The sequence below is a fragment of the Tepidimonas ignava genome (assembly GCF_004342625.1).
In the GTDB taxonomy this organism is placed as follows: domain Bacteria; phylum Pseudomonadota; class Gammaproteobacteria; order Burkholderiales; family Burkholderiaceae_C; genus Tepidimonas; species Tepidimonas ignava.
This window is the reverse complement of sequence record NZ_SMAH01000016.1, coordinates 1-55,891: the sequence shown is the minus strand read 5'-3', so window position 1 is coordinate 55,891 and position 55,891 is coordinate 1. Positions and strand designations below refer to the sequence as shown.

53 protein-coding genes (1 of these 53 cut by a window edge) are annotated in these 55,891 nt (G+C 69.4%); 28 read left to right on the top strand and 25 right to left on the bottom strand.

The window, feature by feature from the left end; genetic code table 11:
• The 12 genes from EDC36_RS11550 to tolA form a co-directional block, all read left to right on the top strand.
• Nucleotides 1-272 carry the 3' end of a prepilin-type N-terminal cleavage/methylation domain-containing protein gene (locus tag EDC36_RS11550; protein ID WP_132963419.1) on the top strand. Its footprint begins 283 nt before the window's first position, so 272 of the gene's 555 nt are visible here — the last part of the coding sequence; the start codon falls outside the window, past its left edge; the stop codon is at nt 270-272.
• Nucleotides 266-982 (top strand): PilW family protein, encoded by a 717-nt coding sequence (locus EDC36_RS11545; protein ID WP_132963418.1) that lies wholly within the window; start codon nt 266-268, stop codon nt 980-982. The genes EDC36_RS11550 and EDC36_RS11545 overlap by 7 nt, the downstream gene beginning before the upstream one ends.
• 26 nt (nt 983-1,008) lie before the next feature.
• The gene (locus tag EDC36_RS11540; RefSeq protein WP_132963417.1) at nt 1,009-2,247 is read left to right on the top strand and encodes a hypothetical protein; all 1,239 of its coding nucleotides are present in this window, start codon (nt 1,009-1,011) and stop codon (nt 2,245-2,247) included.
• 4 nt (nt 2,248-2,251) lie between these two features.
• The gene (locus EDC36_RS11535; RefSeq protein ID WP_132963416.1) at nt 2,252-3,868 is read left to right on the top strand and encodes a type IV pilus modification PilV family protein; all 1,617 of its coding nucleotides are present in this window, start codon (nt 2,252-2,254) and stop codon (nt 3,866-3,868) included.
• Nucleotides 3,869-3,883: 15 nt separating this feature from the next.
• Nucleotides 3,884-4,519: a riboflavin synthase gene (locus EDC36_RS11530; protein ID WP_132963415.1), complete on the top strand. Its 636-nt coding sequence runs from the start codon at nt 3,884-3,886 to the stop codon at nt 4,517-4,519.
• A gap of 67 nt (nt 4,520-4,586) precedes the next feature.
• Nucleotides 4,587-5,741: a bifunctional 3,4-dihydroxy-2-butanone-4-phosphate synthase/GTP cyclohydrolase II gene (gene ribBA, locus EDC36_RS11525; RefSeq protein ID WP_132963414.1), complete on the top strand. Its 1,155-nt coding sequence runs from the start codon at nt 4,587-4,589 to the stop codon at nt 5,739-5,741.
• Nucleotides 5,738-6,208, top strand: a complete 471-nt coding sequence (gene ribH / locus EDC36_RS11520; RefSeq protein ID WP_132963413.1) for a 6,7-dimethyl-8-ribityllumazine synthase — start codon at nt 5,738-5,740, stop codon at nt 6,206-6,208. The genes ribBA and ribH overlap by 4 nt, the downstream gene beginning before the upstream one ends.
• Nucleotides 6,209-6,263: 55 nt before the next feature.
• Nucleotides 6,264-6,719 (top strand): transcription antitermination factor NusB, encoded by a 456-nt coding sequence (gene nusB / locus EDC36_RS11515; protein ID WP_132963412.1) that lies wholly within the window; start codon nt 6,264-6,266, stop codon nt 6,717-6,719.
• Nucleotides 6,697-7,164 carry a tol-pal system-associated acyl-CoA thioesterase gene (gene ybgC / locus EDC36_RS11510; protein WP_132963411.1) on the top strand — a complete coding sequence of 156 codons (468 nt, stop codon included), beginning with the start codon at nt 6,697-6,699 and terminating at the stop codon, nt 7,162-7,164. The genes nusB and ybgC overlap by 23 nt, the downstream gene beginning before the upstream one ends.
• Nucleotides 7,165-7,848: a protein TolQ gene (gene tolQ / locus EDC36_RS11505; protein WP_132963410.1), complete on the top strand. Its 684-nt coding sequence runs from the start codon at nt 7,165-7,167 to the stop codon at nt 7,846-7,848.
• Between the two features lie 51 nt (nt 7,849-7,899).
• A complete protein-coding gene (locus EDC36_RS11500) occupies nt 7,900-8,343 on the top strand; it encodes an ExbD/TolR family protein (protein ID WP_132963409.1) in 444 nt (147 codons plus the stop codon).
• A 40-nt stretch (nt 8,344-8,383) separates the two neighbouring features.
• A complete protein-coding gene (gene tolA / locus EDC36_RS11495; protein ID WP_132963408.1) occupies nt 8,384-9,250 on the top strand; it encodes a cell envelope integrity protein TolA in 867 nt (288 codons plus the stop codon).
• Nucleotides 9,251-9,321: 71 nt separating this feature from the next.
• Here tolA and dnaE read toward each other — a convergent pair whose 3' ends face one another.
• From dnaE to EDC36_RS11480, 3 genes are read right to left on the bottom strand one after another with little or no spacing between them, the layout of a single operon-like run.
• A complete protein-coding gene (dnaE, locus tag EDC36_RS11490) occupies nt 9,322-12,888 on the bottom strand; it encodes a DNA polymerase III subunit alpha (protein WP_132963407.1) in 3,567 nt (1,188 codons plus the stop codon).
• A 42-nt stretch (nt 12,889-12,930) separates the two neighbouring features.
• Nucleotides 12,931-13,485 (bottom strand): flavodoxin family protein, encoded by a 555-nt coding sequence (locus tag EDC36_RS11485; RefSeq protein WP_132963406.1) that lies wholly within the window; start codon nt 13,483-13,485, stop codon nt 12,931-12,933.
• 55 nt (nt 13,486-13,540) lie between these two features.
• On the bottom strand, nt 13,541-14,248 hold the full coding sequence (locus tag EDC36_RS11480; RefSeq protein ID WP_132963405.1) for a pirin family protein: 708 nt from the start codon (nt 14,246-14,248) through the stop codon (nt 13,541-13,543).
• A 110-nt stretch (nt 14,249-14,358) separates the two neighbouring features.
• Here EDC36_RS11480 and EDC36_RS11475 point away from each other — a divergent pair, with 110 nt between their 5' ends.
• The 6 genes from EDC36_RS11475 to EDC36_RS11450 are packed head-to-tail and all read left to right on the top strand — an operon-like array spanning nt 14,359 to nt 20,323.
• Nucleotides 14,359-15,333 (top strand): LysR family transcriptional regulator, encoded by a 975-nt coding sequence (locus EDC36_RS11475; RefSeq protein ID WP_132963404.1) that lies wholly within the window; start codon nt 14,359-14,361, stop codon nt 15,331-15,333.
• A 32-nt stretch (nt 15,334-15,365) separates the two neighbouring features.
• The gene (locus EDC36_RS11470; RefSeq protein WP_132963403.1) at nt 15,366-16,499 is read left to right on the top strand and encodes an NAD(P)/FAD-dependent oxidoreductase; all 1,134 of its coding nucleotides are present in this window, start codon (nt 15,366-15,368) and stop codon (nt 16,497-16,499) included.
• Nucleotides 16,499-17,431, top strand: a complete 933-nt coding sequence (gene gluQRS, locus EDC36_RS11465; RefSeq protein ID WP_132963402.1) for a tRNA glutamyl-Q(34) synthetase GluQRS — start codon at nt 16,499-16,501, stop codon at nt 17,429-17,431. The genes EDC36_RS11470 and gluQRS overlap by 1 nt, the downstream gene beginning before the upstream one ends.
• A gap of 39 nt (nt 17,432-17,470) precedes the next feature.
• Nucleotides 17,471-18,217, top strand: a complete 747-nt coding sequence (gene trmB, locus EDC36_RS11460; RefSeq protein WP_132963401.1) for a tRNA (guanosine(46)-N7)-methyltransferase TrmB — start codon at nt 17,471-17,473, stop codon at nt 18,215-18,217.
• Nucleotides 18,210-19,358 carry a bifunctional diaminohydroxyphosphoribosylaminopyrimidine deaminase/5-amino-6-(5-phosphoribosylamino)uracil reductase RibD gene (ribD, locus tag EDC36_RS11455; protein WP_132963400.1) on the top strand — a complete coding sequence of 383 codons (1,149 nt, stop codon included), beginning with the start codon at nt 18,210-18,212 and terminating at the stop codon, nt 19,356-19,358. The genes trmB and ribD overlap by 8 nt, the downstream gene beginning before the upstream one ends.
• Before the next feature lie 14 nt (nt 19,359-19,372).
• Nucleotides 19,373-20,323, top strand: coding sequence for a pseudouridine synthase (locus EDC36_RS11450; protein WP_132963399.1), 951 nt, complete (start codon nt 19,373-19,375; stop codon nt 20,321-20,323).
• Here EDC36_RS11450 and EDC36_RS11445 read toward each other — a convergent pair.
• Complete coding sequence (locus EDC36_RS11445; protein WP_132963398.1) at nt 20,311-21,783, bottom strand: NADP-dependent isocitrate dehydrogenase; 1,473 nt, start codon at nt 21,781-21,783, stop codon at nt 20,311-20,313. The genes EDC36_RS11450 and EDC36_RS11445 overlap by 13 nt on opposite strands.
• 97 nt (nt 21,784-21,880) lie before the next feature.
• On the opposite strand from EDC36_RS11445, the gene EDC36_RS11440 reads away from it, so the two are divergent.
• Complete coding sequence (locus EDC36_RS11440) at nt 21,881-22,819, top strand: LysR family transcriptional regulator (RefSeq protein WP_132963397.1); 939 nt, start codon at nt 21,881-21,883, stop codon at nt 22,817-22,819.
• A gap of 8 nt (nt 22,820-22,827) precedes the next feature.
• On the opposite strand, the gene alaS is transcribed toward EDC36_RS11440, so the two are convergent.
• On the bottom strand, nt 22,828-25,467 hold the full coding sequence (alaS, locus tag EDC36_RS11435) for an alanine--tRNA ligase (protein ID WP_132963396.1): 2,640 nt from the start codon (nt 25,465-25,467) through the stop codon (nt 22,828-22,830).
• Between the two features lie 80 nt (nt 25,468-25,547).
• On the opposite strand from alaS, the gene EDC36_RS11430 reads away from it, so the two are divergent.
• Nucleotides 25,548-26,084 (top strand): dihydrofolate reductase, encoded by a 537-nt coding sequence (locus EDC36_RS11430; protein ID WP_132963395.1) that lies wholly within the window; start codon nt 25,548-25,550, stop codon nt 26,082-26,084.
• Here the strand turns inward: EDC36_RS11430 and EDC36_RS11425 are convergent.
• The 4 genes from EDC36_RS11425 to ffh all read right to left on the bottom strand — a co-directional run bounded on the left by EDC36_RS11425 (nt 26,066) and on the right by ffh (nt 28,879).
• Nucleotides 26,066-26,425: a nucleotidyltransferase substrate binding protein gene (locus EDC36_RS11425; protein WP_207895077.1), complete on the bottom strand. Its 360-nt coding sequence runs from the start codon at nt 26,423-26,425 to the stop codon at nt 26,066-26,068. The two genes, EDC36_RS11430 and EDC36_RS11425, sit on opposite strands and share 19 nt — an antisense overlap.
• 14 nt (nt 26,426-26,439) lie before the next feature.
• A complete protein-coding gene (locus EDC36_RS11420) occupies nt 26,440-26,754 on the bottom strand; it encodes a nucleotidyltransferase family protein (protein WP_165902863.1) in 315 nt (104 codons plus the stop codon).
• Between the two features lie 48 nt (nt 26,755-26,802).
• A complete protein-coding gene (locus EDC36_RS11415; protein WP_132963392.1) occupies nt 26,803-27,426 on the bottom strand; it encodes a hypothetical protein in 624 nt (207 codons plus the stop codon).
• A gap of 79 nt (nt 27,427-27,505) precedes the next feature.
• Nucleotides 27,506-28,879, bottom strand: a complete 1,374-nt coding sequence (ffh, locus tag EDC36_RS11410) for a signal recognition particle protein (protein WP_132963391.1) — start codon at nt 28,877-28,879, stop codon at nt 27,506-27,508.
• Between the two features lie 58 nt (nt 28,880-28,937).
• Between ffh and EDC36_RS11405 the strand changes: the two genes are divergently transcribed.
• The 4 genes from EDC36_RS11405 to EDC36_RS11390 are packed head-to-tail and all read left to right on the top strand — an operon-like array spanning nt 28,938 to nt 32,972.
• Complete coding sequence (locus EDC36_RS11405) at nt 28,938-29,705, top strand: cytochrome C assembly family protein (protein WP_243646576.1); 768 nt, start codon at nt 28,938-28,940, stop codon at nt 29,703-29,705.
• 9 nt (nt 29,706-29,714) lie between these two features.
• Entirely contained in the window at nt 29,715-29,963 is a 249-nt protein-coding gene (locus EDC36_RS11400; protein ID WP_132963389.1) for a PP0621 family protein, read from the top strand.
• Nucleotides 29,935-31,626, top strand: a complete 1,692-nt coding sequence (locus EDC36_RS11395; protein ID WP_132963388.1) for an ATP-binding protein — start codon at nt 29,935-29,937, stop codon at nt 31,624-31,626. Before EDC36_RS11400 ends, EDC36_RS11395 begins: the two co-directional genes overlap by 29 nt.
• On the top strand, nt 31,623-32,972 hold the full coding sequence (locus EDC36_RS11390) for a sigma-54-dependent transcriptional regulator (RefSeq protein WP_132963387.1): 1,350 nt from the start codon (nt 31,623-31,625) through the stop codon (nt 32,970-32,972). Before EDC36_RS11395 ends, EDC36_RS11390 begins: the two co-directional genes overlap by 4 nt.
• A gap of 7 nt (nt 32,973-32,979) precedes the next feature.
• On the opposite strand, the gene ntrC is transcribed toward EDC36_RS11390, so the two are convergent.
• From ntrC to EDC36_RS11360, 6 genes are all read right to left on the bottom strand, one after another.
• Nucleotides 32,980-34,452, bottom strand: coding sequence for a nitrogen regulation protein NR(I) (ntrC, locus tag EDC36_RS11385; RefSeq protein ID WP_132963386.1), 1,473 nt, complete (start codon nt 34,450-34,452; stop codon nt 32,980-32,982).
• Between the two features lie 46 nt (nt 34,453-34,498).
• A complete protein-coding gene (gene glnL / locus EDC36_RS11380; RefSeq protein ID WP_132963385.1) occupies nt 34,499-35,575 on the bottom strand; it encodes a nitrogen regulation protein NR(II) in 1,077 nt (358 codons plus the stop codon).
• Nucleotides 35,576-35,581: 6 nt separating this feature from the next.
• The gene (locus EDC36_RS11375; RefSeq protein WP_132963384.1) at nt 35,582-36,130 is read right to left on the bottom strand and encodes an HlyD family secretion protein; all 549 of its coding nucleotides are present in this window, start codon (nt 36,128-36,130) and stop codon (nt 35,582-35,584) included.
• Nucleotides 36,131-36,232: 102 nt separating this feature from the next.
• Nucleotides 36,233-37,648 (bottom strand): type I glutamate--ammonia ligase, encoded by a 1,416-nt coding sequence (gene glnA, locus EDC36_RS11370; RefSeq protein WP_132963383.1) that lies wholly within the window; start codon nt 37,646-37,648, stop codon nt 36,233-36,235.
• 150 nt (nt 37,649-37,798) lie between these two features.
• Complete coding sequence (locus EDC36_RS11365) at nt 37,799-38,623, bottom strand: competence/damage-inducible protein A (RefSeq protein ID WP_132963382.1); 825 nt, start codon at nt 38,621-38,623, stop codon at nt 37,799-37,801.
• Nucleotides 38,624-38,630: 7 nt separating this feature from the next.
• Nucleotides 38,631-39,530, bottom strand: coding sequence for an EI24 domain-containing protein (locus tag EDC36_RS11360; protein ID WP_132963381.1), 900 nt, complete (start codon nt 39,528-39,530; stop codon nt 38,631-38,633).
• 62 nt (nt 39,531-39,592) lie between these two features.
• Between EDC36_RS11360 and EDC36_RS11355 the strand changes: the two genes are divergently transcribed.
• Complete coding sequence (locus EDC36_RS11355) at nt 39,593-40,429, top strand: alpha/beta fold hydrolase (RefSeq protein ID WP_132963380.1); 837 nt, start codon at nt 39,593-39,595, stop codon at nt 40,427-40,429.
• A gap of 73 nt (nt 40,430-40,502) precedes the next feature.
• On the opposite strand, the gene EDC36_RS11350 is transcribed toward EDC36_RS11355, so the two are convergent.
• From EDC36_RS11350 to EDC36_RS11330, 5 genes are read right to left on the bottom strand one after another with little or no spacing between them, the layout of a single operon-like run.
• On the bottom strand, nt 40,503-41,801 hold the full coding sequence (locus EDC36_RS11350) for a heme biosynthesis HemY N-terminal domain-containing protein (RefSeq protein ID WP_132963379.1): 1,299 nt from the start codon (nt 41,799-41,801) through the stop codon (nt 40,503-40,505).
• A gap of 30 nt (nt 41,802-41,831) precedes the next feature.
• Nucleotides 41,832-42,932: a uroporphyrinogen-III C-methyltransferase gene (locus EDC36_RS11345; RefSeq protein WP_132963378.1), complete on the bottom strand. Its 1,101-nt coding sequence runs from the start codon at nt 42,930-42,932 to the stop codon at nt 41,832-41,834.
• Nucleotides 42,929-43,693 (bottom strand): uroporphyrinogen-III synthase, encoded by a 765-nt coding sequence (locus tag EDC36_RS11340; protein ID WP_132963377.1) that lies wholly within the window; start codon nt 43,691-43,693, stop codon nt 42,929-42,931. The genes EDC36_RS11345 and EDC36_RS11340 overlap by 4 nt, the downstream gene beginning before the upstream one ends.
• A 19-nt stretch (nt 43,694-43,712) precedes the next feature.
• Nucleotides 43,713-44,705 (bottom strand): hydroxymethylbilane synthase, encoded by a 993-nt coding sequence (hemC, locus tag EDC36_RS11335; RefSeq protein WP_132963376.1) that lies wholly within the window; start codon nt 44,703-44,705, stop codon nt 43,713-43,715.
• Nucleotides 44,702-45,502 (bottom strand): LytR/AlgR family response regulator transcription factor, encoded by an 801-nt coding sequence (locus EDC36_RS11330; RefSeq protein WP_132963375.1) that lies wholly within the window; start codon nt 45,500-45,502, stop codon nt 44,702-44,704. The genes hemC and EDC36_RS11330 overlap by 4 nt, the downstream gene beginning before the upstream one ends.
• Before the next feature lie 112 nt (nt 45,503-45,614).
• Between EDC36_RS11330 and argH the strand changes: the two genes are divergently transcribed.
• On the top strand, nt 45,615-47,075 hold the full coding sequence (gene argH, locus EDC36_RS11325; RefSeq protein WP_132963374.1) for an argininosuccinate lyase: 1,461 nt from the start codon (nt 45,615-45,617) through the stop codon (nt 47,073-47,075).
• 14 nt (nt 47,076-47,089) lie between these two features.
• Here the strand turns inward: argH and EDC36_RS11320 are convergent, their stop codons facing one another.
• From EDC36_RS11320 to EDC36_RS11300, 5 genes are all read right to left on the bottom strand, one after another.
• The gene (locus EDC36_RS11320) at nt 47,090-48,430 is read right to left on the bottom strand and encodes a sensor domain-containing diguanylate cyclase (RefSeq protein ID WP_132963373.1); all 1,341 of its coding nucleotides are present in this window, start codon (nt 48,428-48,430) and stop codon (nt 47,090-47,092) included.
• A complete protein-coding gene (locus EDC36_RS11315; RefSeq protein WP_132963372.1) occupies nt 48,427-49,371 on the bottom strand; it encodes an ABC transporter substrate binding protein in 945 nt (314 codons plus the stop codon). The genes EDC36_RS11320 and EDC36_RS11315 overlap by 4 nt, the downstream gene beginning before the upstream one ends.
• Nucleotides 49,372-49,379: 8 nt before the next feature.
• The gene (locus EDC36_RS11310) at nt 49,380-51,341 is read right to left on the bottom strand and encodes a TonB-dependent receptor plug domain-containing protein (RefSeq protein WP_165902862.1); all 1,962 of its coding nucleotides are present in this window, start codon (nt 51,339-51,341) and stop codon (nt 49,380-49,382) included.
• A 69-nt stretch (nt 51,342-51,410) separates the two neighbouring features.
• Nucleotides 51,411-52,691: a polyamine aminopropyltransferase gene (speE, locus tag EDC36_RS11305; protein ID WP_132963370.1), complete on the bottom strand. Its 1,281-nt coding sequence runs from the start codon at nt 52,689-52,691 to the stop codon at nt 51,411-51,413.
• A gap of 193 nt (nt 52,692-52,884) precedes the next feature.
• Nucleotides 52,885-53,550, bottom strand: a complete 666-nt coding sequence (locus tag EDC36_RS11300) for a c-type cytochrome (RefSeq protein ID WP_132963369.1) — start codon at nt 53,548-53,550, stop codon at nt 52,885-52,887.
• 150 nt (nt 53,551-53,700) lie between these two features.
• On the opposite strand from EDC36_RS11300, the gene EDC36_RS11295 reads away from it, so the two are divergent.
• Nucleotides 53,701-54,543 carry an AAA family ATPase gene (locus EDC36_RS11295; RefSeq protein WP_132963368.1) on the top strand — a complete coding sequence of 281 codons (843 nt, stop codon included), beginning with the start codon at nt 53,701-53,703 and terminating at the stop codon, nt 54,541-54,543.
• A gap of 22 nt (nt 54,544-54,565) precedes the next feature.
• Nucleotides 54,566-55,753, top strand: coding sequence for a vWA domain-containing protein (locus EDC36_RS11290; RefSeq protein WP_132963367.1), 1,188 nt, complete (start codon nt 54,566-54,568; stop codon nt 55,751-55,753).
• The last annotated feature ends 138 nt before the right edge of the window (nt 55,754-55,891 follow it).

Below are 55,891 nucleotides of genomic sequence, written 5' to 3'. Positions count from 1 at the left end.
CCGACTGCGCCACAGGGTACTTGCGGATCGCACCATCCAAGTCTTGCAGCGCCTGTACGGTCACAGCCACCATTGATGGAACCAACGCGGCCAACGTGCGAATCACCATCGACCGACGCGGCTTGCTTAATTTTGGTGGCGGAAACGATGTCGCGCTAACTATTGCCAACAACAGCAATTACGCGATTACTATCACCCTCAATCGCCTCGGTGTCAGCCGCATGTGCACACCCACAGGGAAACAGCCGTTGGGCGAGGTGCCGGTATGTTAAGTCCTTACGCGACAGACGCACACCCCTCAGATCAGCGCGGGGTATCGCTGGTCGAGCTCATGGTGGGTATGACGGTAGCGCTGCTGGTCACGGTTATGATAGGCGGGAGCTTTCTGGCCGCAACGCGCACAGGGGGTACGATGTCAGCACAGCTCGACGTTCAGTACCAACTACGGCGCACAGCTGACATCATTGCCGCCGAGCTACGGCGCGCCGGGTACGACAGTCAGGCAACTTTCTCAACCAACCGGTTTACAAAACGAACAGCACCCGCAACCGATATTTTTTCACACAAGAGCGAAACCTGTGTGCTCTTTGCTTACGACAACACAATGACCACCACTGCAAACGATAATTTTTTCGGCTTTCGTCTAAACAACAACACAATTCAAATGCTACTCGAACAAACGAATCTGGATACCTCGAGCAGCAGCACATGTGACAGCCATCCCGCATGGATGCCGTTAACAGATCCACGCACGCTTCGCATTACAACATTTACCGTTACATTGGGCTATCAATGCGTGCCTTTAGGCCCCCAGAGCGCAACCCAAACCGCCCCCGAACAAACCACGCCGTGCACCGGCATCAGTCGCCGCGAAATACGAACTGCATACATCGTGTTGACCGGCCAATCCGTGCGGCAAAGCGACTTACCCAGTATGACCGTGCGAACATCGGTGCGTCTACCGAATGATCGCATTCTGTAAACCGGACAAATCCATCGACATCAACCATGCTACGCCCCCTCTACCAAACCCGTCAGCATGGCTTGGCCTCGCTGCTAATCACGGTCGTGCTGGTTTTAGCTGCGACACTGCTGGCGCTTACACTTAACCGCACGACGATTGCGGAATACGTCATGCTGCGCAACCAAAAGGCACAGCAGCAAGCCTTCATCAACGCCATGTCAGCCCTGGAGACGCTCAAGGCTAACTACGCAAATAACGCGGCAAATACGAGTCTTGATACCACAAACATGAAAGCCGCGGTCTGCTCAAGCGAAAGCGCGATAAATGCATGGCCATCGTCGCCTACAGCTTTATGCGGCAGCGGTGGTTCTATGCCAACGATCATCGTCGCCGTTGGGCGCAGCGATGATGCAACTGCCATTGAGCGTGTCACCGAACGCCTAATAGGCACCAACCCCACCCAGGGAGGGCGTCAGTTCCCAACCCCTTTACTCACAGGCGGGGCCGCCAATATCGGCGGAAGCGCAACCGTAATCAATTATTTCAATGACTTTACCATCTGGGCCGGCGGCAATTTGAGCGCACAAAACGCCACCATCAACACATTAATTCGGAATACCGCTACCGACCCCAATCCAACACCAGAAACACGCGACTACCGCGCGACCAATGCAGGCCCGAACTGCAACAACGTGCCTGCAGGATACACTTGCTCCACCAACATGGGCAACAATAACAGCATCGTAGGCCTGGACATCATCGACAACGATCCAACCTTATTGACACTCTCAGGACTTACTTCCGACGATTTTCTCCAGGCCAGCCTCGGTACCGGCATGAGTCGACAAGCTTTTGTTAACTATTATGCTGGTTGGACGGTCGACTTGCGGGGCAACTTTCAGACAACATATGGATATCCACCCTCAAGCAGCAGCTTTGATTCCGTCATGAACAACGGTACCCCACGTGCGCGCGTGGTTTATGTGCATGGCGACCTCGACATCAGTGGGAATACCACATACGGCTCCGCGTCCGCACCCATCCTGCTGGTCGTTGATGGTAACGTACAGATAAAAGGGACGTTTTATGGCAGCATTATTTCCATGGGAACCTTTTCCACCACTGGAAATACGACCATCTATGGCGCAGTGCTGTCCAAGAATGCGGGCGGCGGGTCTGGCAATACCACCATTGTTTATGATCCTTATCCCAATCTAAATTATCAACCCTTCGCCGGCGCAGGCAAACCCCAAGCCATTCCCGGTAGCTGGAAAGACTGGTGATATCATGAAACGGACATACCGCGTGATCGACCAGCGTAGGCGCAACCAACTGGTACACGGCTACGCGCTTGTTGAGGCATTGGTGTCACTTGCAATCGTGCTGGTCGGGGTTGGCGCATTTGGGCGCTTGCAGACTGTAACATCGCAAGCTACCCGCGAAGCGCGGGATCACACCGTCGAAATGCAAGCGGTACGCGGTGCCTATGAATACGCGCTGGCGGCCATCCGCGCCACGTACGCGGCGAACTGTGGCGTTGGCATTGATTCAAACACTCTTCGTTCCGCACTACAAAACGCTGCCAGCAGCGCGGTGACTACCTTCCATAACCGTGGCAGTTTGGCACTTAGCGCCAGCGTGTCATTTCCGCAAGCAGCGGTGATAAGCCTTACCGTCACGGCCACTGGTAGCCAGATGAACCCCAAGCCAAGTTATACCGGCACACTGTTGACGACAGACACTTGCGCATTGGCCGCCGCGACAGGGCCAACCAACAATGCAGGGGGCGGCACGAGCGGGCTCGCGTTCAATGCGCCGACCGGGCGTGCGCGGCCGGGTGATTTTCAGGTTGTAGCCGGTGCAAACGTTCGGGAAAACACCCTTGGGGGCTACAAAGTCGCGACCAAGGACAACCGCCTCATGTTACTCGACTCGAGCAACAAAAATACACTGGAGCTCGACTGTGGCGGTGACTGCACCACAACAAATTTCGTCACCATCGAAGGCAAAGTATTTGCCGACAATAATGCCATCACCCCCAAGATACGGATATCATCCTACGGTCAATGCGTAATAGATAACAGCCCCACCCAGATCGGCAGCAGTAAATTTTATTACTGGAATTACAAATGCTACACGGGACCAGAATGGTACGGAAATATCGGCATCGAACCCGTGTCGAGCTCGGGGAAAAAGTGGATAACCTGTTTGGGTGCCTCCAACTATAACAATGAAACAACGTTTGCGACCAGCCCCGCGACGTCCGAGACGCAGGGCAACAAAAATACTGTAAAGCTAATCAACAGCTCACGGCGTGCCTACCGCGGGTTTGTCACCACAGGCAACAATCAATTTAGCATCACCGGCACCATTGCCAACGTCACCTATCCCGCTGCAGGCACAATGAAACCATCAAATTACAGCCTGTCGGCCAACGCCGCCAGCTATTTCAATAATGCAGGCACCGCCGAAAAACATCATTTTTTGTTAACGCAGGACAATTCATGCCCCTCCACCGGCGACTTCGAATCTAAAGGCACATATAGCGCCCTTTCTAGTGAGTTTAACTACAACGTTGGGGACAAGTTCTGCCTCCAAAGCGCAGCCGGTGCAGAAAATCCAGCGTGCCCGTCGAGTTTTCTCGCTGGCACTCAATCCGGCATCACTGGCTGTTTAACCTATGTATACGTTGAAGGCATCACGGAGGGTTCGGTCACATTCCAGGCTGGCAGCGTGGCCGGATCATGCATCGCCACCGGGGTGACCGACGCGTATGTGTGCAACGTAGGCACAGGCACTGGCTCACCCATTGTAATCAAGCACATCGACAGTGATGGGACAACAATTCTCGCTTCGCAAACGGTCTACGCCACCTGCGGTAATATGTCCGTGACGTTCCCCTGACCCCGTACCCCACGCATGTTCACCGGCATCATCACCCACATCGGCCACATCACCCACGTCGCTCCGCTGGGCGACGGCCCACAGCACGGCGTGCGGCTCGCGGTGCAAGCCACGCCCGACTACCTGGCCGACGTGGGGTTGGGCGACAGCATCGCCATCCAGGGCGCGTGCATGACCGTCACCACGCTGGACGGTGGACAGGGCGTTTTCACAGTGGATGTGTCGGCCGAGTCGCTCGCGCGCACGGTCGGCTTGGACGCGCCCGGCGCGGTGAACCTGGAAAAGGCGCTGCGCGCCACCGACCGGTTGGGGGGCCACATCGTCAGCGGGCACGTGGACGGCGTGGGCACGGTGCTGGCGTTGACGCCGGTGGGCGAGTCGTGGCGCTTGGAGGTGTTGGCCCCGCGGCCGCTGGCGCGTTACCTGGCGTACAAGGGCTCGCTCACGGTCAATGGGGTGAGCCTGACCGTCAACCAGGTGCACGACCGCCCCGACGGTTGCGGGGTCAGCATCAACCTGATCCCGCACACGGTGCAGCACACCACGCTGGGGGCGCTGTCCGCCGGGCGGCGCGTGAACCTGGAGGTGGATATGATTGCGCGCTACGTCGAGCGCATGTTGGCGCTGGGCGTACAGGCCACCCCGGCCTGATTGCGCGGGTGGGTGCGTTGGCGCGCCGCCCGCGCGCCGGGGTGCACCCGACCCCAAACAGGCCCTTATGAACACCCCCACACACGACGCACCGCTGGCGCCGATCGCCAGTGTGGATGAAATCGTCGCCGAGCTGCGCGCCGGCCGTATGGTCATCCTGGTGGACGAGGAAGACCGCGAAAACGAGGGCGACCTGGTGCTGGCGGCCGACCATGTGACGCCCGAGGCGATCAACTTCATGGCCAAGTACGGCCGCGGGCTGATTTGCCTGACGTTGACGCGCCAGCGCTGTGAGCAGTTGCGCCTGCCGCCGATGGTGCCGCGCAACGGCACCAAGATGGGCACGGCGTTCACCGTGTCGATCGAAGCTGCCGAGGGCGTGACCACCGGGATTTCGGCCGCCGACCGCGCGCACACCATCCGCGTGGCGGTGGCGCCCAACGCCCGCCCGGAAGACCTGGTGCAGCCCGGGCACGTGTTCCCGCTGCAGGCGGTGGACGGCGGGGTGCTGATGCGCGCCGGGCACACCGAAGCCGGCTGCGACCTGGCGGCGATGGCCGGCTGCACCCCGGCGGCGGTGATCTGCGAGATCATGAACGACGACGGCACGATGGCGCGGCTGCCGGATTTGCAACGTTTTGCCGCGCAGCACGGACTCAAGATCGGCACCATCGCCGACCTGATCGAGCACCGCAGCCGCGCCGAGAGCCTGGTGCAGCGCGTGGCCAGCCGACCGCTGACCACGGCGTGGGGCACGTTCACGGCCCACGCCTACCGCGACCGCGTCAGCGGCGCCGTGCACCTGGCGCTGGTGGTGGGCGCGTGGGCGGCAGCGGACGCGATCCCCGTGCGGGTGCACGAGCCGCTGTCGGTGCTGGATGCGCTGGAGCTTGGGCGGCGCACCCACTCGTGGAGCCTGGAGGCCAGCCTGCGCCACCTGCAGCACGCCGGCCGCGGCGTGGCGGTGCTGCTCAACGCCGGCGAAAGCGGCGAGCAGTTGTTGCAGCAGTTTGGCGGCAGTGCCCCCACCACCGATGCGCCGCAGCGCGGCCGCATGGACCTGCGCACCTACGGCATTGGGGCGCAAATTTTGCGCGACTGCGGCGTGCACCGCATGGTGCTGCTGGGGCAGCCGCGGCGCATGCCCAGCATGACCGGCTATGGGCTGGAGGTGGTGGGCTTTGAACAACCCCCGATTTCGATGGAAGGACCCTCGACATGATGGGAGCGGACAAGGGCAGCACCGCGGCGCTGGACGGGCGCGGGCTGCGCATCGGCATCGTGCAGGCGCGCTTCAACCAGGGCATCACCGACGCGCTGGCCGCGGCGTGCCGCGCGGAGCTGGCGGCGCTGGGCGTGGCCGAGGGCGACATCGTGCTGGAGCAGGTGCCCGGTGCGTTGGAGGTGCCGCTGGCGCTGCAGGCGCTGGCGCAGACCGAGCGCTTCGACGCCCTGATCGCGCTGGGCTGCGTGATCCGGGGCGAGACCTACCACTTCGAGCTGGTGTGCAACGAGTCGGCCGCGGGCATCACGCGCGTGGCGCTGGAGCACCATATCCCGGTGGCCAACGCCATCCTGACCGTGGAAAACCTGGCGCAGGCGGTGGCGCGGCAAGACGACAAAGCGCGCGACGCGGCCCGCGTGGCGGTGGAGATGGCGCACCTGCTGCGCCGCCACCCGCCGGGCTGACGGAGGGACCGCGCGTGGCTGGCCCGGGGGCGCGTGGTCTGGGACAATACGGCCCATGACCAAAGCATCCGAAAAATCGGCCCGCACGCGCGCGCGCGAATTTGCGCTGCAGGGCTTGTACCAACACCTGGTGGGGCGCAACGACGCCACCGACATCGACCAGTTCACGCGCGACCTGTCGGGGTTTCACAAGGCCGACAGCGCGCACTACGATGCGCTGCTGCACGGCTGCATCCAACAGGCCGCCGAGCTGGACGAGCGACTGGCGCCGCTGTTGGACCGGCCGCTGGCCGAGTTGTCGCCGATCGAGCACGCGGTGCTGTGGATCGGGGCCTACGAGTTTTTGCATTGCCCTGACGTGCCCTGGCGCGTGGTGATCAACGAGTGCGTGGAGCTGGCCAAAGCCTTTGGCGGCACCGACGGGCACAAGTTTGTCAACGGCGTGCTCAACCGCCTGGCGCCGCTGGTGCGCGGCGAGGAGGTGCTGCGTGACCCGGCCCGCCGCCCCTGACGCCGGTGTGGCGCCGCACCGCTGGCCGGTGCGGGTGTACTGGGAGGATACCGATGCCGGCGGCATCGTGTACTACGCCAACTACCTCAAATTTTTTGAGCGCGCCCGCACCGAATGGCTGCGCACGCTGGGCCTGCAGCAGCACGCGCTGCGCGAGGCCACGGGCGGCATGTTCGTGGTCAGCGCCGCGCAGGTGCGCTACCAGCGCCCAGCGCGGCTGGACGATGCGCTGTGCATCGAGACGCGCGTGGCGGAGCTGGGACGGGCGTCGATCGTGCTGCAGCAGCGCGCGCTGCGCGACGACGGCGCCGCGCGCGCCACGGTGCTGTGCGAAGGCAGCGTGCGCATCGGCTGGGTGCAAGGGCCGGCGCTGCAGCCGGCGCGCATCCCGGCGGCCATCGTGCAGGCGCTGCAGCCCTACGTGGAACCTGTTGTGGAGTCGTGAATGCCCCAGGAGTTTTCGATCATTGAGCTGCTGCGCAACGCCTCGTGGGTGGTGCAGGCGGTGGTGCTGTTGCTGCTGGGCGTGTCGGTGACGAGCTGGGCGGCGATCTTGCGCAAGATTTTTGCCATCCGGCGCGTCAAGCGGTTGACCGACGCGTTCGAGCGCGAGTTTTGGTCCGGCGGCCACCTGCAGGAGCTGTACCAGGTGGCGCTGCAGCGCGCGCGCGACGGCAGCCCCATGGAGCGCATTTTTGCCAGCGGCATGCGCGAGTTCACCAAGCTGCGTGAGCGCCGGATTGCCCAGCCCGACGCGTTGCTGGACGGCGCGCGCCGTGCGATGCGCGCCGCCTACCAACGCGAGCTGGACGCGCTGGAGGTCAACCTGTCGTTTCTGGGCTCGGTGGGGTCGGTGTCGCCCTACGTGGGGTTGTTTGGCACCGTGTGGGGCATCATGCACGCCTTCACCGGGCTGGCCAGCATGACGCAGGTGACGCTGGCAACGGTGGCGCCGGCCATCGCCGAGGCGTTGGTCGCCACGGCCATCGGGCTGTTCGCGGCCATTCCGGCGGTGCTGGCGTACAACCGCTTTGCGCACGACATCGACCGGCTGGCCAACCGGCTGGAAACCTTCATCGAGGAGTTTTCCAACATCCTGCACCGCAACGCGGGAGCCGCGCCGCACTGACGCCCCCGGTTGCGCTGGACCGCCGCCCTACCCCACGGAGCCGACGACACCATGCCTGCCATCGTCCCCCGCGGCTCAACGCGCCGCGCCATCACCGAGATCAACATGGTGCCCTTCATCGACGTGATGCTGGTGCTGCTGATCATTTTCATGGTGACGGCGCCGCTGATCGTGCCGGGGCAGGTGGAGCTGCCCAGCGTGGGGCAAGCGGCACGCCAGCCGGAGCGCTTTGTGCACGTGACGGTGGCGCGCGACGGCGCGCTGCGGGTGCGCGACGGCACCCAAGGTGGCGAGGGCGAGCCGGTGGCGTTGCGCGAGCTGGCTGCGCGCGTGCGCGCGCTGCAGGGCGACGCGGCGGCCAGCACGCCAGTCATCATCAGCGCCGACAAGCGCACCACCTACGAGCAGGTGATGCAGGTGATGGACACGCTGCAGCGCGCCGGCGTGGCGCGCGTGGGGCTGGCGGTGCGGCACGATGGCGCGGGTGGGCGCTGAAACTTGGCGTGCGCCGCCGGATCACACCGATCGCCTGACGATGCAAGCCACCGCCGACGACCTGGACCTGACGCCGCCGCCGCCACGCGCCGACCTGCGCGCGTGGGCGCTGGCGCTGCTGGCGCACGCGGCGCTGGTGGCTGCGCTGGCCTGGGGCATTGGCTGGCAGCGCGACACCCCGGCGGTGGCCAGCGCCGAGCTGTGGGCCAGCGTGCCACGCATGGCCGCGCCGCGCGCGGTGGAACCCGAGCCGCCGGCGCCGCCGGTGCGCGCGCCCGACACGCCCCGCCCCGCCCCGGCGCAGGCCGAGCCTGTGGCGCCGCGCACCGCGGACATTGCGGTGCAGCGCCAGCGTGAGGAGCGCCGCCGCGAGGAACAGGCGCAGCGCGAACGCGAGCGGCGCGAGCGCGAAGCGCGCCAGCAGGCCGAGCGGGAACGCCGCGCGCGCGAAGAGGCGGCCCAGCGCAAGGCCGCGCAGGAACGTGCCGAGCGCGAAGCCCGCGCCAGGGCGGAGCGCGAGCGCGCCCTGGCCGCGCAGGCCGAGGCCGAGCGCCAGCGCAACCTGCAGCGCATGCTGGGCCAAGCCGGCGCCACGGGTGGCCCGCACGCGCGCGGCAGCGATGTGCAAGATGCGGCCCCATCGGCCAGCTACGCCGGCAAGCTGGTGGCGCACATTCGGCCCAACATCGTCTTTGCCGACACGGTGCCGGGCAACCCACGCGCCGAGGTGGAGGTGCGCACCCTGCCCGACGGCACGATCCTGAGCAGCCGGCTGCTCAAAAGCAGTGGCCACCGCGCCTGGGACGAGGCGGTGCTGCGCGCGATCGAGCGCACCGCGCGGCTGCCGCGCGACGAACACGGCCGCGTGCCGCCCACGCTGATCCTGGGCTTTCGGCCCAACGAGTGAGCGTTGCGCGGGACAGGTGTTCGGTCTGCGGCCGCCCGCTGCCGTGAACCGCCCGTGCTCCAGAAACGAGGTTATTCGTACACCACCTCGGCCTGGCCCTCGTGGGCCACGGCACGCCAGGCGGCCAACGCGTCGTCGCTGGGGTAGAAGTGCGCGCGCTCGTCCAGCACCAAGTCGGCGCTCGCGCGGGGCAGCAGGCGCCGCACGCGCACGCCCAGGGCACGGGTGAACTCGCCTTCGTCGGTGACGACGCGCTGCGGCGGGTGCGCGGCGACGATGGCGCCGATGTCGGGCACGTGCGCGCCACTGAGCGCCACGCGCAGGTGCTTGCCAAAGCGGCAGCGCGCTGCGGGCAAGTCCCACACCTGCTGCACACGCAGCCGCAGCCCGCCCGAAAAGCGGTCCGGCTGCGCGGTGACCTGCGCGACGATGAGCTCGTCGTCGCGCAGCAGCGTGCGCTGCGCCAGCCACAGCGACTCGTCGGCGCTGGCTTCGAGCACGGCGGTTTTGTCGTCCAGCGTGAAGATGGCCACCTTGCCGCGCTGGCCGTTGACGACGCGCAGCCCCCCCACGATGCCGGCGACGATGAAGGGCTCGCGGCTGTCTTGCACGTCGGCCAAGCGCACGCGCGCAAAGCGGCGCACCTCGGCTTCGGCGGCGTCGAACAGGTGGCCCGAAAGGTAGTAGCCGATGGCGGTTTTTTCGTGCGCCAGCCGCTCCTTGACGCTCCACGGCTCGGCGGCCACCAGCGGCGGCTCGGCGTCGGAGGCGTCGGGGTTGGCCCCGCCCAGCAGGTCGAACAGCCCGCCCTGCGCGGCGTTGGCCTCTTGCGTGGCGGCCCACTCGAAGGCCTGGTCCAGCGAGGCCAGCAACGCCGCGCGGTTGGGTTCGATGGTGTCGAACGCGCCGGCCTTGATCAGCGCTTCGACCGTGCGTTTGTTGACCTTGCCGCGGTCGACGCGGGCGCAAAAATCGTACAGGCTTTTGAACGGGCCGCGCTGGCTGGCACGCACGCCGGCGCCGCGGCCTTCGCGCGCGGCTACGATGGCCTCGATGGCCTGTTGGCCCGTGCCCTTGATGGCGCCCAGGCCGTAACGGATGCGCGCGTCGCCGACCGGCTCGAAGCGGTAGGTGCCGCGGTTGATGTCGGGCAGCTCGAACTCGATGTCAAAGGTGCGCGCGTCGTCGACGAGCACCTTGAGCTTATCGGTGTCGTCGATTTCGATGGTCATGTTGGCGCAGAAAAACGCCGCCGTGTGGTGCACCTTGAGCCACGCGGTGTGGTACGCCAGCAGCGAGTAGGCGGCGGCGTGCGACTTGTTGAAGCCGTAGCCGGCGAACTTCTCCATCAGGTCGAAGATTTCGTCGGCTTTGGCCTGGTCGATGCCGTTGTTGGCCGCACCTTCGCGGAAGATGGCGCGGTGCTTGGCCATTTCCTCGGGCTTTTTCTTGCCCATGGCGCGCCGCAGCAGGTCGGCGCCGCCCAGCGTGTAGCCGCCCAGCACCTGGGCCACCTGCATCACCTGCTCCTGGTACACCATGATGCCGTAGGTTTCGGCCAGCACCGGCTCGACCAGGGGGTGCGGGTACTCCACGGGCTCGCGCCCGTGTTTGCGCGCCACGAAGCTCGGGATCAGGTCCATCGGACCCGGGCGGTACAGGGCGTTGAGCGCGATCAGGTCTTCCAGCCGGGTGGGCTTGGCGTCGCGCAGCATGGCTTGCATGCCGCGGCTTTCGAACTGGAACACGGCCTCGGTGCGGCCCTGCTGGAACAGCTCGTAGGTGGCGGGGTCATCCAGCGGAATGCGCTCGAAGCTGAAGTCGTGCAGCTCGGGGTGACGCTGGACGATGTAAGCCTTGGCCAGCTCCAGGATCGTCAGCGTGGCCAAGCCGAGAAAGTCGAACTTGACCAGGCCCACCGCCTCGACGTCGTCCTTGTCGTACTGGCTGACCGCGGCGTCGCTGCCGGGCTGTTGGTACAGCGGACAAAAGTCGGTCAGCTTGCCCGGCGCGATCAGCACCCCACCGGCGTGCATGCCGACGTTGCGGGTCAGGCCCTCGAGCTTTTGCGCCAGTTCGATGAGCTGGCGCACTTCCTCCTCCTGCCGCACGCGCTCGGCCAGCAGCGGCTCCAACTCCAGCGCGTAGTTGTTTTTGTCGCCTTCCTTTTTGGGGTTGGGGGGGTATTGCAGCGTGACGCTCATGCCCGGCTTGTTGGGCACGAGCTTGGAGATGCCATCGCAAAATCCGTACGGAAAGTCCAGCACACGGCCAACGTCGCGGATGGCGGCGCGCGCGGCCATCGTGCCGAAAGTGGCGATTTGGCTGACCGCGTCGCGGCCGTACTTGGCTTTGACGTACTCGATGACGCGGTCGCGGTTTTCCTGGCAAAAGTCGATATCGAAGTCGGGCATCGACACCCGCTCGGGGTTGAGGAAGCGCTCGAACAGCAGGTTGTAGCGCAGCGGGTCCAGGTCGGTGATCTTGAGCGCGTAGGCCACCAGCGAGCCCGCGCCGGAGCCGCGCCCCGGCCCGACCGGGCAACCGTTGTTCTTGGCCCACTGGATGAAGTCCGACACGATCAGGAAGTAGCCCGGGAAGCCCATCTTGACGATGGTGTCGAGCTCGAACGCCAGCCGCTGCTCGTAACGCGGGCGCTGGCGCTGGCGCTCGGCCTCGTCGGGGTACAGCAGCCGCAGCCGTTCGTCCAGGCCCTGCTGGGCCACGTGGCGAAAGTACGCCTCGGTGTCGAGCTGCTGACCGTTGACCGGTGGGATGGGAAAGTCCGGCAAGCGCGGCTTGCCCAGCGTCAGCGTGAGGTTGCAGCGCTGCGCGATGCCGACGGCGTTGGCCAGCGCCGAGGGCACGTCGGCAAACAGCGCCGCCATTTCGGCGCTGGACTTGAAATACTGCTCGCGCGTGAAGCGACGCACGCGCTTGGGGTTGGCCAGGATTTCGCCCTCGGCGATGCACACGCGCGCTTCGTGCGCTTCGTAGTCGTCGGGCGCCAAAAACTGGATGGGGTGCGTGGCCACCACCGGCAAGCCCAGCCGCGCGGCCAGCGGCACCGCCGCCTGCACGTGGCGTTCGTCGTCCGGGCGGCCGGCGCGTTGCAGCTCGATGTAAAAGCGCCGCTCGAACGTCTGGGCCAACTGGCGCGCCAAGGCCTCGGCACGGGCGGCATCGCCGGCCAGCAACGCCTGCCCCAGCGGCCCGGCGGCGGCGCCGCTGAGCAGGATCAAGCCCTCGTGCAGCTCCTGCAACCACGGCCAGTGCACCCAGGCCTGTTCGCGCACGACGCCGCGCGTCCACGCGCGCGCCAGCAGCTCGCACAGGTTCAGGTAGCCACGGTGGTTGTGCACCAGCAGCAGCACGCGCGGCGGCTGGCTGGCCGGCGACAGGGCTGCGGTGGGGTCGTGCCCCCCGAGGCCAGTGAGGTTGACCTCCGCCCCCAGGATGGGCTTGACGCCGGCGCTACGGGCGGCCTTGTAAAACTTGATGCCGCCAAACAGGTTGTTGAGGTCGGTGATGGCCAGCGCGGGCTGCCCATCGTCGGCGGCACGCGCCACCGCGTCATCGACACGGGTGGTGCCGTCGACAATGGAAAACTCGGTGTGCAGGCGCAGGTGAACGAACATGCGGCCGCATTGTAGGAGGCCGCCACCCACCCGCGGCCAGCCTCAGCGCGCCCAGCGGGCCGCCACTTCGGCGATGCGCTGCCCGAAACGGCGCGCCGTCTCCAGGTCGCCCGGCAGCATCTCGGCAGGGCTGGCGTCGGACGGCGTGCTGGCCATGGCCCCGGCGCTGGAGCCGACGTAGTTGACATCGTTGCGCTGCGCCGCTTTGGTGTTGGACGGCAGCATGCCCGTGCCGACCCACACGCCGCCGTGCTGCATGGCCAGCGTGAACAGGTAGTGCAGCGTGGACAGCTTGTCGCCGTTCATCGTGGCGCTGTTGGTGAAGCCGGCAAAGAGCTTGTCCTTCCAGGTCTGCGCAAACCAGCGCTTGCTGGACGCGTCGGCAAATTTTTTGAACTGCCAGCTCACGCTGCCCATGTAGGTGGGGCTGCCCATGACGATGGCGTCGGCGGCGTCGAGCTCCTCCCAAGCGCCTTCGGGCAGGTTGCCGTCGGCGTCGATGGCGATGAGGCGCGCGCCGGCGCCTTCCGCCACGGCTTGCGCCATGCGCTGGGTGTGGCCGTAGCCCGAGTGGTAAACAACAACGATGTTGGGCATGTGCAGTCCTCCTATCAGGATGGGGTTGATGGTCAACACAATGACACGGGCGCGCTCACGCCCGCGCCAGATCGAACAGCAGCACCTCGGCCGCCTGGGCGTCGGCGAGGGTCAGCAGCGGCTCGTCCAGGGCCAAAGCGGCATCGCCCGCGGCCAGCGCCACACCGTTGACGGCCAAGCGCCCGCGCACCACGTGCACGTAGCCCAGGCGCCCTGGCGCCAGCCGGTGTTGGGTGGTGTCGGCGCCGTCGAGCCGCGCGGCGTACAAGGCCGCGTCCGCGTGGATGCGCAGCGGCGCGGCCTCGGGGTGATCCACCGGCAGCGCCACCGGCGCCAGCCGCCCACGGCCGGCGGTGATGTCCATCGGCGCCTGGGTGTAGCTCGGCGCGATGCCACGCACGCGCGGCAGGATCCAGATTTGCAGCAGGTGCACGGGCTGCGTGCCGTGGTTCATCTCGCTGTGCATAACGCCGCGGCCCGCGCTCATGTGCTGCACCTCGCCGGCGCGCAGCGTGGCGGTGTGGCCCATGCTGTCGCGGTGCGTCAGCTCGCCCGCCAGCATGTAGGTGATGATTTCCATGTCGCGGTGGCCGTGCATGCCAAAGCCGGTGCCCGGCGCAACGATGTCTTCGTTGATAACGCGCAGGTTGCCCCAGCCCATGTGGCGCGGGTCGTAGTAATCCGCAAACGAAAACGAATGCCAGGTGCGCAGCCAGCCGTGGTCGGCATGGCCACGCTCGGCCGCAGGGCGCAGGGTCAGCATGGCGGTGGTCTTTCGGCAGCAAACTGCAAGCAGCGACGATGGCCGCACTGTAGACAAAGCGCCAGCGTCCGTGGTGCAATGGCATCGGTGTCAACCTTCAAACTTTTTGAATGAGCATCCCCCAAGACCCCATCCCGATGCCTGCGCTGGGCCCGCAGGACATGGCGATGCTGGCCGCGGTGCAGCGCCACGGCAGCTTGGCCGCGGCGGCGCGTGCACTGGGGCTGGTGCCCAGCGCGCTGACGTACCGTGTGCGCCGCCTCGAAGAGGCGCTGGACGTGCTGCTGCTGGACCGCCGCGGCGGCCGGGCGCGCCCCACGCCAGCGTGCGAGGAGCTGCTGCGCGCCGGCACCGAGTTGCTGCAGGCGTGGGAGGCGCTGGCGCAGCGCGTGCGCCGCATCGCCACCGGGTGGGAGGCCGAGCTGACCATCGCCGCCGACGCCGTCATCGACCCCCGCACGCTGCTGGAGTTGTGCGAGCGCTTTGCCGCGCTGGGCGCTCCCACGCGGCTGCGGCTGCGCAGCGAAACGCTGTCGGGCACCTTGCAGGCCCTGCTGGCCGGCCACGCCGACCTGGCGCTTGGGGTGCTGCTGGACGGCCCGGTGCCCGCTGGCGTGGGCTGCGCGCCGTTGGGTGAAGTGGGGTTCGTTTTCGTGGTGGCCCCGCACCATCCGTTGGCCCGTGCCACCGAACCGCTGACGCCGCAGCAAATCCGTGCCCACCGTATCGTCGCCGTGGCCGACAGCGGTGTCGGGGGTGGCTTGACCTACGGCGTGCAACCCGGGCAGGACGTGCTGACCGTGCCCACGATGGAATGGAAGCTGCAGGCGCAACTGCGCGGCCTGGGTTGCGGCTGGCTGCCGCAGCCCCTGGTGCAACCGTACATCGACAGCGGCCGCTTGGTCGCCTGCGCCACCACGCTGCCACCGCGCCAGGCGCGCACCGGCTACGCCTGGCACCTGGGCGCTGCCCACCCCCACCCGGCGCCACCAGGGCGCGCGTTGGCGTGGTGGCTGCAGCAGTTGGCGGACGAGCGCACCCGCACGGCGCTGCTGCGCTGCCGGCCCAACGCCATGCTCTGGTAGATTGGTGGCTGCCACAACCTTGTCGAGCCACCATGCCGCGCCCCACCACGCCCCCGCCCCTTGCGCACGTTGCGCGCCCGCGCCGCGCGCGTGCCCCGCTGAGCGCGCCTGCGCCGCAGACGCCGGGCGCCCCCCGCCCCGTGGCCGTGGTGGGCGCGGGCATGGCCGGCATCACCGCGGCGCGCACGCTGGCACGCGCCGGCTGGCACGTGACGCTGCTGGACAAAGGCCGCCAACCCGGAGGTCGCATGGCCACCCGGACCACCGAGGCCGGAACCTTCGACCACGGCGCGCAGTTTTTCACCGTGCGCGACGCCCGGCTGCACACCGCGCTGCAGGCCACCCAGGCCCCCGTGCTGGCTTGGCACGCCGACTTTGCGCGCGTGCTGGACGCTGGTGGCCAGCCGCTGGCGCAGCCAGCCCCGCCGACCGAGACGCGTTGGCTGCCCACCCCCGGCATGCAGGCCCTGCCGGGGCAGTGGGTGCACCAACTGCTGACCGACCACGCCAGCGCCCGGCTGCACACGCGCACCCGGGTGCAGTCGCTGCAGCACCACGCCGGCCAGTGGTGGCTGCGCGCGCAGCATGACGACGACGCCACCACCGCCACGCTGGGCCCCTATGACGCGGTGGTGTTGGCCCTGCCCGCGCCGCAAGCCGAGGCGCTGCTGCAAGCCAGCGCCCTGGCGCCCGACTGGTGCGCGCGCCTGCAGACCGAGGTGCACCTGGCCCCCTGCTGGACGCTGCTGGCGGCGTTTGCCGACAGCAACGGCCCCCTGGGGCCAACGTGGGACGCCGCGCGCTGCCAGCACCCGCGCGTGGCGTGGGCGGCGCGCGAAACCAGCAAGCCCGGCCGCCACGGCTGCGAGCGCTGGGTGGTGCAGGCCAGCCCCGCGTGGTCGGCCGAGCACCTGGACGACGACGCCGAACGCGTCGCCGCCAAGCTGCTGCGGGGTTTGGCCGACGTCGCCGGCCTGCGCGCCGAGCCCACGCTGGCCGTGGCGCACCGCTGGCGCTACGCCCAAACCCAGCGCCCGCTGGGTGAACCGTACCTGTGGGACCGGGCGCAGCGCCTGGGGCTGTGTGGCGACTGGTGCCTGGGGCACCGGGTGGAACAGGCCTTTGTGTCCGGGCTGGAGCTGGCGCTGGCGATGCTGGAGGGCTGATGGCCACCGCGGCGTTGCGCCGACCGTACCGCGGGCGGTTTGCCCCCTCGCCGACGGGGCTGCTGCACGCGGGCTCGCTGGTGGCGGCGCTGGCCAGTTGGCTGGACGCCCGCGCCCACGGCGGCGTGTGGCTCGTTCGCATCGAAGACGTGGACACCCCCCGCTGCGTGGCTGGCGCGGACACGGCCATCCTGCAGCAACTGGCGCGCTGCGGCCTGCAGCCGGATGAACCGGTGCTGTGGCAGTCGCACCGCGGCCACGCCTACCAAGCCGCGCTGGAGCGCCTGGCGCAGGCCGGCTGGGCCTACCCATGCGCGTGCACCCGGGCCGACATCGAAGCCGCCTGGGCCGCGCGGGGCGTGGTGCGCCAGCGGCACGCGGTGCTGCCCTACCCGGGCACCTGCCGGCCCGAGCGCGGCGGCCTGGGCGGGCGACCCGCGCGGGCGTGGCGGCTGCACGTGGAGCGGGTGGTGGCCGACCTGGGGCTGCCTGTGCCACTGCAGTGGACGGACCGCCGCCTGGGCCCGCAGGCCCAGGACGTCCAAGCCGTGGTGGGCGACTTCGTGCTCAAGCGCGCCGACGGCCTGTGGGCCTACCAGCTCGCGGTGGTGGTGGACGACGCGGCGCAGGGCATCACCGACATCGTGCGCGGCGCGGACCTGGCCGACAACACCCCGCGCCAGATCGTGCTGCAACGGGCGCTGGGCGTGCCCACCCCGCGTTACCTGCACACCGCGCTGGTGCTGGGCCCCCACGGCGAGAAACTGTCCAAACAAAACGGCGCCCAGCCCCTGGCGCTGGACGACCCCGTGGCCGCGCTGCGCGCCGCGGCGTCCGTGTTGGGCTTGCCCGATGCGCCCGCCGCGGTGGACGTGCCGGCGGCCTTGCAGCACTGGACCCAGGCATGGCGGGCGCGTTGGGTACCGCCGTAACCGGGGCACGCCGCGGCGGCCTGCCTACAATCGCGACCGATGACCGCCTCGACCCTACCTTCCGAGGTGCCGCCCAGCGCGACACCCGCCCACGTCCCCCATCCCAAGACGGTGCGCAGCTTCGTGCGCCGCGCCGGCCGCACCACCAGCGGCCAAGCCAAAGCCCTGGCCGAGCTGGGGCCGCGCTTCGTGCTGCCCTACACCGCGCAACCGCTGGACGCCCAGGCTGCGTTTGGCCGCCGCGCACCGCTGGTGCTCGAAATCGGCTTTGGCATGGGGGAAACCACGGCGCAGATCGCGCTGGGCCGCCCCGACGTGGACTTCATTGGCTGCGAGGTGCACGAGCCTGGCGTGGGCGCGCTGCTCAAGCGCATCGGCGAGCTGGGGCTGACCAACATCCGCATCATCCAGCACGACGCCGTGGAGGTGCTGCAGCACATGCTGCCGCCGGCGTCGCTGGACGGCGTCCACATCTTCTTCCCGGACCCCTGGCACAAAAAGCGCCACCACAAACGGCGCCTGATCCAGCCCCCGTTCGTGGCGCTGCTGGCCAGCCGGCTCAAGCCCGGCGGCTACGTGCACTGCGCCACCGACTGGCAGCCCTACGCCGAGCAGATGCTGCAGGTGCTCGGCGCCGAGCCGCGGCTGGCCAACACCAGCACCGACCCCGCGCTGGGTGGCTACGCGCCCCGACCGGCCTACCGGCCGCTGACCAAATTCGAGCAGCGCGGCCTGCGGCTGGGGCACGGTGTGTGGGACCTGGTGTTTGCGCGCCGCCATGAATGAAGCCGTGGTGTGGCAGGAGCTGGCCGCGCTGGCCGAGCGCGCGGTGGGCCTGTCCGACCCCAACCCGCGCGTGGCATGCCGGCTGGTGCTGGCCGACGGCCGCAGCTTCGACGGCCACACCCAAGCCGCCGGCCAGGCCCACGCCGAGGTGATGGCGCTGCGCGCCGCCCAAGCCGCCGGCGCCGACGTGCGTGGCGCCACCGCCTACGTGACGCTGGAGCCGTGCAGCCACCACGGCCGCACGCCGCCGTGCTGTGACGCGCTGATCGCCGCCGGCGTGGCGCGCGTGGTGGTGGCCGCCATCGACCCCAATCCGCGCGTGGCCGGCCAAGGGGTGGCGCGGCTGCGCGCAGCCGGCGTGGCCGTCGAGGTGCTGCCCACCGACCACCCCGCCGCGGTGGCCACGCGCGAGCTCAACATCGGCTTTTGGAGCCGCATGGTGCGCCAGCGCCCCTGGGTGCGCATGAAGGTGGCGGCGTCGTTGGACGGCACCACGGCGCTGCCCGACGGCACCAGCCAGTGGATCACCGGCGAGGCCGCGCGCACCGACGGCCACGCTTGGCGCCGCCGCGCAGGGGCCGTGCTGACCGGCATCGGCACCGTGCGCAGCGACAACCCACGGCTGGACGTGCGGCTCGTGCCCACGGCGCGGCAGCCGTTGCGGGTGGTGCTGGACTCCGCACTGGAGATCGACCCCGCGGCGCGCATCCTGCAGCCGCCCGGCGCGGTGGTGGTGTACACGGCTGTGGGCGCCACGGCCACAGCCGCGCAGATGGCGCGCCGCGCCGCGCTGACCGACCTGGGGGTGACGGTGATCGACCGGCCTGGCCCACCCAAACACGCCGGCGGCCCGCCCAAGGTGGACCTGGCCGCGGTGCTGACCGACCTGGCCACGCGCGAGGTCAACGAGCTGCACGTGGAAGCCGGCGCCAAGCTCAACGCCTCGTGGTGGCGCGCGGGGTTGGTGGATGAGCTGCTGCTGTACCTGGCGCCGCGCCTGCTGGGCCAGGGCGAGCCCATCGCCGCCCTGGGGCCGCTGGCGCGGCTGCAGGATGGCTGGCCGTTGACCTTTGTGTCGGTGCAACCGGTGGGGGCGGACCTGCGCATCCTCGCGCGCGTGCCCGGCCGCGCCCCGTGGTGAGCGTGCGTTGCCGCATGGCCCGCCCGCCCAAAAACCCCGCCATCGGCCTGCGCGACGGGCTCAGCCCGAGCTGCCTGGCGCTGCCCCGCCTGCGCCAGTGCCCATGGCCAACGTTGTTGGACTGTCTGGCCGAGCGGCTGCCACGGGTGCCGCGCGAGGTCTGGCTGGACCGCCTGCGCGCCGGCCAAGTGCTGGACGAGCACGGACGCGCGCTGGACGAACACACCCCCTACCTGCATGGCCAGCGCATCTACTACTGGCGTGACGTGCCCGACGAGCCCCCGATCCCGTTCGAGGCGACGGTGCTGTTGCGCGACGAACACCTGCTGGTGGTGGACAAGCCGCACTTTCTGCCGGTCACCCCTGGTGGCCGCCACGTGCGCGAAACGCTGCTGGTGCGCCTCAAAAACACCCTGGGTTTGCCCGAGCTGAGCCCGCTGCACCGCATCGACCGCGAAACGGCGGGGTTGGTGGTGTTCAGCGTGCGCGCCGCCGAGCGCGACGCGTACCAGCGGCTGTTCCGCGAGCGCCGGGTGGACAAGACCTACGAGGCCATCGCGCCGTGGCGCGGCGACCTGGTCTGGCCGCAGCGGCGCGTGAGCCACCTGCGCGAAGACGAGACCGCGTTTTACCGGATGCGCGAGGCCGCGCCGGACGAGGGACTGGCGCCCAACAGCGAAACCTGGATCGAGCCGCTGCAGCGGCTGGGTGCGCGCGGCGAGCTGGCCCACTACCGGCTGCGGCCCGTGACCGGCAAGCGTCACCAGTTGCGCGTGCACATGGCGGCGCTGGGCTTGCCCATCGTCGGCGACCCGCTGTACCCCACGGTGCGGCTGGGGCCGAACGACCTGCCCGACCACAACCAGCCGCTGCAGTTGCTGGCCCGGGCCATCGCGTTCGACGACCCCATCACCGGCCAGCGCCGCACGTTCACCAGCCAACGCCGGCTGGACTACTGCCCTTGACCGAGCGCGTAGCCGCGCTCACCGTCGAACGTGCACAGGTTTTCCGTCTTGATCACGTCGACGCCACGCGCGGTGAGCGCGTGCAGCAAACCGATGATGTCGGCGTGGGTCACCGTTTGCCCCTGCGGCGCGACGAAGCGGCAGCGCCAGTGGTCGGTGCAGAAGGTTTCGGGGAAACCGCCGGGCCAGACCTTGACGCCACGGTTGGTGATCATCTGCAAGGTGAAGGGCGGCGTCACCAACGCGCTGAGCTGCCCCGCGACAAAGTCGGCGCTGACACCGGCGGCGTGCACAAACACGTCCACCCCGACCAGCCCCTTGACCGCTGGCGCGCGACGCGGCAGCGCCACCGGGATCGCCGCCGCCGCGGCCGGGGCCGACCCCGCCGCATCGGCCCACGCGTAGCGCACGGGGGCCAGTTGCTCGGGCCGCTGGCCCAGCCGCTCGATCACCGCATCGGCAAAGTCCATGCTGCCAAACGGCCGGCCAATGCTGAGCGAGCCGTGCAGCTCGGCCGTGTGCACGCCGTCTTCGATGGTGCGCAGCCAGGCGTTGTGGATGGTTTCGGCCACCGCCGGCTGGCCGATGTGCACCAGCATCAGCACCGCCGCCAGCAGCAGGCCCGAGGGGTTGGCGATGCCCTTGCCGGCGATGTCGGGGGCGCTGCCGTGGATGGCTTCGAACATCGCCACGTGGTCGCCGATGTTGGCGCTGGGCGCCAGCCCCACCGAGCCGGTCAGTTCCGCCGCGATGTCCGACAGAATGTCGCCGTACAGGTTGGGCGTGACGATGACGTCGAAGCGCTCCGGCCGCGTGGCCAGCCGCGCCGCGCCGATGTCGATGATCAGGTGCTCGGTCTCGATCTCCGGGTACTGCGGCGCGATCTCGTCGAAGACGCGATGGAACAGCCCATCGGTCATCTTCATGATGTTGTCTTTGGTCATGCAGGTGACCTTCTTGCGGCCATGGCGGCGCGCGTACTCGAACGCGTAGCGCACGATTTTTTCGCAGCCCGGGCGGGTGATGAGCTTGAGGCACTGGAACACCTCGTCGGTCTGGCGGTGCTCGATGCCGGCGTAGAGGTCCTCCTCGTTTTCGCGCACGATGACCAGGTTCATCTTGGGGTGCAGCGTGCGCACGAAGGGCGCGTAGCTGACGCACGGACGCACGTTGGCGTACAGGCCCAGCGTCTTGCGGATGGTGACGTTGAGGCTTTTGAAGCCGCCGCCCTGCGGCGTGGTGATCGGGGCCTTGAGGAACACCTTGGTGCGCCGCAGGCTGTCCCACGCCTCGGGCGCGATGCCCGAGCTGTGGCCGGCCCGGTACTGCTGCTCGCCGATCTCGATGAACTCCGGCGCGATGCGCGCGCCTGCGGCCTGCAGCACGCGCAGCGTGGCGTCCATGATCTCGGGGCCGATGCCGTCGCCGCGCGCGACGGTGATGGGGGTGAGTTCGCTCATCTTCGAACCTTGTCGGGGTTGACGATGGGCGCAGTTTGGCCGATCATGGCATCGATTTCAAATCATCATTTCTGATTGTTTACATCGTACTTAGTCAATGAATAAGATCCGTCCGCCGCGCGTCACCTTTCATCAACTTCGCACGCTGGAGGCGGTGGTTCGGCTGGGCTCCATCACCCGGGCCGCGGCCGAGCTGCACCTGACCCAGCCCACCGTGTCGGCGCAGATCCACGAGCTGCAAAGCGCGCTGGACACCGCCCTGGTCGAGCCGGTGGGGCGCGGCATCCGCCCCACCGAGGCCGCGCAACTGCTGCGCGCCACGGCGCTGGACATGTTCGCGCGCTGGCAGCGCTTCGAAGAGGACCTGCAGGCGCTGCACGGTCTGGAGCGCGGGCGGCTGCGCATCGCAGGCGTGACGACGACCGAATACTTCATCGCGCGCTGGCTGCGCCGCTACACCGACAGCCACCCCGGCATCGACATCGAGCTCGCGGTGGACAACCGCGACGCCGTGGTGCGCCGCCTGCAGCAAGACGAGATCGAGCTGGCCGTGATGATGATGCCGCCGGACAACCTGCCCTTGCACCGGGTTCCGTTGATGCGCAACCCCCTGGTGCTGATCGGCCCGGCGGGCCACCCGTGGGCCGGCGCGCGCCGCGTGGCGCGCACCGCCCTCAACGGGCAAGCGCTGCTGATGCGCGAGCCCGGCTCGGGCACCCGGCTGGCCACCGAAGCCTACCTGCACACGCACGGGCTGACCCCCACGGTGCGCGCCACGCTGGGCAGCAACGAGGCGATCAAGCACGCGGTGGCCGCCGGGCTGGGGTTGGCGGTGGTGTCACGCCACGCGCTGGCGGCCGACCCGGCGCACGACGGCGTGGCGCTGTTGCCGGTGGTGGGCTTCCCGATCGAGCGGCGCTGGCTGCTGGTGTGGCGCAGCGACCGGCGCCTGTCGCTGGCCGCCCAGCGCTTTGTGGAGCACGTGCGCGCCCACCCGCCGGACGAGCCGGACACCGCTGCCGCGGCGGGCGCCTGAGGCGCCCCTCACACCCGCTGCGCCACCCAGTCGCGCACGCTGCCCAGGGCGGCCGGCACACGGGCGGCGTCGGTGCCGCCGGCCATCGCCAGGTCGGGCTTGCCGCCGCCTTTGCCCCCCACCTGCTGGGCCACGGCGCCGACCAGCTCGCCGGCCTTGAGGCCCTGCGCCACCAGATCGGGCGTCACCCCCGCGCACAGCTGCACCTTGGTGCCCTCCACGCTGGCCAGCACCACCACGGCGCGCTTGAGGCGGGCTTTGAGCTTGTCCACCGCTTCGCGCAGGGTCTTGGCGTCGGCGCCGTCCAGCCGCGTGGCCAGCACCTGCACGTCGCCCACCGCCACGGCCTGAGCGGCCAACCCATCGGCTTGCGCCGTGGCCAGCCGCGCCTTGAGCGTGTCGAGGTCTTTTTCCAGCTCGCGCACGCGCTGCTGGGTCTGCTCGATGCGCGCCACCAACTCCTCGGCCGGGGCCTTGAGCACGCCCGCGGCCGCCTGCACCTGCTGCTCCAGCCGCTGCAGGTACGCCAGCGCCCCGGTGCCGGTGACGGCTTCGACGCGCCGGATGCCGGCCGCCACGCCGCCTTCGGCGACGATCTTGAACAGCCCGATGTCACCGGTGCGCGCCACGTGGGTGCCGCCGCACAGCTCGCGGCTGGAGCCGATGTCCAGCACGCGCACAGTGTCGCCGTACTTTTCGCCAAACAACATCATCGCGCCGGCGGCGCGGGCCTCGTCCAGCGGCATCACGCGCGCCTGCGTGGGGGTGTTGGCCAGGATTTCGGCGTTGACCTTGGCTTCGATCGCCTGCACCTGCTGCGGCGTCAGCGGGGCGTTGTGCGAGAAGTCAAAGCGCGTGCGCTCGTCGTCCACGAGCGAGCCTTTTTGCTGCACGTGCTCCCCCAGCACCTCGCGCAAGGCCTTGTGCATCAGGTGGGTGGCCGAGTGGTTGCGCATCGTGGCGGCGCGGCGCGCACCATCCACCTGGGCCGTGACGTGGTCGCCCACCGCGATGACGCCTTCGGCCACCACGCCATGGTGGCCGTGCACATGGGCTTTGATTTTTTGCGTGTCGTGCACCTCAAAGCGCGCCGAGCCGGCTTGCAGCACCCCACGGTCGCCGACCTGGCCACCGCTTTCGGCGTAAAACGGCGTCTCGTCCAGCACGACGATGCCGGCCTGCCCGGCCTTGAGCTCAGCCACCGGCGTGCCCTCGTGGTACAGCGCCACCACCTTGGCCTGGGCCTGCAGGTGCTCGTAGCCCACGAAGCGGTTGTCCGGCCCGCCGTAGTCGAGCACGCGCTCCATCTTGAACTTGCCGGCGGCGCGCGCCTGCTCCTTTTGCCGCTGCATCGCTGCCTCGAAGCCGGCCACATCCACCGCGACGCCGCGCTCGCGGCAAACGTCGTTGGTCAGGTCCAACGGAAAGCCGTAGGTGTCGTGCAGCTTGAACGCCACCTCGCCCGGCAGCGTGGTCTGGCCGCCGGCCAGCGCGGCGTCCAGAATCTCCATGCCGTGTTCCAGCGTTTCGTAAAAGCGCTCCTCTTCGGCCTTGAGCACCTCGGTGACGCGCTCGGCGCTCGCGGCCAGGTGGGGGTACGCCTGGCCCATCTGGGCCACCAGGTCCGGCACCAGCCGGTGGAAAAACGGCGCCTTGCGCCCGAGCTTGTAGCCGTGGCGGATGGCCCGGCGAATGATGCGCCGCTGCACGTAGCCGCGGCCTTCGTTGCTGGGGATGACGCCGTCGGCCACCAAAAAGGCGGTGGCGCGGATGTGGTCGGCGATGACGCGCAGGCTGGGGCTGGCCAGGTCGGTGGCCCCGGTTTCGCGCGCCGCCGCGGCAATCAAGGCCCTAAACAGGTCGATGTCGTAGTTGCTGTGCACGCCCTGCAAAATGGCGGCGATGCGCTCCAGCCCCATGCCCGTGTCCACGCAAGGCGCCGGCAACGGCCGCACCGAGCCGTCGGGCTGCATGTCAAACTGCATGAACACGTTGTTCCAGATCTCGATGTAACGGTCGCCGTCGGCATCAGGGCTGCCCGGTGGGCCGCCAGGCACCTCGGGGCCGTGGTCGTAGAAGATCTCCGAGCACGGGCCGCAGGGGCCGGTGTCGGCCATCATCCAGAAGTTGTCCGACTGGTACTTGCCGCCTTTGTTGTCGCCGATGCGCACCACGCGCTCGCTGGGCAGGCCGATCTCCTTGGTCCAGATGTCGTAGGCCTCGTCGTCCTCGTGGTACACGGTGGCCCACAGCCGCTCGGGCGGCAGCTTGAACACCTCGGTCAACAGCTCCCAGGCCCACTTCAGGCTCTCGCGCTTGAAGTAGTCGCCAAACGACCAGTTGCCCAGCATCTCGAAAAACGTGTGGTGGCGCGCCGTGTAGCCGACGTTTTCGAGGTCGTTGTGCTTACCACCGGCGCGCAGGCAGGCCTGCACCGACGCTGCGCGCACGTACGGGCGCTTGTCGGTGCCGAGGAAAACGTCCTTGAACTGCACCATGCCCGAGTTGGTGAACATCAACGTCGGGTCGTTGGCCGGCACCAGCGGGCTGGAGGGCACCACCGTGTGGCCGCGCTGGGCAAAGAAATCCAAAAACGTGCGCCGGATGTCGGCCACGGAAAACGTCGGACGGTCGACGGCTTGGGTCATGTTGCGCTCGGGCTCAAGGGTGAGGCTGGCAAAAGCTTGCATTTTACGGCCGGGGTTGGCCGGCGCGTTATGCTCGCCCCATGCGTTTGAACCTGATTTACGCCCGCGCGGCCAACGGCGTCATCGGCTGCACCCGCGACGGCCGGCCCGCCATGCCCTGGCACCTGCCGGAGGACTTGGCGCACTTTCGGCGGCTGACGCAGGGCTGCCCGGTCATCATGGGCCGCACGACGTGGGACTCGCTGCCGCCGCGCTTTCGGCCACTGCCGGGGCGCGTCAACCTGGTGCTGACCCGCGACGAGGTACGGGCGGCCGAGCTGCGCGCCGCCGGAGCGGTGCCGGTGGCCAGCCTGGAAGCCGCGCTGGCCCACTGCCGCACACTGCGCGACCAGCACGGCCGCCCCCCCGCCGAGGTGTGGGTGATCGGTGGCGCGCAGGTGTACGCCCAGGCCGAGCCGCTGGCGCAGCGCGCCGTGGTCACCGAAATCGGTCATGCCTTCGACGGCGACGCCTACGCGCCGACCCTGGGACCCGCGTGGCGCGAGACGGCGCGCGAAGCGCACGTCAGCGCCACGGGGCTGCCGTTTGCCTTCGTCACTTACGAGCGCTCAAGCTGATCGAGCCACACCCGCATCAGCTCCCGGTAGGTTCCCAGCGCACCAAAAATGGCATCGGCCACCGCCTCGTTGTAGGTGTGCGAGGTCAAGTTGCGATGATCCGTCATCGCCAACGCCGTTCGGGCCTGCTCCTCCGTCAGCAAGCCGTTTTCCATGGAGGCGCGGATGACCGGTTTAGGCGAGGCCAGCTCCACGCCATAGCGCTCACGCAACACCAGCTGCGCCGCCTTCCACACCGCTTCGAAGGTGTATTCGAACCGCTGGATGGAGGCGTCTCTCACCACGGTTGAGAATGGCTCGCCAGCCAATGCCTGCAACGACGCCCAGGCGCGGCGGGCCACCGCCAAACGTTGCTTCAGCCGATCCACGCGACCCCCTCAGCATCGATTGCCTGGCGCAACTCGCTCGCAGCCGTCTCGTAGTCGACCAGGTCGACACGAAACGGTACACGGGAGTCTTCCAGCGCCTGCTTAGCCTCGGCCAAGGTATCGGCAGGAATCGGCATTGCCGCGCGCACCGCCAAGTCGATGTCGGACGTTCGGCGCGCATCCCCTCGCGCCCGCGAACCGAACAGGTACACGATCGCTTGGTGGCGCTGCGCCAACGGCGCCAGGATGCGCACGATCTCCTCACGATCGCGGGGGTCGATTCGCTGCACGGCAGGGTCCACGGCCCCTATTCTGGCACGATCGAGGTGCGTGCGACGCCTCGTCCCGGCTTACGCCTTGGGCGGTGGGCGCAGGTAGCGCTCGTCCGACCAGGTGGCCAGCCACTGCGGGGCGAAGGCGACGAACACGGCGGCGAACAAGCCGGTCAGAAACGCGTCGCCCCACGCCATCAGCCAGCGCGCCACCAGCGCTTCGTGCAGCGTGACCCCACCCATCAGGTGGTGGATGCCTTCGTACAACGCGCCAGAGGCAAACAGCGCGGCGGCGGTGCCGAAAAAGCCCCGCCCCAGCGTGTAGATGAACACATTGGGGGGCAACCAGCGCCGCAGCGCCCAGCCGATGGCCAGCGCCAGCGTCGCCGGCACCAACCCCACCCACACCCACTGCGACAGCACGGCCTGCAGCGGCGCCTGCCCCAGCAGCCACACCAGCGCCGCCACGCCCAGCAGCACGGGCACGGCCAGCGGCCAGCCCAGCATCAGCACCAGCAAGCTGGCCCCGGAGAACTGCACCGCCATGCCGGCGGGCAATTTTTGCGGCAGCAGCCACAGCCACGGCAACACCGCCAGCGCCGCCAACGCGGGCGACAACAGCGGCCCGCGCAGCATCCGCCATGGCCGCACGGCCAGCGCGGCGGCCACGGCCAGCACGGTCAAGGCAAGCTCCAGCACCATCACGGCACCCTACTCTACCGGCGCGGGGCCCCAAGGCGCTTGCGATGGATCAAGACCGCACCCCGCGGGTGGCGGCGCGTCAGCGCCCGGGCAAGCCCGGCAAGCCACCCAGCCCTTTCATCCCGCCCAGACGCTTCATCATTTTCATCAGGCCGCCGCCTTTCATCTTCTTCATCATCGCCTGCATCTGCTCAAACTCCTTGAGCAGGCGGTTGACCTCCTGCACCTGCACCCCGGCGCCGGCGGCGATGCGGCGCTTGCGGCTGGCCTTGATGATCTCGGGGTGGCGCCGCTCCTCAGGGGTCATCGCGCAGATGATGCCCTCTTTGCGGCGGATGTCTTTTTCGGCGCGGGACAAGTCGGCCTCGCCCGCTTTGGCCGCCAGTTGCGTGGGCAGCTTGTCCAGCAGGCTGGACAGTCCGCCCATTTTCTTCATCTGCCGGATCTGCTCGAGAAAGTCCTCCAGGTCGAAGCCGCCGCTTTTGACCTTGGCCGCCAGCTTTTGCGCCTGCTGCAGGTCCACGCCGGCGGTCACCTGCTCCACCAGCGCCACGATGTCGCCCATGCCCAGCACACGCCCGGCGTGGCGCTCGGCGTCGAACAGCTCCAGGCCGTCGATTTTTTCGCTGACGCCGGCGAACTTGATCGGCGCGCCGGTGATGGCCCGCACCGACAGCGCCGCGCCGCCGCGCGAGTCACCGTCCAGCTTGGTCAGCACGATGCCCGTCAGCGGCAGCGCCTCCTTGAACGCGCGCGCGGTGTTGACCGCGTCCTGGCCCTGCATCGCATCGACGACGAACAGCGTCTCCGCCGGCTTGAGCTCGGCGTGCAGCGCCTGGATCTCGCGCATCATGGCCTCGTCGATGGCCAGCCGCCCCGCCGTGTCCACCAGCAGCACGTCGAAGTAGTGCCGGCGCGCGTGGTCCAGCGCCGCGCGCGCGATGTCCAGCGGCGACTGCTGCGGCGTACTGGCAAACCACTCGGCCCCGGCTTGGCGCGTCACGGTCTTGAGCTGCTCGATGGCCGCCGGCCGGTACACGTCGGTGCTGACGGTCAGCACCTTTTTCTTGCGCCGCTCGATCAGCCACTTGGCGAGCTTGGCGGTGGTGGTGGTCTTGCCCGCGCCCTGCAAGCCGGCCATCAGGATCACCGCGGGCGGCTGCACGGCCAGGTTGAGGTCGGCCACGCCCGCGCCCATCGTCGCGGCCAGCTCGCGGTGGATGATGCCCACCAGCGCCTGCCCCGGCGTGAGCGACCCCACCACCTCCTGCCCCAAGGCCTTGTCCTTGACACGGGCGATGAAGTCGCGCACCACCGGCAAGGCCACATCGGCCTCCAGCAGCGCCATGCGCACCTCGCGCAGCATGTCCTGCACGTTGCTTTCGGTGATACGGGCCTGGCCGCGCAGTTCTTTGACCAGGCGCGACAATTTTTCGGTGAGGGCGGATGCCATGGCGGGGCTTCGTTACACTAGACGGATGATTGTATCGGCGAGCCCCTGGTGGATGGTGATGCCCGCGCTGGGCGCCGCGGTGGGTTACGCCGCGCTGGCCGCCTGGGCGCGGCGCGCGGCAGGGCGTGGGTTGGACATGCTGCTGTGGGCCACGCTGGCGCTGCACGCGCTGGCGCTGGCCACGGGGTTTGCCGTCCCGCCGGTGCGCTTTGGTTTTGCCCCGACGCTGTCGGTGACGGCGTGGCTGGTGCTGGCGGTGTACGCGGTGGAAACGCGGCTGTACCCCCAGATGGGCGTGCGCTGGCCGCTGGCGCTGCTGGGCGCGCCCGCGGTGTTGCTGGCGCTGCTGTTTCCCGGCACGGTGGTGCCAGCCTTGCCGTCGCCCTGGCTGCCCCTGCATTGGTCGCTGGGGTTTGCCTCGTACGGACTGCTGGGCGCGGCGGTGGCGCACGGCTGGATGATGCAGCGCACCGAGGCCAGCATCCGCGCCGGGGGGGTGCAGCCCACGGCGCTGCCGCTGCTGGCGCTGGAGCGGCTGACGTTTCGCTTCGTCGCAGCGGCGTTCGCGCTGTTGACGCTGACGCTGTTGGCGGGGTGGGTCTTTGCCGAGCAACTCGGCACCGCCGCACGCTGGATCACGCACAAAACCGTCTTCACGGTGCTGTCGTGGGTGGTGCTGGCGGTGCTGCTGTGGGGGCGCTGGCGCTGGGGTTGGCGTGGCCGCTTGGCGGTGCGCATGCTGTATGCGGCCGGCGCGCTGCTGCTGCTGGGCTACGTCGGTTCGCACTTCGTGCTGGAAGTGATCCTGCGCCGCGGCGCGGTCTGAAAGGGCGCCATGCAGGGGTTGTTGAAGTGGCTGCTGGTGATCGCGGTGGTGGTGCTGGGCTGGGCCTGGTGGCGCCAGCAGCGGGTACCCCGCCCACCCAGGCCCACCCCTGGCAAGGCGCCGGCCACCCCCTCACACCTGCCCGAGCCGATGCTGCGCTGCCGCCATTGCGGCACCCACGTGCCCGCCAGCGACGCCGTGCGCGGCGCGCTTGGCCCGTACTGCAGCGATGAGCACCGACGCCTGGCCGAAGGATGACCCCGCCCGCGCAGGGTTGGGGCCGTCGTGGCCCCTGCCCGGCGCGCGCGATGCCGCCGCGCCGCCGGTGCGCCTGTGGCGTCTGTTGCTGTGGGTGCGCGTGCTGCTGGCGCTGGGCCTGCTGGCCCTGGAGAGCGTGGGCTGGTACCACGGACAGACCACAGCGTGGGTGCTGGCGCTCAACGCGCTGTTCGTGGTCTGGACGGTGGTGGGCTTGGCGCTCGGCCCGCCCGCCCACACCGCGGGGGTGTGGTCGCCGCTGTGGTTGTTGACGGTATGGGCCGACCTGGCGGTGTTCGCCGCGCTGGAGGTGCTGGCCCCCGGGGGGCTCAACTTCACCCCGCTGTTCGTGTGGCCGGTGTTGCTGGCGGCGGTGCTGGGGCCGCCGCGGCTGGCGCTGGGCGCGGCCGCCGCCGGCACCCTGGTGCTGTTGGGCCGGGCAGCGGCCGTCGACACGCTGGGCGGCGCGGCCTGGCTGCAAGCGGGCGTGACCGGCACGGGGCTGTTCGCGGTGGCGCTGCTGGCCGCGCACCTGACCACCCGCCTGGCGGCCGAAGCGGCCGCGGCCCGCCACGGCGAGGCTCGGGCCCGGCTGCAAACCGAGGTCAACCGCCTGATCGCGCGCGGCCTGCAAGAGGGCATCGTCGTCACCGACGGCGCGGGGCACCCCCGCTACGTCAACCCGGCCGCCGCCCGCATGCTGGGGGTGGGCGACGAGTTGGTCGCGGCGCCGGACGACCCCGAGGCTCTCGTCGCAGCGGTGGGCGGCACGCCGGCCTGGCAGGCGTTGGCGCACTGGCTGACCACCCAGCCCCACCCAACCGGAACCCACGACCTGACCCTGCCCTTGCCCGACGGGCGCCAGCGCCGGGTGCGGGTGCAGCCCCGCCTTGCCGACCTCGGCCCAGGCTTGGTGGCCGAGGTGCTGCTGCTGCAAGACCTGCACGCGCTCGAGCAGCGCATCCACACCGAAAAGCTGGCCGCGATGGGCCGGGTTTCGGCCGCCGTGGCGCACGAAATCCGCAACCCCCTGGCGGCCATCGCGCAGGCCAGCGCCTTGCTGCAGGAGGATGACCCCAGCGCCGCCCAGCGCCGCTTGCTCACCTTGATCGAGCAAAACGTGCGGCGGCTGGCGCGCACGGTGGACGATGTGCTGGAAGCGGCCCGCAACCCGTGGTCGGACGCCGTGACAGGGCCTGCCGGCGTGCTGGCGCTGGACCCCTTCGTCGACGCGGTGCTGCGCGATTGGCTGGCGCAGCGGCCCCAAGGCGCGCGGCTGCAAACGTCGCTCGCAGCGCCATCGGCGCAGGTGCGCTTCGACCCCGAACATCTGCGCCGCGTGCTGGTCAACCTGCTGGACAACGCCGACCGGCACGCCAGCGCGTCCCCTGGCGCCATCCGGGTGGAAACGCACAGCGACGCCCACCACGCCCACCTGAGCGTGTGGAGCGACAGCCCGCCCATCGGGGCGCCGTTGCGTGACCACCTGTTCGAGCCCTTTGCCAGCGCGCACAGCCGCTCCAGCGGGCTGGGGCTGTTTTTGTCGCGTGAGCTGTGCCAACGCTATCATGCCAGCCTGCACCACGACGTGGCCACCCGCGCCGGCCGCGCCGGCAACGCCTTCGTGGTGAGCGTGCCGCTGTCCACACCGTCCGAGCCATGAACGCGCCCGCCGTGCTGATCGTCGAAGACGAGCCCGACCTGCGCCAGCTCTACGCGCTGACGCTGGCCAAGGTCGGCACCGCGGTGGACCAGGCCTCGGACGTGGCGCACGCGCGCCAATGCCTGCAAGCGCAGCGCTACAGCGTGTTGATCATCGACATGCGGCTGCCCGACGGCAGCGGATTGGAACTGCTGCAGGAGCTGGCCCGCGCCGGGCGGCCCGAGCGGGCGATCGTGGTCACGGCCTACGGATCGGCCGACAACGCGGTGCAGGCCCTCAAGGCCGGCGCCTTCGACTACCTGACCAAACCGGTGTCCCCGGCCCGGCTGCGGCAGGCGGTGGTGGCCGCGCTGCAAGCCAGCGCCGCACCTTCGCCCACGCCGGCGCTGGCCGCCCCCGACCCAAGCCACAACGACGCCCTGCAACAACTGGTGGGCGACTCCGAGGCCATGCAAGCCGTGCGCGCCACGGTGCAGCGCGTGGCGCGCACGATGGCGCCCGTGTTGATCAGCGGCGAATCCGGCACCGGCAAAGAGCTGATCGCGCGCGCCCTGCACGCGTGCAGCCACCGTGCCAGCGGGCCGTTTGTGGCCGTCAACTGCGGCGCCATTCCACCGGATCTGCTGGAGTCCGAGCTGTTTGGCCACAAGCGCGGCGCCTTCACCGGCGCCAGCGCCGACCGCGTCGGGCTGTTCCAGGCCGCGCATGGTGGCACGCTGTTCCTCGACGAAGTCGCCGACCTGCCACTGCCGATGCAGGTCAAGCTGCTGCGCGCGCTGCAGGAACGCGCCGTGCGCCCTGTGGGGGCCGTGGCGGAGGAGCCGGTGGACGTGCGCATTGTCAGCGCCACCCACAAAGCGCTGGCGCAGCTCGTTCAGGCGGGCCAGTTCCGCCATGACCTGTACTACCGCCTCAACGTCATCCCGATCCACGCCCCGGCGCTGCGCGAGCACCCCGACGACCTGCCCGCCATCGCCGTGGCCATCCTGCAACGGTTGGCGCAGCGCGAACGCCTACCCGCCCCGCCCCGCCTGACCGAAGCGGCGCTGGCGCGGCTGCGTCGCCACCCGTTCCCTGGCAACGTGCGCGAGCTGGAAAACCTGCTGGAGCGCGCGCTGGCCCTGCACCCCGGCCCGACGCTGGACGCCGAGGCGCTGGCGCTGGATGCCGCCGCCCACGGCGACGCCGAGATCCCGGCCGACCACGACGACGCCCCGCTGACCCGCGCCGAGCTGGAGGCCCGGCTGCAGCGCAACCGCTGGAACCAATCACGCACCGCGCGCGAGCTGGGCTGGACACTGGCCAAGCTGCGCTACTGGATGCAGCGGCTCGGCCTGGCGGCGTGAGGCATCCTCAGCCATCCAACCCCAACTCGTCGATCTTGCGTGTGATGGTGTTGCGGCCGATGCCCAGGCGCTGCGCGGCGTCGATACGGCGGCCGTGGGTGTGGTGCAAGGCCGCCTCGATCAGGCAGCGCTCGAAGCGCTGGGTGAGCGCGTCCCACACCTGACCGGGCTGGGCGTGCAGCAACTGCAGCGCTTCGGCACGCAGGGCGTCTTCCCAGCCCGCCGGGCCGCCCGGCCCCGCACGGTCCGCCGGCGCGCGGGGGGTGGCTGGTGTGACCGCGGTGCCAAGGTCCGCGGGGGCGGCTGGCGCCGCCAACGCTTGCAGCACCTCGGGCGGCAAGTCCTCCACCCCCACCACCTGCGCCGGGGCCATCACGGTGAGCCAGTGGCACAGGTTTTCCAACTGGCGCACGTTGCCGGGAAAGTCGTAGCGCTGCAGGGCGGCCAGTGCTTCGGGCGACAAGCGCTTGGGCTCCACCGCCAGTTGGCGTGCGCTTTGCTGCAAAAAGAACCGCGCCAGCAGCGGGATGTCCTCACGCCGCTGGCGCAGCGGCGGCAGGCGCAGGCGGATGACGTTGAGGCGGTGGTACAGGTCTTCGCGGAACGCGCCTTCGCGCACGCGCTGCTCCAGGTTTTGGTGCGTGGCGGCGATGACACGCACGTTGGCCTTGATGGGGGCGTGGCCGCCGACGCGGTAGTAATGCCCGTCGGACAACACGCGCAGCAGGCGCGTTTGCAACTCCAGCGGCATGTCGCCGATTTCGTCCAGAAACAGCGTGCCGCCCTCGGCCTGCTCGAAGCGGCCGCGGCGCAGCGCCTGCGCGCCGGTGAAGGCGCCGCGCTCGTGGCCAAACAGCTCGGACTCCAGCAGGTCGCGCGGGATGGCGGCGGTGTTGATGGCGACGAACGGACCGCCCGCGCGCGGCGAGTGCTTGTGCAACGCGCGCGCCACCAGCTCTTTGCCGGTGCCGGATTCGCCGGTGATCAGCACCGTGACGTGGCTTTGGCTGAGCCGGCCGATGGCGCGAAACACGTCCTGCATGGCCGGCGCCTGCCCCAGCATTTCGGGCGCCACCTGCAGGGCCTCGGCGCTGGCTTCCTCGTCGCGCAGGCTCTCATCGGCGGCGCGGCGGATCAGCTCGACCGCTTTGGGCAAGTCGAACGGCTTGGGCAGGTACTCAAACGCCCCACCCTGAAACGCTGCCACCGCGCTGTCCAGGTCGGAGTAGGCGGTCATGATGATCACCGGCAGCCGGGGGCGCTGGCGGCGCACCTGCTCCAGCAGTTGCAAGCCGGTGCTGCCGGGCATGCGGATGTCGCTGACCAGCACCTGCGGGCCGTCGTCGCTGGCGTCGGCCAAGGCGTCCAGCACGGCGCGCGGCGAATCGAAGCTGCGTGTGGTCAGGCCCTCGCGCGCCAGGGCTTTTTCCAGCACGAAGCGGATGGAGGGGTCATCGTCGACGATCCAGATCGGTTTCATGCGCCAGCCTTGTGCATCGTTGCCACCCCGGGCCCCGTGGCCGCACTCACGCCAGCGGGATCAGGATGGTGAAGTCGGTGTGGCCCGGGCGGCTGTCGCATTCGATCAGGCCCTGGTGCTGCTGCACGAAGGTCTGCGCCAGCGTCAGGCCCAGGCCGGTGCCCCCGTCGCGCCCGGACACCAGCGGGTAAAAGATGCGCTCGCGGATGTCGTCGGGCACGCCGGGGCCGTTGTCGATGACATGCAATTCCAATGCCAGGCGCACGCGCCGCTTGCCAAAGGTCACCTGCCGCTGCACACGCGTGCGCAGGGTGATGCGCGCGTCGCCCGCGGCGATACGCTCGCGCAGGGCCTGCGCGGCGTTGTGCGCCAGGTTGAGCACGGCCTGGATCAGCAGCTCGCGGTCGCCCCGGAACTCGGGGATCGAGGTGTCGTAGTCGCGCACCACCTGCAGGCCTTTGGGAAACTCGGCCAGCAGCACCGCGCGCACGCGCTCGCACACCTCGTGGATGTTGACGTCGCTGAACTGCAGCGCGCGCCGGTGCGGCTCCAGCAGCCGGTCCACCAGCGCTTGCAGGCGATCGGCCTCGTGCACGATGACGTCGGTGTACTCGGCCAGGTCGGGCCGCTGCCCCAGCTCCATTTGCAGCAGCTGCGCCGCGCCACGGATGCCGCCCAAGGGGTTTTTGATCTCGTGCGCCAGGTTGCGGATCATCGCCTTGTTGGCCTGGGTCTGCTCCAGCAACCGCTCTTCGCGCTCCTGACGCGCCTGCTGCTCCAGCGGCAGCATTTCGACGATGCGCCGCGCACGTTCGTCGGTCGTGGCCAGCACCAGGTGCACCGGCAGCGGCGGCCGCAGCAGGCGGCGCAACTGCGTGTCGTAGCGGATGACGGCGTACTCGTGCTGCTGCGCACCTTGCAGCGCGTTGTGCCACAGCGACGCCGGCAGCAGCCAGTCGGCCAGATCGACCCCTTGCAGGTTGCGCCGCGACAGGCCGATGGCGTCTTCCAGCGCGTGGTTGGCGTAAACGATGCGACCGGCGTCGTCGACCACCGCCACCAGCGTGGCCAGCAGATCCAGCGCCGACAGGTCGGCCGAAGCTGGTACAGCGGTGTCGGTCATCGGTGTTCAGCGGCCCTCGGCCGGGGGCAAGCGGGCCAGCTCACGCTGCAGCGCGGCCACGTCGGCCTCGGCACGCTCGACGCGCGCGCGCAGCTCCTCCACCCGCGCCTGGTAGCGCGGCCCGTCGGTGCGCTCGTTGGCCAGGCGCGGGGGCTTGCCGTCGGCGTAGTCGGCGCGGGCCTGCTCCAGGCGTTGCTGCGCGCGCTGCAGCTCTTGCTCCAGGATGCGGCGCGCTTCGGCGTCGCGCTGGCGCTGCTCGCCAGCGCCAACCCGCTCGGCGCCATTGCGTGCCGCGGGGGCGGCGGCCGCGCCGCCGCTGCCCGTCGGCGGGGTGGCCGCGGGCGGCGGCACGCGCGTGCCTTCGACGATGGTCAGGTTGCCTCCCTGGACTTCGCGGCATCCACGGCCGAGCGGGTCGGGGCCGGGGTTGTTGGTGTATTCGTTGCCGCAGCGCCAGATTTTGCTGCCTTGCGCCAGCGCCGGCAGCCCCATGGCGCCCAGCGCCAGCAGCAGCGCCACAGCCGTCCCCTTGCGTGCGTGCGTTGGTGCTCTCATGGCCACAGTATCACCCAAAACGGTGCGGGGCGGCACCCGGCCGCCCCGCACTCCACGGTCACCGCCGCCCTGCCGTCGCGCCGGCCGCAGGGCGGTGCGCCATCACAGGCTGAAGTACATGTCGTACTCGGTCGGGGTGACCTCGACACGGGCACGGTTGACTTCCTGCATCTTGAGCTCGATGTAGGCGTCGATCATGCTGTCGGTGAACACGCCGCCCTTGGTCAGGAACGCACGGTCCTTGTCCAGGTAGTCCAGCGCCATGTCGAGGCTGTGGCACACGGTGGGCACCAGCTTGTCCTCTTCCGGCGGCAGGTGGTACAGGTCCTTGGTGGCGGCTTCGCCCGGGTGGATTTTGTTTTCCACGCCGTCCAGGCCCGCCATCAGCAGCGCGGCAAAGCACAGGTACGGGTTGGCCATCGGGTCCGGGAAGCGCGCCTCGACACGGCGTGCCTTCGGGTTGGCCACGTAGGGGATGCGGATCGAGGCCGAGCGGTTCTTGGCCGAGTACGCCAGCTTGACCGGCGCTTCGAAGTGGGGCACCAGGCGCTTGTAGCTGTTGGTGGTGGGGTTGGTGATGGCGTTGAGCGCGCGGGCGTGCTTGATGATGCCGCCGATGTAGTACAGCGCAAAGTCGCTCAGGCCCGCGTAGCCGTCACCGGCAAACAGGTTCTTGCCGTCTTTCCACACCGACTGGTGCACGTGCATGCCGCTGCCGTTGTCGCCGTGGTAGGGCTTGGGCATGAAGGTGGCGGTCTTGCCGTAGCGCTCGGCGACGTTCCAGATCACGTACTTGAGGGTCTGCGTCCAGTCGGCACGCTGCACCAGCGTGGAGAACTTGGTGCCGATTTCGCACTGGCCGGCGCCCGCCACTTCGTGGTGGAACACCTCGACCGGGATGCCCAGCGACTCCAGGATCAGCACCATCTCGGCGCGCATGTCGTGCGTGCTGTCCACCGGCGGCACCGGGAAGTAGCCGCCCTTGGTGCGCGGACGGTGGCCACGGTTGCCGTTGTCGTATTTGGTGCCGGTGTTCCAGGGCGCTTCGTACTCCTCGATTTCGTAGAAGCAGTTGCCCGGCTGGGTGCTCCAGCGCACGCCGTCGAACAGGAAAAACTCCGGCTCAGGCCCGAAGTAAGCGGTGTCACCCAGGCCGGAAGCCTTCAGGTACGCCTCGGCGCGCTTGGCGATCGAGCGCGGGTCACGGTCGTAGGCCTTGCCGTCGCTGGGCTCGATGACGTCGCACTGCAAAAACAGCGTCGTTTCCTCGAAGAACGGGTCCAGGTTGGCGGTGGCGGGGTCGGGCATCAGCAGCATGTCGGACGCTTCGATGCCTTTCCAGCCGGCGATCGACGAGCCGTCGAAGGCGTGGCCGCTGGTGAATTTGTCCTCGCTGAAGGCCGACACCGGCACGGTCACGTGCTGCTCCTTGCCACGGGTGTCGGTGAAGCGGAAATCGACGAACTTGACGTCGTTTTCCTTGATCATGTTCATGACGTCGGCGACGGTTTTGGCCATGCCAGTGCTCCTTGTTGCGGTGAGGGGTCAGAAACGTTGACGTGGGTCAGGCTAAGCACGTTGCGTGCCAGGTTGCGCGCGTGATCAGTTGGGCCAACGAACCACCCTACAATGCACCACAACAGTGCATTGCACCAACAGCGTGCATCGTTATCGCACCATTTCAGGGCCTAGCCGCTGCGCCATCGCGCGCAACCCCGCCAGCAGCGCATCGTACGCGATTTGCACCGCCTCGGGCGGCCCTTTGACGCCCAGTTCGATGTGGCGGCCGTGCTCGGGGTGGTCCACGCTGGGCAGGCTGAACACGCGCACCTGCGGATGGTCGGCTTCGATGCGCTCCATCAGCGGCGTCAGCGTGGCCTCCATCGCGCCGTACACGATGACAGAGCGCTCGCGCTGCGCCGCGCGACCGTGCAGGTCACGGTGCAGGGTGTCGAGCACCCACTCGATCATCGGCCAGGCCATGACCGGAAACCCGGGCACGAAATGCACCACGCCCCCGCCCGGGCCGCGGCAACTGAAACCGGGGATTTTGTTGTACGGGTTGGGGATGATCGTGGCGCCCTCGGGGAAGCAACCCATTTGCAGCCGCTGGACGTGGTCGGGGCGGCTGGGGTCGTAGGGCTCGCCACGCTCGGCACACATGTCGCGGATGCGCTGCTCGATCAGCGCCTTGGCCTCGGGGTGCAGGGTCAGCGGCACACCCAGCGCGGCGGCCGCAGCCTGGCGCGTGTGGTCGTCCGGCGTGGCGCCGATGCCGCCGGTGGACAGCACCACGCCGTCGCGTGCAAAGGCCTGGCGCAGCACCTCGGTGATCGCCGCGCGGTCGTCGCCCACGTAGTGCGCCCAGGCCAGTTGCAGCCCACGGGCCTGCAGCAGCTCGATCACTTTGGGCATATGCTTGTCTTGCCGCTTGCCCGACAGGATCTCATCACCGATGACGATCAGGCCGATGGAGGGTTTGTCTGTGTTCACACCAACCTCATGAGGACGACGGGGGCAGTTCGCGCGCGGGGACGTCGATGACCCGCTCGGGGGGCGGCGGGACGGCGTCGCGCGCCGGCGCGGTCTGGGTGGCCACCGACGGGGTGGCGTGGCGCAGCTCGGCCAACGCCGCCAGCAGGTAGTGCACGAACCACAGCGACGCAAACGCAAACACCAGCGCGTAAATCCAGATGGCCAGCGGCAGCAGCAACGGCGCCAGCGCGATGAACATGGCCCCGGAGGCCCACAACACGCTGGGCGCGGCGCTGAGCAAGCCCGTCACGATGCCCATGGCCAGCAGCGGCACGCGGTGGGTGCGCATCAACGCGCGCCGCTCGTCGACGCTGGCGTGTTCGGCCAACGCGTCGTAGGCCAGCACGCGGTACGACAGCCACCCCCAAATGAGCGCGGGCAGCACCAGCGCCAGCGGCGGCACCAGCCACAGCGGCAGGGACACCAACAACATCAGCAGCGCCAGCACGGTCGACCACAGCGACCACCCCAGCCCACGCCACCATCCGCCGCCGTGGCGCCGCTCCAGGTCGGCAAAGCGCCGCGCCGCCACCAGGTCCACGATCGCCGGCGTCATCATCAGCGCCACCAGCAGCAACGCGGCCACGACGATGATGGGCGTGGCCACCAGCAGCACCAGCAACGGCGCCACCACGTGGCGCAGCGCGCCCAGGCCCACGCTGTCGAGCCAGCCCAGCACGAACTCCACCAGCGACCACGACTGCAGCCACTGCAGCACCGCGTCGACCGCCTGGTCCCAAAACAGGTAGCCCAGCGCCAGCGCCCCCGCCACCATCAGCGCCAGCGGCAGCAGCGACAGCGCGATCACCCGTGGGTGCAAGCAATAGGCGACCGAGCGCCAAAACGATCCGAGCAACAAGCGCATGGGGTCGTAAGCATAACCCGACGCGCCCTGGGCCGTGCGCGCCGCCGGCTACGATACGGCCCATGCCGCCCAACACGCCCCTAACACCCAACACGCCCCTGCCAGCGCCGCAGCGCGTGCCGGTGCACGGGGTGGCGCTGGAGGTGCAGGCCATCGCCCCGCCCCACGCCACCCGCGCGCGCGCGCCGATGGTGTTTTTGCACGAGGGGCTGGGCAGCGTGGGCCTGTGGCGCCAGCGCGGTCAGCACTGGCCGCAGGCGCTGTGCCACGCCAGCGGGCGTGTGGGTTGGCTGTACTCGCGCCAGGGCTACGGTGGGTCGGACCCGATCCCCGACGTGCGCGGCACCGGCCGCCATGGCCCCGACTACATGCACCGGCATGCGTGGACGGTGCTGCCCGCGCTGCTGCAGGCGCTGGGCATCCAACAGCCGCCGTTGCTGGTGGGCCACTCGGACGGCGCCACGATCGCGCTGCTGTACGCGGCGCGCCACCCGGTGGCGGGGGTGGTGGCGCTGGCGCCGCACGTGTTCGTGGAGGACGTGGCGCTGGGCGCCATCGCCGCCGCGCGCGACGCGTACCTGCATGGCGACCTGCGCGCGCGCCTGGCGCGCCACCACGCCGATGTGGACAACGCCTTTTGGCAGTGGAACGACGTGTGGCTCAGCCCGGCGTTTCGCACCTTCGACATCCGTGCCGAATGCGCCCGCATCCGCGCACCGCTGCTGCTGGTGCAGGGCGAACAGGACGAGTACGGCACGCTGGCGCAGCTCGACGCGATCGCCATGCAAGTGCCCCACGCGCAACGCTGCGTGTTGCCCGACTGCGGACACAGCCCCCACCGGGATCAGCCCGAGGCGCTGCTGGCGGCCTGTGTGGATTTCATCGCGACGGTGCCCTGACGTTGTCGGCGTTGGGCGCCAATACATGGCGGCGTCCCGCCCGTCGGCACCGGCTGACGCGCCAAGCGCGTGGTCACACGGACGGCAAACCGACCCGCGCCGCCTGCTGCCAAGCTTGCTGCGCGGCGTCGGCGTCGCCACGCTGCTCGGCCAATTCGGCCAGCGCCACCCAGGCGCGGCGTTGCACATCGCCAGCGGGCAGCGATCGGGCCGCCAGCTGCAGCAGCGTTTGCGCTTTGCCCCACAACCCACGGGCGCGGTACGCCTGCCCCGCCAGGTATTGCAACGCGACATCGTTGGGGGCACGCTGCTGGGCCTGCTCCAGCCGCGCCAGCCACGTGCCCTCCAGCCGTGCCAACCACGGCTCGACCAACGCCACGGCCTGCAGCCGTTCGTCGTCGCCCAACTGGTCCAGGCCACTCCAGGCGACCCGGATCGCCTCGTCGACGACGGCCGGCAGGCCCGCGCCCGGTTCGTCCATCGGCCAGCCCAGCTGCGCCACGCGGCGCAGCACCACCAGCGCCCGACGCGGGTCACGCCGCTCGTCGCCCTGCAGCAGCCGCCACGCCGCCAGCAGCGAGGCGGCGTCGCTGGCGGCTTGCACCGCGTCACGCCACAAACCGCGCAGCAGCGACTGGGCCGCCTGCGGCGACAGCGCCCGGTGTTTGGCCAGCAAGCGCGCCAGCTCCAACGCCGCATGGGTGTCGCGGCGCGCTTGCGCCAGCCGCAGCCGCAACCGCACCGCTTGGATGCGCCGCGCCGCCCCTTGCGGCAGTTGGCCCAGGTACTGCGCCGCCGCCTGCAGATCACCGGCGTCCAGCGCCCACTCGGCGGCGCACAGCAACACCCCCTCGCGGGCCTCGGCCACGCCGTCACCGTGCGGCGGCTGCGTGCCTTGCAGGGCCGCCGCCAGCCATGCGTCACGCTGCCCGTGTTGGCCCAGCGCGTGCGCGCTTTGCGCCGCCACCAGGTGCGCCAGCACCCACAGCCCTCCACGGTACGGCGGCAGCTCACCAGGCTGCTGCAGGCGTTCGATCGCCTCGCGCGCCGCGGTTTGCGCGCGCACGAAGCGCCCACCCAACTGGTAGCCCTGCGCCTGCAGCAGCAGGCCGACGGTGGCACGCTCGTGCTGCAGCGCGCGCCAGCGCCGCGCGCGTGCCGGCAGCGCACGCAGCCAGGCCACCCCACGCAGCGCCGCGTACAGCAGCGCAAAACCCGCCACCAGCGCCACCAGCACCAGGTTGAACGACGCGTCCACGCGCCACGGCGGCCAAAACAGCGACACGGTGGCGGGGTTGTCGCCCATCAACAACGCCGCCGCGACGGCCAGTGCCGCCAGCAGCAGCCAGCCAAAGATGCGCTTCACCGCCATACCCCGCCCCACGGCCACCAGCGCGCCATCTCAACGCCCTCCGGCGGCGGCGGCCAAGGCCGCCAGGGTCTCGTCGGGGCGAGGCAGCGCGTCGCTGCGCAGGTCGCGCTGCAGTTCGCCCAAGGTGCGCAGCACCGGCTGCAGCAACGGCGCCTCGGTGTCGAAGTAGCGCTCCAAGTGGCGTTGCAGCGTGCGCAGGTCGGCCCGGGCCCCATCGAATTGCCGCGCCAGCACCGCCAGCCGCGCGTTGAGCAGCAACAAACGGGCGTTCTCGCGCAGAAAGTACGACTGCTGGGGCGTCAACAGCACGGCTTCGGGCTGTTCGATACGCCGGATGCGCACCAAGTCCTGCAGCGCGAGCTGCAAACGTGCCCAGCCGTCGCGCAGCGCCGCAGCGGCCCAGGCCTGCGCCCTTGACCACCACGGACCGGGGTCGGCGGCCGGTGCCGCAGCCGACTGCCCCTTGGCCGCGGCGGCACCTGGGGTCGGCGGCGGTGTGCGCGGCGCGGGCGTCGGCGGCCCGCTGCGCAGCGGCCATTCGTCCACGCTGCGCGCCAGTTCGTCGAGCCGGGCCACCAGCGCCGGCACATCGGCCAGGGTGGCGGCGCGGATGCGCTCCAGGTCGCGCGCGATGGCCCGCTGCACCGGGTTGAGGCGCGGCTGCGCGGCGCGCTCGATGCGCTGCTGCGCCCCCTGCAGCGCCGACACCATGGGCTGCACGCTGCCGGTCAACTGGCTTTGTTGCACCGCCAGCCGCAGCGCCGCTTCCAGGTCCTGCACCAGCGCGTCGTCGCGCGAGCGCGACACCGACAGCATCAGCTCTTCCAACTGGCTGCGCTGCAGGCTGACTTCGGCCACGCGCATCTCCAGCACGCCCAGGCGCGCTTGCATGTCCGCGCTGGCGGCCTGCGCCTGCTCGGCCAACGCCCGCACGGCGGCCTGCTCGGTTTGCTGCTGCAGCGTGCGACGGGCCAGCTCCTCCTGGGTGCGGGCCAGCCGCTGCCACAACACGCCGCCCAGCGCCAGCGCCAACAGCGCCAGCACGGTGCTGACCACCACCGCCCACCTCAACGCGGCGGCAGGCGGTGCCGGGGCAGTGGCCGGGATGGGCTCGACGGGGGCTTGGTTCACGCCACCGATTCTAGGGCTTGCAACACCGCGGCCACCGTGGGGGCGGCCACCACCACACGCCCAAACCCCGCGGCGGCGGCGGCCTGCGCGATGCGGGGATGGGTCACGACGGCCGTGGCGTCGCGCCAGACCGCGTGCGGCAGCAACTGTTGCAAGTGCGCAACAGCTTCGCTGGCGCTGAACAGCCACACCGCCCGGCCCAGATCCGTGGCGTGACGGCGCTGCGCCTCGTCCCAAGCAGGCAACGCGCGCCGGTACACCGGCAGGGCCACGACGTCGGCGCCGCTGGCGCGCGCCTGTTGCAGCAGCCAGTCGCGCCCTTCGCGCCCGTCGGCCGACACCCCACGCAGCACCAGCAAGCGCCGCCCGGGTCCCATCTGCGGCCGCACCAGCGACCACAGGCTCTCCGAGTCCATCGTCGCCGGGCCGGCGTCGGCGCTGGGTGCGTCCACCCGCGCGGGGTCGGCCCCCCAGGCACGCAGCGCGGCGGCCGTGCCCGCCCCCGGGGCCCACAGCCGGGTGGGCGGCGCGGGCACCGGCCAGCGCGCATGCTGGGCCGCCTGCACGGCGGCAGGGCTGACCACCATCACCGCGTCCCACCGCTCACCACCGGTCCACGGGGCAGGCGCATCGGGCGCAACCGTGGGACATGTGGCGATCAACGGCAACGCCACCACGGGCCAGCCGGCCGCGCGCAAGGCTTGCACCCAGGCGCCGGCTTGGCTTTCGGGCCGGGTGACGACGACGGATGGGCGCTGCATGGCCGACGGCGTGGGATGGTCACGCCGGCGCCACGCGCGCGCCCTGCGCCAGCAGCGCGGCGGCCGCCTGCTCGCCCAGCGTGCGTGCTTGCGCCAACGAGCCAACTTCGGCTTGCACTTGCGCGGTCAACAACACCCCCGCCTGATCGGGGTCGCCCCACGCCGCGCGCAAGCGTAGCAACGCCGGCGCATCACCCTCGGTCGGTGCGCCGTGGGGCCACTCGGCGTGGGCGGCCAACGGCACCGAGCAGCTGCCACCCAGGGCACGCGACACCGCCCGCTCAGCCTCGACCGCGTACCACGTGGGTCGGTGCGCCAGTGGCGCCAAGGCCTGGGCCACGTCGTGGCGTTCGGCGCGTATTTCGATGCCCAGCGCCCCCTGTCCGGCGGCGGGCAGCATCTCGTGCGGCTCGAACACACGCCGGATGCGCGCCTGCAGCCCCAGCCGACGCAGCCCGGCTGCCGCCAGCACGATGGCGTGGTACTGACCATCGTCCAGTTTGCGCAGCCGCGTGTCCAGGTTGCCGCGCAGCGGCTCAATGCGCACGTCCTGGCGCCCCAGGCGCGCCAGCGCCGCACGCAGCAGCACCATGCGCCGCAGGCTGGACGTGCCAACCACCGCCCCCGCAGGCAGCTCGGCCAACTCCGCCGCGTGCGGCGACACCCAGGCGTCGCGCGGGTCTTCGCGCGGCATCACGCACGCCAGCGCAAAGCCCGGGGGCAGCTCCATGGGCACGTCCTTGAGCGAGTGCACCGCCAGGTCGGCTCGCCCCTGCTCCAGCGCCACTTCCAGTTCTTTGACAAACAGACCCTTGCCGCCCACCTTGGACAGCGTGCGGTCCAAAATCTGGTCGCCGCGCGTGGTCATGCCCAGCAGCCGCACACGGTGACCGGCGGCCTGCAGGTGCGCTTGCACATGCTCGGCTTGCCACAGGGCCAGGCGGCTTTCGCGGGTGGCGATGGTGAGGTCCAAACCCGATCGGGCGACGGTAGGGCTGCAGGGGGCGCTCATGCGCCCGATGCTAGCACGGTGGCCTCGGCCCGCAGGGCTTCGCGCACGCTGGGCAGCTGGCGGCGCGACACTTGCAGCCGCTCCGGCACGCCGTCCAGCACCACCACCCAGCCATCGAACGCTTCGCCCTGCGGGCCGGCGCTGCGCTCGTGCACACGCTGCAGCGACCGCACGCGCTGGCGCGCCACCAGCGCGTTGCGGTGGATGCGCAACCAGCGCTCGGGCTGGCTGCGCTCGAAGTCGTGCAGCGCGCCGTCGTAGATGTAGCTGCGCTGGGCGGTGCGCACGGTCAGGTACTTGAGCTCGGCTTTGAGGTAAATGACGTCGTCCAGCGGCACGCGCTCGGTGCGGCCGCGCTCGTGGATGATGAGCGCCTCGGTCGTGGCGGCGGGGCGTGCCGGGGCAGGCTCGGTCGCCTCGGCCGCGCCCGAGGCGTGCCAGCGCAGGGCTTTGTCCAAGGCTTGGTGCAAGCGCTCGCGGCGCACCGGCTTGGTCAGGTAGTCCACCGCGTCGAGCTCGAACGCGCGCAGCGCGTGCTCGGCGTGCGCGGTGACGAACACCAGCGCCGGCGCCTTGGGTTGGCCGCGCAGCAGCGCCGCCAGCGCCAAGCCATCCAACCCCGGCATTTGCACGTCCAGCAGCGCCACATCCCACGGCTCCGATCGCAGCCGCGCCAGCGCCGTGCGCGCGTCCTCGGCCTCGGCCACCTCCGCGTTGGGCTGCCATTCGAGCAACAGATCGCGCAGGCGTTGCCGGGCCAGCGCTTCGTCGTCCACCACCAGCACGCGCGTTGCCATCGTCAGACTCCTGCGGCGCGGCCCGTGCGGCGACGGCGCGCCGGTACAATCCCTGTCGGTTCTGACTTTATACCCTGAGCCCGCCTCGGGCGTCCAGCCTTTGCCCTACCCCATGTCACACAACCAGCTCGATGCCAAGTCCCAGGCCTGGTCGGCCCTGTTCACCGAACCCATGAGCGAGCTGGTGCAGCGTTACACGGCCAGCGTGTTTTTCGACCGGCGGCTGTGGAAAGCCGACATCCAGGGCAGCCTGGCGCACGCCGAGATGCTGGCCGCGCAAGGCATCATCAGCGCGCAGGACTGGGCCGACATTCAGCGCGGTCTGCAGCAAATCGCGCACGAGATCGAAACCGGCACGTTCGAGTGGAAGCTGGCGCTGGAGGACGTGCACCTCAACATCGAAGCGCGGCTGACCCAACTCGTCGGCGACGCCGGCAAGCGGCTGCACACCGGCCGCAGCCGCAACGACCAAGTCGCCACCGACGTGCGGCTGTGGTTGCGGGATGAGATCGACGGCTTGGTGACGCTGCTGCGCGAGCTGCAGGCGGCGCTGGTGCGCGTGGCCGACGAGCATGTGGAGACGATCCTGCCGGGCTACACCCACCTGCAGGTGGCGCAGCCGGTCAGCTTGGCGCACCACCTGCTGGCGTACGTGGAAATGCTGGCGCGCGACGAAGAGCGCATGCTGGAGGTGCGCCGCCGCGTCAACCGGCTGCCGCTGGGCAGCGCCGCCCTGGCCGGCACCACCTACCCGCTGGACCGCGCGCGCGTGGCCCGCACGCTGGGCATGGTCGACGAGCGCGGCGAACCCCAGCTGTGCCTCAACAGCCTGGACGCGGTCAGCGACCGCGACTTCGCCATCGAGTTCACCGCCGCAGCCTCGCTCATCATGGTGCACATCAGCCGCCTGAGCGAAGAGCTGATCCTGTGGATGAGCCAGAACTTTGGCTTCATCCGCCTGGCCGACCGCTTCACCACCGGCAGCTCCATCATGCCGCAGAAGAAAAACCCCGACGTGCCGGAACTGGCGCGCGGCAAGACCGGCCGTGTGGTGGGCCACCTGATGGCGCTGCTGACGCTGATGAAGGGCCAGCCGCTGGCCTACAACAAGGACAACCAGGAGGACAAGGAGCCGCTGTTCGACACCGTGGACACGCTGCGCGACACCCTGCGCATCTTTGTCGACATGATCGGCGGCGAGCGCGACCCGGCCACGGGGCAGCGCACCGGGGGCCTCACGGTCAACCGCGCCGCGATGGAAGCCGCCGCGCGCAAGGGCTACGCCACCGCCACCGATTTGGCGGACTACTTGGTCAAGCAAGGCGTGCCGTTCAGGGACGCGCACGAAACGGTGGCCGCCGCCGTGCGCCTGGCCAGCGAGCGCGGCGTGGACCTGAGCGAGCTGCCGCTGCACGAGCTGCAGCGTTTCCACCCGGCCATTGGCGCCGATGTGTACGACGTGCTCAGCCTGCCCGGCAGCCTGGCCGCACGTGCCACCGTCGGCGGCACCGCCCCGGCGCAGGTGCGCAGCCAGTTGCAGCGCCACCGCCAGCGGCTGGCGGGTTGGGTTTGAGCGGGGCGGGCCGCTCACCCCGCGGGGCCGGACGCCGACGCCACGGCCACTTGGTTGCGGCCCTGGCGCTTGGCCGCGTACAAGGCCTGGTCGGCGCGGGCCAGCAGGGCCTCCCAATCGGTGTCCTGCGCTGACAACGTGGCCACCCCCACACTCACCGTGTAACGCACGGTGTGGCCATGGTGCTTGAGCTGCCGTTGCTCGACCGCTGCGCGCACGCGCTCGGCCGCCGCGTGGGCCTCATCCAAGCCGCAGCGTGGCAGCAGGGCAACAAACTCCTCGCCCCCTAGCCGCGCGATCATGTCGACGCCGCGCAGCGTGGTGACCAAATCATGGCCAAATTGCGCCAGCACCGCGTCCCCCACGGCGTGCCCATAGGTATCGTTGATCGCCTTGAAGTGGTCGAGGTCGAACATCAGCAAGCCCAACGGCTCGCCGAAGCGGTGGGCACGCAGCACCTCGGCATGCGCCGCTTCCACGAACGCGCGGCGCGTGGCCAACCCGGTCAGGCTGTCGATTCGCGCCATGCGCTCAGCCTGTTCTTTTTGCGCGCGCAGCGCGTCGGTGGCCTCCCGCACGCGTTGTTCCAGGCGTTGCTGGCTCTGCTCCACCGCCTCGGCCATGGCGTCGATGCCCTGGCCCAGTTCCGCCAAAACCCGCCGTTGCGACGGCACGGTGCGTACCATTTTCTCGCCGCGACCGATGCGGGCGACCACCTCGCTGATGTGCGCCAGCGGGTGGGTGACGCTGGCCGCGATGCGGTAGGCCAGGGCGCCCGCCAGCACCAGTGCAGCCAGCCCCCACAGCACGAGCCAGCCCCAAAACGCACGCCGCTGCCGCTGCAAGGCGCCTGTGTCCAAGCGGACCACGACGTACCCAAGCGGGGCGACCTCGGATGGTCGGGCCAGGATGGCCCCTTCGGCGTCAAACCAATCGTCGCCGGCCGCGATCCGCGGATGCACCACCGCCACCACCCGGATGGCGTTACTTTCGACGCTGACTTGGTCGCCCTGCTCCAGCGCCCGTTCGGGCAGCGGCACCTCGCCTGCCAGCGCGCGCAGCCGTTGGTCGGCCCCCAACAACGCCACCCCCAGCACCTGCGGGTCACGCTCGCGCACCCCGCTGGCCAACCGCTGCAACGCCGCACGGTTGTCGGCAAACAAGGCGAACTCGGCCGCCGCGACCAGCTGCTGCGCCGTGGCCACCGCCCGCTGCCGCCACGCCTGGCTCACGTCGTGCAGGTAACGGTCGATCAGGCTCGTGCCCAGCACCAGCACGACCAGCAACGCCGGCAGGGCCGCCGCCCACCACAAACGCCAGGCGATGCGCCGTTGTTGCCGCCGCTCGGGGTTCATGCGCGTCCCTCCTGGCGCTCGGCCGTCCTTACGGCCGCCGCAATCTCCTCAGGGGTTGGCAGCACCAGGTCCAACGAGCGTGCCACCCCTTCGTTGACGACCACCGTGAAGTCACGCGCCAGCGTCAGTGGCGCAGGCGCGCGGCCGCTCAACATCAGACGCGCGACCTCCCCCACTTGAGCGCCTGCTTGGGCGGGCAGGGCCGCTAGCGCCAGCACCGCACCCGCGCGCGCATGGGCCACCGCGTAGCTGACCACCGGCACACGGCGCCGGTACGCCCCAACGAGGATGTTTTGCAACGCGTCGGCGCGGTAAACCCCAACGTCGGGCAGCGCCAGCAGCACGTCGGCTTGGTTGAGCACGCGCCGCAGCGCCTCGGCCACGTCGCCCTCCTGCACGACCTGTGTGATCAGTTGACGTCCGGCCACGGCCGCCCAGCGCTGCAACACCTGGGCACTGCGGCGCGCCGGGTCATCCAACAACACACCGATCTGCCGGCGCGCCGGCAGCGCAGCGCGCACCAGCTCGCCGTAGCGCTCCGTCGGCTGATCCAGCACCACGGCCGCAAACAGGCGCGTGCCTGCTGGCACCTCGGCCTCGACCGCCTGGCGTGGCACCAGCCCAGCCAGCAAAGGCACGTTGGCCAGGCCGGGCTCGCGCGCACGGCGCTGCAGCATTCCGCGCAGCGCGGCCACCCCCAAGGTCACGATCAGGCGCGGCTGAGCCCCTTGAAGCGCCGCCCACAACGCCGTGCTGACCGCAGCGCGCTCGCCCAGCACATCGCGCACCGCCGCCGCAGCCTCCTCGTTGGCCGCGTTGGTGTCCGACTGGGCCAGCCACACCCCATCCTGGGCCCAGGCTGACTCGCCCAACCACGCGCTAACAGCCCCCAGCAACAACGCGCGCCGGCCCTTGCTTGATCTCCCCGCACGCCCGGCCATCGTCGCCTTCACTGCGTCAACCGCAGCGTGAGGTACACCCGACGATCCAGCACACGGCTGGGGATGAAAGCGGACTGCGCCCCACCGAGCGATTGCACGCCCAGCGCCAGCTCGGTGTCGGTGTCGGCGCTGCGCCAACGGTGCGCCAGCCGCACGTCCACGCGCCCACGTCCCGGCAGCGACGACGTCCCCGGCTGGCGCCAACTCATACGGCTTTGGCCGAACACCATCACCGCCACGTCCCACCCGTTGGGCAAGGCCTGCCACCAGCCCGCGGTCAGCATGCGCTTGGGTGGCTGGCGCAAGTAACGGGCATCGACCCAGTTGGTGTTGGTCCACACCTGCCCCAGCCACCAGCGCGTATCGGCGTTGGGCTGCCAGCGCAACTGGTACTCGAGCGAGTGCTGCACGAAACCACCGCGATTGACGAAATCCCGCCGTTGTCCCTCAAGCCGCACTTCTTCGATGTAGTCACGCAGTTGCTCGCGCGCCAGGCGCACATCCACCGACAGCCCGTGCTGCGGCCAATGGCCCAGGTAGCCGAGCTCGCGCACGTCCAGCCGCTCCAGCCCCACGGTGCCGCTGGACACGACCGTGGCAATTTCATAGGGCGGCGTCGGGAAACGGTAGCGTACGTTGGCCGCCTGCTCGAACAGCAGGGGCTCGCGCCCGGCACGCGTCACGCCAGCACGCAACGTGTGGTGCTCATTGAGGTGGTGGTTGACCATCAGCCGTGGCCACGCGCTGAGGCCCAACCGGCTGTGATCCGTGGCGTACAGACCGGCGTTGACCACCCAACGGGGCGTGGCGCGCCACTCCAGCGTCGCGAACGCACGCCCCCGTTGCACCGCCACTTCGGCGTCGGTGTCGAACAGGGGGCGCGAGCGTATGCCCTCGCGGGACCAGCCAAGCCCCAGCACGGAGCGCCATGCGTCGCTCCAGCGCCGCTCGTGCTGCACGTCCAGCGCCACCCGCTGCTCGCGACCGCCAAAATCCACCACCACCGGCGGCAACGGGGCGTACGCATACCGGTCGGTGACGTCGATGCGGTCCCATGCGAGCGACCAGCGCAAGGCATCTTGCCCTGCCAGCTCATGACGGGCCTGCCATTGGGCGTAAAGCCAGCGCTGATGCAGCGTGCGCGGCGCATCCCCCACATTGCCCTCGTAGCCCATGCCCAACGCCAGGTCGGACACACCCGCACGCCATGACCACTCCAGACCGGCGTCGGGCACGGCGTCGGCACGCCAGTGCAACTGCGCCACCCGGCGCGCATCATTGACGCCCGTCCCCGGCAGGTAGCCATCGTCGCCCATGCGCTGCACGGTCAGCCGATGATGCACCCCGGGCACGGCCCAGGCCACGCCGGCAGTCAGGTCAAGGATACCGTCGTTGCCCACGTTGACCGCGAGCCGGCGCCGCTCCACGTCCGCGGCGTGGCGGGTCACGACGTTGATGACCCCAAACAAGGCATTGGCCCCATACGCGGCCGAATTGGAGCCGCGCAGCACCTCGATGCGCTCGATATCGTCCAGCACCACGGTGGGCAGGCCACGCACCGTACCCCCCAGGTAGCCGCTGCCGTACAAGGAGCGGCCATCGACCAGCACCAAGTTGCGCTGACCATACTCATCCAGCGGCATGTGGTACGCCGCCGACATGTTGGCCCCGTTGAAACCACCCACCATGTACCCCGGCACGAGCCGCAACAACTCGGCCAAGTCACGCGCCCCACTGCGGCGGATGATGTCGCGATCCAGCACGGTGACCGCGCCTGGCACTTCGGCCAGCGGCTGGGCCAACCGCGTGACACTGAGCACGGGCGCCATGGGCGCAAAAAAATCGGCCTCGCTGAGCGGGGCGCTATCGGCGCTTGCCTGGGTGGTGGCCACGTGCAGCCCCAGCACCACCAGCAGCCGAAGACCGCGCAGGCCAGGGGCTGCAGCGGGGCGCTGCAGCCGGCGTTTCAACGGGCGAACTTCCACGACGACCCCCAACGGTGCGCTACCTGCGGGGGCCATCGTAGCACGCACGACGCGCTACACCGTGGCCGCCTCGGCGCAGCAGCCGGCCTGCGCACGCACGCCGCCCGGCTGCACCAGCTTGCGGTAGTAGTTGGGCAACGCGAACAGCGCGTGGTGCACGTCGGCGTTGTAGTACTGCAGGTCGGGCAACGCCTGCACGCGCGCGGCCAACACGGCAGCGTCCAACGCGCGCGGCTGCAACGTGTCCGACGCGATGGCAAACCCCCAGTACGCGCCGTACAGCGGCACGTACAGCCCAAACGGGTGCACCTGTGCAAACACCGCGCGCAGCTCGGCGTTGATGCGCGCGACCTGCTCGGGCTCAAACACGGGGGTGCCGGTGTGCAACACCACCGCACCGCCCGGGTTGAGGATGCGCTGCAGGCTGCGGAAAAACGCCTCGGTGTACAGCGAGCCGGCGGGGGTCTCGGGGTCGGTCAGGTCCAGCAGAATCAGGTCGAAGCGGTCCTGCGTGTCGGCCACGTAGGCCAGGCCGTCGCCGATGCGCACGTGCAGCCGGGGGTCGTCGAACACCCCCCGGTGCACGGCGCCGAAGTGCTGCCGGGCCACCGCCACCACCTCGGCGTCCAGTTCGGCCATCACGACGCGCTCGACACTGCGGTGCTTGAGCACTTCCTCGGCCGCGCCGCCGTCGCCACCGCCGATGATGAGCACCTGCCGCGGCGCGCCGTGCGCCACCGCCGCCGGGTGCACCAGGCACTCGTGGTAGTAAAACTCCTCGCCCTCGGACGTCATGAAGTGGCCGTCGATGCGCATCGCCAGCCCGAAGCGCGGCGTGCGCAACACTTCGATGGTTTGGTACGGGCTGCGTTTGGCCAACACCCGCTCGGTGGCGGTGTAACCGTAGACGGCGTCGCCCGCGTCGTTGAGCGCCTCCAGCACGGTTTCGGCCGGCGGCCGCTGCTCACCCCCGCGCTGCAGGCGGTGGATTTCACTGCGACCGGGTTCGAAGGCGGCGACGATCTCGCGCAGCAACGCCTCCGCTTTGGCCGAATTGTCGGTGGTGAAGTTGCACACGTACACGTCCAGCGTGACCGCGCGGCGCTCCGGCCAGGTGTGCACCGCCAGGTGCGACTCGGCCAGCAGCAACATGCCGGTGACACCACCGGGCTGGCCGTTGTAAGGCGGAAACGGATACCACTTCTCATCGACCAGGGTCAACCCCACCCCGATCGTGTGGCGTCGGCACAGCTCGGCCAACGCCGCCGCGTCGGTCATCAGACCGTCGGCCCCTCGGCAGTCGTACAGATCAGCCGTCAGATGAAGCCCTTGCATGGCCCAATCCCCCATCCAATCGTGTTGCACCACCAGACCGATGCGGCCTGGACGAAAACCGTCGATTATACTCCCGCGCCTGTCATGGACTTACGCCGGTCAGCCCTGCGGTCAGGTAACCACCCAAAAACAAACCGGCCCGCACGGGGCCGGTCGTGGATCATGTTGGCACGGGCGGGGCGCCCGCGCACCTTCAACGGAAACGCGGTTGCGGCTTGGTGGCCAGCTCGCCCGGCAGGCTGGCCAGGTAGTTGGCCAACTGCTTGAGCTCGGCGTTGCTGAACTGCTGGGTGATGCCGCCCATGATCGGGTTGGCGCGGCCGATGTAGGGGTTGCCCTGCACGTTGTACGACTTGAGGGCCACGAACAGGTAGTCGGCGTGCTGCCCGGCGATCTTGGGGTAGCTCGGGTCGACGGGCTTGCTGAAGTTGGCGCCGTGGCACGACGCGCAAGCGCCCTTTTCCAGCAACTGCGCCACCGCCGCCGAAGGCGCCTTGGCGGGCTGCTCGGGCGCCTGGGCGCTGTGGTGGGTGCTGTAAAACGCGGCCAGGTCGGCGATGTCCTGGTCGGTCAGCGACCCGGCGATGCCGCGCATCGTCGGGTGTTTGCGGTCGCCCTTGCGGTAGGCTTGCAGCGCGGCGCTGATGTACGGCGCCGACTGCCCCGAAATCATCGGCACGCGGTGGATTTCCGGAAAGCTGTTCTGGTACCCCGGGATACCGTGGCAGCCGATGCACATGGCGGCCTTGGCCTCCCCTGCCTTGGCGTCACCGGCCACCTGGGCCCAGGCGCCAGCGGCCCCCATCAACGTCACAGCCGCGACAGCGGTCTTGAGCAGCAGAGTCGGCGTTTGGTTCATGTTGCAAGCACAATCGCAGGGTTGTTTGACAAAAATCAACGCCGGATTATATAGACTGGTTCCAGCGTTCCCGCCGCGCGAGCGGCTCCAACCGGGGCAGGAGTTTCCCTAGGTTCTCCCGTGCGCGCGCTCTCACCTCAAGGATGCACCATGCGTTTCGAAGGCTCCTCCACCTACGTGGCCACCCCCGACCTGCTGCTGGCCGTCAACGCCGCCATCCGGCTGCAGCGGCCGCTGCTGCTCAAGGGCGAGCCCGGCACCGGCAAAACGATGCTGGCTGAAGAAGTGGCCAAGGCCCTGGGCATGCCGCTGCTGCAGTGGCACATCAAGTCCACCACCAAGGCGCAGCAGGGTCTGTACGAGTACGACGCGGTCAGCCGCCTGCGCGACAGCCAGCTCGGTGACGACCGGGTCAGGGACATCCGCAACTACATCGTCAAAGGCGTGTTGTGGGAGGCGTTTGCCGCCGAGCAGCCCGTGGCGCTGTTGATCGACGAAATCGACAAGGCCGACATCGAGTTTCCCAACGACCTGCTGCGCGAGCTCGACCGCATGGAGTTCCACTGCTACGAGACGCGCGAGACCATCCGCGCACGCCATCGGCCGCTGGTGTTCATCACCTCCAACAACGAAAAAGAGCTGCCCGATGCGTTTCTGCGCCGCTGTTTCTTCCACTACATCAAGTTCCCCGACCCGGCCACGATGAAGCGCATCGTGGACGTGCACTTCCCCTGCCTGAAAGACGAGCTGGTGCGCGCCGCGCTGAAGGTGTTTTTCGACATCCGCCAACTGCCCGGGCTCAAAAAGCGCCCCTCGACCTCGGAGCTGCTGGACTGGCTCAAGCTGCTGGCGGCCGAGGACGTCGCCCCCAGCGCGCTGGCCACCGCGGAGGGCCAGATCGCCATCCCGCCGCTGGTGGGTGCGCTGCTGAAAAACGAGCAAGACCTGGTGCTGTTTGAAAAGCTGGTGTTCATGAACCAGCGCAACCGCTGAGGGGCGCAAGGCGCAGGCGACCATGCTGATCGACTTTTTCTACACGCTGCGAGCGGCCAAGCTGCCGGTGTCGGTCAAAGAGTACCTGACGCTGCTGGAGGCGCTGCAGGCCGGTGTGGTGGGTCCGCGCAACCCCGAGGCGTGCTCGCTGGAGGATTTTTACCACCTGGCGCGCTGCACACTGGTCAAGGACGAAAAGCATTACGACAAGTTCGACCGCGCGTTTGCGGCGTACTTCCACGGCGTGGAGCACGTGGCCGATTTCACGCGCGACATCCCCGCCGAATGGCTGCGCCAGGCGCTGCAGCGGCTGCTGAGCGAAGAACAAAAGGCCGCCGCCCCGCGCTACGACTACGACCAGCTGTTTGACGAGCTGCGCAAGCGGCTCGAAGAACAAAAGGAGCGCCACGCCGGTGGCAACAAATGGATCGGCACCGGCGGCACCAGCCCCTTTGGCCACGGCGGCCACAACCCGCAGGGCATCCGCATCGGCGGCAAGGGCGGCAACCGAAGCGCGGTCAAGGTGTGGGAGCAGCGCCTGTACCGCGACTACGACGACACCCAGGAACTTGGCACGCGCAACATCAAGATGGCGCTGCGCCGGCTGCGCCGCTTCGCGCGCGAGGGCTCCAACCTTGAGCTGGACCTGCCCGACACCATCCGCGCCACCGCCGCCAACGCCGGGTGCTTGGACATCAAAATGGTGCCCGAGCGGCACAACCACGTCAAAGTGCTGCTGCTGATGGACGTGGGGGGCACCATGGACGAGCACATCCAGCGCGTGGAGGAGCTTTTTTCCGCTGCGCGCGCCGAGTTCAAGCACCTGGTGTTTTACTACTTCCACAACTGCGTCTACGACTACGTGTGGAAAAACAACCGCCGGCGCTACGCAGAAAAAATCCCCACCTGGGACGTCATCCGCACCTACAACAAAGACTACAAGCTCATCCTGGTGGGCGACGCGACGATGAGCCCGTACGAAATCCTGCAACCCGGCGGCAGCGTCGAGTACAACAACGACGAACCCGGCGCCGAGTGGCTGCAGCGGCTCACGCACGCCTACCCGCACCACGTGTGGATCAACCCCGAACCCCAAGGCGTGTGGGAGTACCGGCAAAGCATCGGCATCATCCGCCAGCTCGTGGGCGGGCGCATGTACCCCCTGACCCTCAAAGGTCTGGAAGAGGCCATGCGGCTGCTGTCGAAGTAACGGTCGGGCGACCAGGCCGCGCCAGAGCCATCGGCGATAATTCGTCGTCCCTGAAAAATTCATTTTCACGCCGCCCGCAGCCGCAGCAGCGGCGGGTTGGCGACGCGAGTCTCGGTTGGCCGCAGCCGGACGAGCCAG

Coding starts and splice junctions, on each gene's coding strand:
- EDC36_RS11415 (WP_132963392.1), bottom strand. CDS start 27,426: ATGGTGCTGGAGCTTGCCTTGACCGTGCTGGCCGTGGCCGCCGCGCTG.
- ffh (WP_132963391.1), bottom strand. CDS start 28,879: ATGGCATCCGCCCTCACCGAAAAATTGTCGCGCCTGGTCAAAGAACTG.
- glnL (WP_132963385.1), bottom strand. CDS start 35,575: ATGACCGACACCGCTGTACCAGCTTCGGCCGACCTGTCGGCGCTGGAT.
- trmB (WP_132963401.1), top strand. CDS start 17,471: ATGACCGCCTCGACCCTACCTTCCGAGGTGCCGCCCAGCGCGACACCC.
- EDC36_RS11350 (WP_132963379.1), bottom strand. CDS start 41,801: ATGGCGGTGAAGCGCATCTTTGGCTGGCTGCTGCTGGCGGCACTGGCC.
- EDC36_RS11470 (WP_132963403.1), top strand. CDS start 15,366: ATGCCGCGCCCCACCACGCCCCCGCCCCTTGCGCACGTTGCGCGCCCG.
- EDC36_RS11400 (WP_132963389.1), top strand. CDS start 29,715: ATGCAGGGGTTGTTGAAGTGGCTGCTGGTGATCGCGGTGGTGGTGCTG.
- EDC36_RS11540 (WP_132963417.1), top strand. CDS start 1,009: ATGCTACGCCCCCTCTACCAAACCCGTCAGCATGGCTTGGCCTCGCTG.
- EDC36_RS11295 (WP_132963368.1), top strand. CDS start 53,701: ATGCGTTTCGAAGGCTCCTCCACCTACGTGGCCACCCCCGACCTGCTG.
- EDC36_RS11450 (WP_132963399.1), top strand. CDS start 19,373: ATGGCCCGCCCGCCCAAAAACCCCGCCATCGGCCTGCGCGACGGGCTC.
- EDC36_RS11340 (WP_132963377.1), bottom strand. CDS start 43,693: ATGCAGCGCCCATCCGTCGTCGTCACCCGGCCCGAAAGCCAAGCCGGC.
- EDC36_RS11440 (WP_132963397.1), top strand. CDS start 21,881: ATGAATAAGATCCGTCCGCCGCGCGTCACCTTTCATCAACTTCGCACG.
- tolQ (WP_132963410.1), top strand. CDS start 7,165: ATGCCCCAGGAGTTTTCGATCATTGAGCTGCTGCGCAACGCCTCGTGG.
- tolA (WP_132963408.1), top strand. CDS start 8,384: ATGCAAGCCACCGCCGACGACCTGGACCTGACGCCGCCGCCGCCACGC.
- EDC36_RS11320 (WP_132963373.1), bottom strand. CDS start 48,430: ATGAACCCCGAGCGGCGGCAACAACGGCGCATCGCCTGGCGTTTGTGG.
- gluQRS (WP_132963402.1), top strand. CDS start 16,499: ATGGCCACCGCGGCGTTGCGCCGACCGTACCGCGGGCGGTTTGCCCCC.
- dnaE (WP_132963407.1), bottom strand. CDS start 12,888: ATGTTCGTTCACCTGCGCCTGCACACCGAGTTTTCCATTGTCGACGGC.
- hemC (WP_132963376.1), bottom strand. CDS start 44,705: ATGAGCGCCCCCTGCAGCCCTACCGTCGCCCGATCGGGTTTGGACCTC.
- EDC36_RS11405 (WP_243646576.1), top strand. CDS start 28,938: ATGCCCGCGCTGGGCGCCGCGGTGGGTTACGCCGCGCTGGCCGCCTGG.
- EDC36_RS11445 (WP_132963398.1), bottom strand. CDS start 21,783: ATGAGCGAACTCACCCCCATCACCGTCGCGCGCGGCGACGGCATCGGC.
- EDC36_RS11290 (WP_132963367.1), top strand. CDS start 54,566: ATGCTGATCGACTTTTTCTACACGCTGCGAGCGGCCAAGCTGCCGGTG.
- EDC36_RS11315 (WP_132963372.1), bottom strand. CDS start 49,371: ATGGCCGGGCGTGCGGGGAGATCAAGCAAGGGCCGGCGCGCGTTGTTG.
- EDC36_RS11375 (WP_132963384.1), bottom strand. CDS start 36,130: ATGAGAGCACCAACGCACGCACGCAAGGGGACGGCTGTGGCGCTGCTG.
- speE (WP_132963370.1), bottom strand. CDS start 52,691: ATGCAAGGGCTTCATCTGACGGCTGATCTGTACGACTGCCGAGGGGCC.
- alaS (WP_132963396.1), bottom strand. CDS start 25,467: ATGACCCAAGCCGTCGACCGTCCGACGTTTTCCGTGGCCGACATCCGG.
- EDC36_RS11530 (WP_132963415.1), top strand. CDS start 3,884: ATGTTCACCGGCATCATCACCCACATCGGCCACATCACCCACGTCGCT.
- EDC36_RS11355 (WP_132963380.1), top strand. CDS start 39,593: ATGCCGCCCAACACGCCCCTAACACCCAACACGCCCCTGCCAGCGCCG.
- nusB (WP_132963412.1), top strand. CDS start 6,264: ATGACCAAAGCATCCGAAAAATCGGCCCGCACGCGCGCGCGCGAATTT.
- ribBA (WP_132963414.1), top strand. CDS start 4,587: ATGAACACCCCCACACACGACGCACCGCTGGCGCCGATCGCCAGTGTG.
- EDC36_RS11480 (WP_132963405.1), bottom strand. CDS start 14,248: ATGCTGACCCTGCGCCCTGCGGCCGAGCGTGGCCATGCCGACCACGGC.
- ntrC (WP_132963386.1), bottom strand. CDS start 34,452: ATGAAACCGATCTGGATCGTCGACGATGACCCCTCCATCCGCTTCGTG.
- EDC36_RS11500 (WP_132963409.1), top strand. CDS start 7,900: ATGCCTGCCATCGTCCCCCGCGGCTCAACGCGCCGCGCCATCACCGAG.
- EDC36_RS11390 (WP_132963387.1), top strand. CDS start 31,623: ATGAACGCGCCCGCCGTGCTGATCGTCGAAGACGAGCCCGACCTGCGC.
- EDC36_RS11545 (WP_132963418.1), top strand. CDS start 266: ATGTTAAGTCCTTACGCGACAGACGCACACCCCTCAGATCAGCGCGGG.
- EDC36_RS11300 (WP_132963369.1), bottom strand. CDS start 53,550: ATGAACCAAACGCCGACTCTGCTGCTCAAGACCGCTGTCGCGGCTGTG.
- EDC36_RS11535 (WP_132963416.1), top strand. CDS start 2,252: ATGAAACGGACATACCGCGTGATCGACCAGCGTAGGCGCAACCAACTG.
- EDC36_RS11360 (WP_132963381.1), bottom strand. CDS start 39,530: ATGCGCTTGTTGCTCGGATCGTTTTGGCGCTCGGTCGCCTATTGCTTG.
- ribD (WP_132963400.1), top strand. CDS start 18,210: ATGAATGAAGCCGTGGTGTGGCAGGAGCTGGCCGCGCTGGCCGAGCGC.
- EDC36_RS11395 (WP_132963388.1), top strand. CDS start 29,935: ATGAGCACCGACGCCTGGCCGAAGGATGACCCCGCCCGCGCAGGGTTG.
- EDC36_RS11330 (WP_132963375.1), bottom strand. CDS start 45,502: ATGGCAACGCGCGTGCTGGTGGTGGACGACGAAGCGCTGGCCCGGCAA.
- argH (WP_132963374.1), top strand. CDS start 45,615: ATGTCACACAACCAGCTCGATGCCAAGTCCCAGGCCTGGTCGGCCCTG.
- EDC36_RS11475 (WP_132963404.1), top strand. CDS start 14,359: ATGAGCATCCCCCAAGACCCCATCCCGATGCCTGCGCTGGGCCCGCAG.
- EDC36_RS11430 (WP_132963395.1), top strand. CDS start 25,548: ATGCGTTTGAACCTGATTTACGCCCGCGCGGCCAACGGCGTCATCGGC.
- glnA (WP_132963383.1), bottom strand. CDS start 37,648: ATGGCCAAAACCGTCGCCGACGTCATGAACATGATCAAGGAAAACGAC.
- EDC36_RS11485 (WP_132963406.1), bottom strand. CDS start 13,485: ATGCCCAACATCGTTGTTGTTTACCACTCGGGCTACGGCCACACCCAG.
- ribH (WP_132963413.1), top strand. CDS start 5,738: ATGATGGGAGCGGACAAGGGCAGCACCGCGGCGCTGGACGGGCGCGGG.